The 55,883-nt window shown below is 61.5% G+C and carries 55 protein-coding genes (2 of these 55 running past the window's edge); 30 read left to right on the top strand and 25 right to left on the bottom strand.

Annotation, left to right across the window (positions count from 1 at the left end):
• From ACKPCU_RS03350 to ACKPCU_RS03325, 6 genes are all read left to right on the top strand, one after another.
• A protein-coding gene (locus tag ACKPCU_RS03350; RefSeq protein ID WP_104736825.1) for an IclR family transcriptional regulator crosses the window boundary here: on the top strand, positions 1–696 show its 3' portion. The gene continues 99 nt to the left of window position 1, outside the view; only the last 696 of its 795 coding nucleotides appear in the window; its start codon lies beyond the left edge, outside the window; its stop codon occupies positions 694–696.
• A gap of 355 nt (positions 697–1,051) precedes the next feature.
• On the top strand, positions 1,052–3,145 hold the full coding sequence (locus tag ACKPCU_RS03345) for a 3-hydroxyacyl-CoA dehydrogenase NAD-binding domain-containing protein (protein WP_104736574.1): 2,094 nt from the start codon (positions 1,052–1,054) through the stop codon (positions 3,143–3,145).
• Between the two features lie 63 nt (positions 3,146–3,208).
• Positions 3,209–4,405, top strand: coding sequence for an acyl-CoA dehydrogenase family protein (locus ACKPCU_RS03340; RefSeq protein WP_104736575.1), 1,197 nt, complete (start codon positions 3,209–3,211; stop codon positions 4,403–4,405).
• A gap of 11 nt (positions 4,406–4,416) precedes the next feature.
• Positions 4,417–5,550, top strand: coding sequence for an acyl-CoA dehydrogenase family protein (locus tag ACKPCU_RS03335; protein WP_104736576.1), 1,134 nt, complete (start codon positions 4,417–4,419; stop codon positions 5,548–5,550).
• Between the two features lie 168 nt (positions 5,551–5,718).
• Positions 5,719–6,468: an electron transfer flavoprotein subunit beta/FixA family protein gene (locus ACKPCU_RS03330; protein WP_104736577.1), complete on the top strand. Its 750-nt coding sequence runs from the start codon at positions 5,719–5,721 to the stop codon at positions 6,466–6,468.
• 2 nt (positions 6,469–6,470) lie between these two features.
• Entirely contained in the window at positions 6,471–7,400 is a 930-nt protein-coding gene (locus ACKPCU_RS03325; RefSeq protein ID WP_104736578.1) for an electron transfer flavoprotein subunit alpha/FixB family protein, read from the top strand.
• A 125-nt stretch (positions 7,401–7,525) separates the two neighbouring features.
• Here ACKPCU_RS03325 and ACKPCU_RS03320 read toward each other — a convergent pair whose 3' ends face one another.
• The 3 genes from ACKPCU_RS03320 to ACKPCU_RS03310 form a co-directional block, all read right to left on the bottom strand.
• Positions 7,526–8,497: an IS110 family RNA-guided transposase gene (locus ACKPCU_RS03320; protein ID WP_321349466.1), complete on the bottom strand. Its 972-nt coding sequence runs from the start codon at positions 8,495–8,497 to the stop codon at positions 7,526–7,528.
• Between the two features lie 334 nt (positions 8,498–8,831).
• Positions 8,832–10,976, bottom strand: coding sequence for a methyl-accepting chemotaxis protein (locus ACKPCU_RS03315; protein ID WP_321349897.1), 2,145 nt, complete (start codon positions 10,974–10,976; stop codon positions 8,832–8,834).
• A gap of 238 nt (positions 10,977–11,214) precedes the next feature.
• Complete coding sequence (locus tag ACKPCU_RS03310) at positions 11,215–12,234, bottom strand: cyclase family protein (RefSeq protein ID WP_321349896.1); 1,020 nt, start codon at positions 12,232–12,234, stop codon at positions 11,215–11,217.
• A gap of 245 nt (positions 12,235–12,479) precedes the next feature.
• Between ACKPCU_RS03310 and ACKPCU_RS03305 the strand changes: the two genes are divergently transcribed.
• Positions 12,480–13,277 (top strand): undecaprenyl-diphosphate phosphatase, encoded by a 798-nt coding sequence (locus tag ACKPCU_RS03305; protein ID WP_321349894.1) that lies wholly within the window; start codon positions 12,480–12,482, stop codon positions 13,275–13,277.
• Here ACKPCU_RS03305 and ACKPCU_RS03300 read toward each other — a convergent pair.
• Together ACKPCU_RS03300 and ACKPCU_RS03295 are read right to left on the bottom strand one after the other, a co-directional pair.
• Positions 13,254–13,937: a cupin domain-containing protein gene (locus ACKPCU_RS03300; RefSeq protein ID WP_321349892.1), complete on the bottom strand. Its 684-nt coding sequence runs from the start codon at positions 13,935–13,937 to the stop codon at positions 13,254–13,256. The two genes, ACKPCU_RS03305 and ACKPCU_RS03300, sit on opposite strands and share 24 nt — an antisense overlap.
• On the bottom strand, positions 13,934–16,198 hold the full coding sequence (locus tag ACKPCU_RS03295) for a putative bifunctional diguanylate cyclase/phosphodiesterase (RefSeq protein WP_321349889.1): 2,265 nt from the start codon (positions 16,196–16,198) through the stop codon (positions 13,934–13,936). Before ACKPCU_RS03295 ends, ACKPCU_RS03300 begins: the two co-directional genes overlap by 4 nt.
• A 150-nt stretch (positions 16,199–16,348) precedes the next feature.
• Here ACKPCU_RS03295 and desA point away from each other — a divergent pair, with 150 nt between their 5' ends.
• On the top strand, positions 16,349–17,533 hold the full coding sequence (gene desA, locus ACKPCU_RS03290; protein ID WP_321349887.1) for a delta-9 fatty acid desaturase DesA: 1,185 nt from the start codon (positions 16,349–16,351) through the stop codon (positions 17,531–17,533).
• Positions 17,534–17,621: 88 nt separating this feature from the next.
• A complete protein-coding gene (locus ACKPCU_RS03285) occupies positions 17,622–18,512 on the top strand; it encodes a peptidoglycan DD-metalloendopeptidase family protein (protein WP_104736584.1) in 891 nt (296 codons plus the stop codon).
• Between the two features lie 78 nt (positions 18,513–18,590).
• Here ACKPCU_RS03285 and rpmG read toward each other — a convergent pair whose 3' ends face one another.
• From rpmG to radC, 3 genes are all read right to left on the bottom strand, one after another.
• A complete protein-coding gene (rpmG, locus tag ACKPCU_RS03280) occupies positions 18,591–18,746 on the bottom strand; it encodes a 50S ribosomal protein L33 (RefSeq protein WP_083723973.1) in 156 nt (51 codons plus the stop codon).
• Positions 18,747–18,757: 11 nt separating this feature from the next.
• Entirely contained in the window at positions 18,758–18,994 is a 237-nt protein-coding gene (gene rpmB, locus ACKPCU_RS03275) for a 50S ribosomal protein L28 (protein ID WP_088275752.1), read from the bottom strand.
• A 199-nt stretch (positions 18,995–19,193) separates the two neighbouring features.
• Positions 19,194–19,868: a RadC family protein gene (gene radC / locus ACKPCU_RS03270; RefSeq protein WP_104736585.1), complete on the bottom strand. Its 675-nt coding sequence runs from the start codon at positions 19,866–19,868 to the stop codon at positions 19,194–19,196.
• Positions 19,869–20,012: 144 nt separating this feature from the next.
• Between radC and coaBC the strand changes: the two genes are divergently transcribed.
• The 5 genes from coaBC to ACKPCU_RS03245 are packed head-to-tail and all read left to right on the top strand — an operon-like array spanning position 20,013 to position 25,624.
• Positions 20,013–21,233, top strand: coding sequence for a bifunctional phosphopantothenoylcysteine decarboxylase/phosphopantothenate--cysteine ligase CoaBC (gene coaBC, locus ACKPCU_RS03265; RefSeq protein ID WP_321349872.1), 1,221 nt, complete (start codon positions 20,013–20,015; stop codon positions 21,231–21,233).
• A gap of 9 nt (positions 21,234–21,242) precedes the next feature.
• Entirely contained in the window at positions 21,243–21,698 is a 456-nt protein-coding gene (gene dut, locus ACKPCU_RS03260; RefSeq protein WP_321349870.1) for a dUTP diphosphatase, read from the top strand.
• A 43-nt stretch (positions 21,699–21,741) separates the two neighbouring features.
• Positions 21,742–24,231, top strand: coding sequence for a phosphomannomutase/phosphoglucomutase (locus ACKPCU_RS03255; RefSeq protein WP_321349867.1), 2,490 nt, complete (start codon positions 21,742–21,744; stop codon positions 24,229–24,231).
• 26 nt (positions 24,232–24,257) lie between these two features.
• On the top strand, positions 24,258–25,163 hold the full coding sequence (argB, locus tag ACKPCU_RS03250; protein WP_321349865.1) for an acetylglutamate kinase: 906 nt from the start codon (positions 24,258–24,260) through the stop codon (positions 25,161–25,163).
• Complete coding sequence (locus ACKPCU_RS03245; protein WP_104736590.1) at positions 25,163–25,624, top strand: acyl-CoA thioesterase; 462 nt, start codon at positions 25,163–25,165, stop codon at positions 25,622–25,624. Before argB ends, ACKPCU_RS03245 begins: the two co-directional genes overlap by 1 nt.
• A 19-nt stretch (positions 25,625–25,643) precedes the next feature.
• Here ACKPCU_RS03245 and ACKPCU_RS03240 read toward each other — a convergent pair whose 3' ends face one another.
• Positions 25,644–26,249 (bottom strand): DUF4124 domain-containing protein, encoded by a 606-nt coding sequence (locus tag ACKPCU_RS03240; RefSeq protein ID WP_104736591.1) that lies wholly within the window; start codon positions 26,247–26,249, stop codon positions 25,644–25,646.
• 133 nt (positions 26,250–26,382) lie between these two features.
• Positions 26,383–27,027 carry an orotate phosphoribosyltransferase gene (gene pyrE, locus ACKPCU_RS03235; protein WP_321349861.1) on the bottom strand — a complete coding sequence of 215 codons (645 nt, stop codon included), beginning with the start codon at positions 27,025–27,027 and terminating at the stop codon, positions 26,383–26,385.
• A 202-nt stretch (positions 27,028–27,229) separates the two neighbouring features.
• On the opposite strand from pyrE, the gene ACKPCU_RS03230 reads away from it, so the two are divergent.
• Positions 27,230–28,009: an exodeoxyribonuclease III gene (locus ACKPCU_RS03230; RefSeq protein WP_104736593.1), complete on the top strand. Its 780-nt coding sequence runs from the start codon at positions 27,230–27,232 to the stop codon at positions 28,007–28,009.
• Between the two features lie 111 nt (positions 28,010–28,120).
• On the opposite strand, the gene ACKPCU_RS03225 is transcribed toward ACKPCU_RS03230, so the two are convergent.
• Positions 28,121–28,507 carry a DUF4870 domain-containing protein gene (locus ACKPCU_RS03225; RefSeq protein ID WP_104736594.1) on the bottom strand — a complete coding sequence of 129 codons (387 nt, stop codon included), beginning with the start codon at positions 28,505–28,507 and terminating at the stop codon, positions 28,121–28,123.
• Between the two features lie 143 nt (positions 28,508–28,650).
• Entirely contained in the window at positions 28,651–29,370 is a 720-nt protein-coding gene (rph, locus tag ACKPCU_RS03220; protein WP_104736827.1) for a ribonuclease PH, read from the bottom strand.
• A gap of 120 nt (positions 29,371–29,490) precedes the next feature.
• Between rph and ACKPCU_RS03215 the strand changes: the two genes are divergently transcribed.
• Positions 29,491–30,357 carry a YicC/YloC family endoribonuclease gene (locus tag ACKPCU_RS03215; protein WP_321349857.1) on the top strand — a complete coding sequence of 289 codons (867 nt, stop codon included), beginning with the start codon at positions 29,491–29,493 and terminating at the stop codon, positions 30,355–30,357.
• A 45-nt stretch (positions 30,358–30,402) separates the two neighbouring features.
• Here the strand turns inward: ACKPCU_RS03215 and ACKPCU_RS03210 are convergent, their stop codons facing one another.
• The 3 genes from ACKPCU_RS03210 to puuE are packed head-to-tail and all read right to left on the bottom strand — an operon-like array spanning position 30,403 to position 32,697.
• The gene (locus ACKPCU_RS03210) at positions 30,403–30,891 is read right to left on the bottom strand and encodes an ureidoglycolate lyase (protein WP_321351723.1); all 489 of its coding nucleotides are present in this window, start codon (positions 30,889–30,891) and stop codon (positions 30,403–30,405) included.
• A gap of 22 nt (positions 30,892–30,913) precedes the next feature.
• On the bottom strand, positions 30,914–31,759 hold the full coding sequence (locus ACKPCU_RS03205) for a bifunctional allantoicase/(S)-ureidoglycine aminohydrolase (protein ID WP_321349855.1): 846 nt from the start codon (positions 31,757–31,759) through the stop codon (positions 30,914–30,916).
• Positions 31,756–32,697, bottom strand: coding sequence for an allantoinase PuuE (puuE, locus tag ACKPCU_RS03200; RefSeq protein ID WP_104736597.1), 942 nt, complete (start codon positions 32,695–32,697; stop codon positions 31,756–31,758). Before puuE ends, ACKPCU_RS03205 begins: the two co-directional genes overlap by 4 nt.
• 150 nt (positions 32,698–32,847) lie before the next feature.
• Between puuE and ACKPCU_RS03195 the strand changes: the two genes are divergently transcribed.
• Positions 32,848–33,591, top strand: coding sequence for an aspartate/glutamate racemase family protein (locus tag ACKPCU_RS03195; RefSeq protein ID WP_321349852.1), 744 nt, complete (start codon positions 32,848–32,850; stop codon positions 33,589–33,591).
• A gap of 99 nt (positions 33,592–33,690) precedes the next feature.
• Entirely contained in the window at positions 33,691–35,049 is a 1,359-nt protein-coding gene (locus ACKPCU_RS03190; RefSeq protein WP_321349850.1) for an NCS1 family transporter, read from the top strand.
• A 39-nt stretch (positions 35,050–35,088) separates the two neighbouring features.
• Here ACKPCU_RS03190 and ACKPCU_RS03185 read toward each other — a convergent pair whose 3' ends face one another.
• The 3 genes from ACKPCU_RS03185 to ACKPCU_RS03175 all read right to left on the bottom strand — a co-directional run bounded on the left by ACKPCU_RS03185 (position 35,089) and on the right by ACKPCU_RS03175 (position 37,691).
• A complete protein-coding gene (locus ACKPCU_RS03185; RefSeq protein ID WP_321349849.1) occupies positions 35,089–35,844 on the bottom strand; it encodes a GntR family transcriptional regulator in 756 nt (251 codons plus the stop codon).
• 113 nt (positions 35,845–35,957) lie between these two features.
• Positions 35,958–36,269: an EthD family reductase gene (locus tag ACKPCU_RS03180; RefSeq protein WP_170062971.1), complete on the bottom strand. Its 312-nt coding sequence runs from the start codon at positions 36,267–36,269 to the stop codon at positions 35,958–35,960.
• A 168-nt stretch (positions 36,270–36,437) separates the two neighbouring features.
• Complete coding sequence (locus ACKPCU_RS03175; RefSeq protein WP_321349846.1) at positions 36,438–37,691, bottom strand: DUF2254 domain-containing protein; 1,254 nt, start codon at positions 37,689–37,691, stop codon at positions 36,438–36,440.
• A 129-nt stretch (positions 37,692–37,820) separates the two neighbouring features.
• On the opposite strand from ACKPCU_RS03175, the gene gmk reads away from it, so the two are divergent.
• From gmk to ACKPCU_RS03155, 4 genes are all read left to right on the top strand, one after another.
• On the top strand, positions 37,821–38,444 hold the full coding sequence (gene gmk, locus ACKPCU_RS03170; RefSeq protein WP_321349844.1) for a guanylate kinase: 624 nt from the start codon (positions 37,821–37,823) through the stop codon (positions 38,442–38,444).
• A 90-nt stretch (positions 38,445–38,534) separates the two neighbouring features.
• On the top strand, positions 38,535–38,795 hold the full coding sequence (gene rpoZ, locus ACKPCU_RS03165) for a DNA-directed RNA polymerase subunit omega (RefSeq protein WP_104736604.1): 261 nt from the start codon (positions 38,535–38,537) through the stop codon (positions 38,793–38,795).
• 64 nt (positions 38,796–38,859) lie between these two features.
• Entirely contained in the window at positions 38,860–41,001 is a 2,142-nt protein-coding gene (spoT, locus tag ACKPCU_RS03160) for a bifunctional GTP diphosphokinase/guanosine-3',5'-bis pyrophosphate 3'-pyrophosphohydrolase (protein WP_104736605.1), read from the top strand.
• 17 nt (positions 41,002–41,018) lie between these two features.
• Complete coding sequence (locus ACKPCU_RS03155; protein ID WP_104736606.1) at positions 41,019–41,399, top strand: RidA family protein; 381 nt, start codon at positions 41,019–41,021, stop codon at positions 41,397–41,399.
• Positions 41,400–41,564: 165 nt separating this feature from the next.
• Here ACKPCU_RS03155 and ACKPCU_RS03150 read toward each other — a convergent pair whose 3' ends face one another.
• Both ACKPCU_RS03150 and ACKPCU_RS03145 read right to left on the bottom strand, forming a co-directional pair.
• Positions 41,565–41,987: an OsmC family protein gene (locus ACKPCU_RS03150; RefSeq protein WP_321349839.1), complete on the bottom strand. Its 423-nt coding sequence runs from the start codon at positions 41,985–41,987 to the stop codon at positions 41,565–41,567.
• 86 nt (positions 41,988–42,073) lie between these two features.
• Positions 42,074–42,916, bottom strand: coding sequence for an NAD(P)H-binding protein (locus tag ACKPCU_RS03145; protein ID WP_321349837.1), 843 nt, complete (start codon positions 42,914–42,916; stop codon positions 42,074–42,076).
• A 164-nt stretch (positions 42,917–43,080) separates the two neighbouring features.
• On the opposite strand from ACKPCU_RS03145, the gene ACKPCU_RS03140 reads away from it, so the two are divergent.
• The 3 genes from ACKPCU_RS03140 (at position 43,081) to ACKPCU_RS03130 (ending at position 47,600) form a co-directional block, all read left to right on the top strand.
• Positions 43,081–43,995, top strand: coding sequence for a hydrogen peroxide-inducible genes activator (locus ACKPCU_RS03140; protein ID WP_104736609.1), 915 nt, complete (start codon positions 43,081–43,083; stop codon positions 43,993–43,995).
• 18 nt (positions 43,996–44,013) lie between these two features.
• Positions 44,014–46,089, top strand: a complete 2,076-nt coding sequence (recG, locus tag ACKPCU_RS03135) for an ATP-dependent DNA helicase RecG (RefSeq protein ID WP_321349834.1) — start codon at positions 44,014–44,016, stop codon at positions 46,087–46,089.
• 95 nt (positions 46,090–46,184) lie between these two features.
• The gene (locus ACKPCU_RS03130; RefSeq protein ID WP_321349832.1) at positions 46,185–47,600 is read left to right on the top strand and encodes an aminoacyl-tRNA deacylase and HDOD domain-containing protein; all 1,416 of its coding nucleotides are present in this window, start codon (positions 46,185–46,187) and stop codon (positions 47,598–47,600) included.
• A gap of 49 nt (positions 47,601–47,649) precedes the next feature.
• On the opposite strand, the gene ACKPCU_RS03125 is transcribed toward ACKPCU_RS03130, so the two are convergent.
• The 3 genes from ACKPCU_RS03125 to ACKPCU_RS03115 all read right to left on the bottom strand — a co-directional run bounded on the left by ACKPCU_RS03125 (position 47,650) and on the right by ACKPCU_RS03115 (position 49,498).
• Positions 47,650–47,922 (bottom strand): HU family DNA-binding protein, encoded by a 273-nt coding sequence (locus ACKPCU_RS03125; RefSeq protein ID WP_088275784.1) that lies wholly within the window; start codon positions 47,920–47,922, stop codon positions 47,650–47,652.
• A gap of 212 nt (positions 47,923–48,134) precedes the next feature.
• Entirely contained in the window at positions 48,135–49,289 is a 1,155-nt protein-coding gene (locus ACKPCU_RS03120) for an NAD(P)/FAD-dependent oxidoreductase (protein ID WP_321349828.1), read from the bottom strand.
• A gap of 41 nt (positions 49,290–49,330) precedes the next feature.
• Entirely contained in the window at positions 49,331–49,498 is a 168-nt protein-coding gene (locus ACKPCU_RS03115) for a rubredoxin (RefSeq protein WP_104736613.1), read from the bottom strand.
• A 205-nt stretch (positions 49,499–49,703) separates the two neighbouring features.
• Between ACKPCU_RS03115 and ACKPCU_RS03110 the strand changes: the two genes are divergently transcribed.
• From ACKPCU_RS03110 to phoR, 4 genes are all read left to right on the top strand, one after another.
• The gene (locus ACKPCU_RS03110; RefSeq protein WP_321349826.1) at positions 49,704–50,225 is read left to right on the top strand and encodes a chorismate--pyruvate lyase family protein; all 522 of its coding nucleotides are present in this window, start codon (positions 49,704–49,706) and stop codon (positions 50,223–50,225) included.
• A gap of 28 nt (positions 50,226–50,253) precedes the next feature.
• Positions 50,254–51,144, top strand: coding sequence for a 4-hydroxybenzoate octaprenyltransferase (gene ubiA / locus ACKPCU_RS03105; RefSeq protein ID WP_321349824.1), 891 nt, complete (start codon positions 50,254–50,256; stop codon positions 51,142–51,144).
• Between the two features lie 108 nt (positions 51,145–51,252).
• A complete protein-coding gene (gene phoB, locus ACKPCU_RS03100; RefSeq protein WP_104736616.1) occupies positions 51,253–51,942 on the top strand; it encodes a phosphate regulon transcriptional regulator PhoB in 690 nt (229 codons plus the stop codon).
• Positions 51,943–52,000: 58 nt separating this feature from the next.
• Complete coding sequence (phoR, locus tag ACKPCU_RS03095; RefSeq protein WP_321349821.1) at positions 52,001–53,293, top strand: phosphate regulon sensor histidine kinase PhoR; 1,293 nt, start codon at positions 52,001–52,003, stop codon at positions 53,291–53,293.
• Positions 53,294–53,298: 5 nt separating this feature from the next.
• On the opposite strand, the gene ACKPCU_RS03090 is transcribed toward phoR, so the two are convergent.
• Together ACKPCU_RS03090 and ACKPCU_RS03085 are read right to left on the bottom strand one after the other, a co-directional pair.
• The gene (locus ACKPCU_RS03090) at positions 53,299–54,219 is read right to left on the bottom strand and encodes a response regulator (protein WP_104736618.1); all 921 of its coding nucleotides are present in this window, start codon (positions 54,217–54,219) and stop codon (positions 53,299–53,301) included.
• Between the two features lie 190 nt (positions 54,220–54,409).
• Positions 54,410–55,564: an iron-containing alcohol dehydrogenase gene (locus tag ACKPCU_RS03085; RefSeq protein WP_104736619.1), complete on the bottom strand. Its 1,155-nt coding sequence runs from the start codon at positions 55,562–55,564 to the stop codon at positions 54,410–54,412.
• 284 nt (positions 55,565–55,848) lie between these two features.
• Here ACKPCU_RS03085 and ACKPCU_RS03080 point away from each other — a divergent pair, with 284 nt between their 5' ends.
• Positions 55,849–55,883, top strand: the beginning of a protein-coding gene (locus tag ACKPCU_RS03080) for a c-type cytochrome (protein ID WP_407651847.1). It continues 265 nt past the right edge of the window; 35 of the gene's 300 nt are visible here — the first part of the coding sequence; its start codon is at positions 55,849–55,851; its stop codon lies beyond the right edge, outside the window.

The raw sequence follows: 55,883 nt of genomic DNA, 5'->3' as shown, positions 1-55,883 counted from the left end.
AGTCAGGGTTCTGTGGTCATGGGTAACCAGGATATCGCCCGCATTACCGGCCTGCCCAAGCCCACTGTCTCGCGCATGACCTACACACTGACCAAGCTGGGTTATCTGAGCTATTCCACCCAACTGGAAAAGTATCAGCTCGACTCCGGTGTGCTGGCCCTCGGTTACGCCTATGTATCCAACCTGCGCGTACGCCAGCTGGCCAAGCCCTACCTCGACGAGTTTGCACGCAACACCAATACCTCGGTTGGCCTGACCTGTCGCGACCGTCTGTCGATGATCTACGTCGAAAACTGCCGCCCGTCTGAATCCACCTCACTGCGCATGGATGTGGGTGAGCGTTTGCCGCTGGCCACCACCGCCGCCGGCCGTGCCTACCTCGCTGCCATGAAGGAAGACGAGCGCAGCCATCTGCTCGACGCCATCAAGGCGCGCAACCCGGATACCTGGCCCGAACTGCAAGCCTCCCTGCAACGCAGCTTCGATGAGTATCAGCAACACGGCTTTTGCCTGTCGCTCGGCGACTGGGACCGCAACGTCAACGCCGCCGGCGTGCCACTGCATCTGCAGGACGGCAGCCTGATGGTCCTGACCTGTGGTGCACCGTCGTACCTGGTATCCGAAGAGCGGGTCAAAAACCAGCTCGCCCACCAGCTCGCCATGCTGGCGCGGGATATCGAGCGGCTCGGGGTTTGACCCCAGCCACAAGCTTCAAGCGGCAAGAAAAACCCGGACCTGTGTGAGCCGGGTTTTTTATGCCCGCCTGAAACAGCCTCTCCTTCGGTTCGGGGTTCGGGGTTCGGGGTTCGGGGTTCGGGGTTCGGGGTTCGCTTGAAGCTTGAAGCTTGAAGCTTCTCGCTTGCAGCTTGCAGCTGTGATGAATCCAGCGGTCGCTAGCGACCGCTGGATTCATCACCTTAACTAATAAACCGCCATTTCCCCCACTCGGGGCATCGACAAGCGGTTTTATTTTTTGTATTTTGCCTAGCGAAACGCGGTTTCACTATTTCGCATAGTGAAACGCCATCCCCAATCCTGACGGAGGTCAAGCATGTCGGACGTGGTCACTCTGGAGCGCAAAGGCGCCATCGCGGTCGTCACCGTGAACAACCCACCGGTCAATGCGCTGGGTATTGCCGTGCGTGAAGGTCTGCAGCAAAGCTTCAACGCTGCCGAAGCCGATCCTGACGTTAAGGCGATCGTACTGGTCTGTGAAGGCATGACGTTCATGGCTGGCGCGGACATCAAGGAATTCGGCAAGCCGCCGAAGGAACCGAGCCTGCCTGAAGTCGTCAACGGCATCGAAGCCGGCAGTAAGCCGAGCGTTGCTGTCATCCACGGCACCGCCCTGGGCGGCGGTCTCGAAGTTGCCGTCAGCTGCCACTACCGCATTGCCGTCAAGAGCGCCAAGGTCGGTCTGCCGGAAGTCAAACTCGGCTTGCTGCCGGGCGCCGGTGGCACCCAGCGCCTGCCGCGTCTGGTTGGCGTTGCCAAAGCACTGGACATGATCGTCAGCGGCAACCCGATCGGTGCCGTTGAAGCCCACGACCTGGGCGTGATCGACGAACTGGTTGAAGGTGACCTGACCGCCGCCGGTATCGCTTTCGCCGAGAAGCTGCTGGCAGAGGGCAAGGGCCCTCGCCGCACCGGCGAGCGCACCGACAAACTGGAAGGTGTCGACAACGCCGCAGCAGTCGCTGCCAAGCGCGCCGAAATCGAGAAGAAGATGCCTGGCCTGTTCTCGCCCCAGCGCTGCGTCTCTGCCGTTGAAGCTGCCTTCGCTCTGCCGCTGGTCGACGGTCTGAAGCGCGAGCGCGAGCTGTTTGCTGAGTGCCTGGTGTCGCCGCAGCGCGCCGCCCTGGTTCACGCCTTTTTCTCCGAGCGTCAGGCCTCCAAGATCAACGACCTGCCGAAAGACACCCCGGTACGCGACATCAAGTCCGCCGCGGTGATTGGCGGCGGCACCATGGGTGTCGGCATCGCCATCTGCTTTGCCAACGCTGGCATCCCGGTCAAGATCCTCGAGATCAGCTCGGAAGCCCGCGATAAGGCGCTCGAACGCGCCCGCGACACCTACGGCATGAGCGTCAAGCGCGGTAGCCTGACCCAGGACGCGCTGGAAAAACGCATGAGCCTGATCAGCGGCGTGACTGACTACGCTGACCTGTCCGACGTCGACGTCGTGGTCGAAGCGGTATTTGAAGACATGGGCGTCAAGCAGAAGGTCTTCGAAGCACTGGACGCCAACTGCAAGCCGGGCGCCATTCTGGCCTCCAACACCAGCTCGCTGGACCTGAACGCCATCGCCCAGTTCACCAAGCGTCCGCAAGACGTGGTTGGCCTGCACTTCTTCAGCCCGGCCAACGTCATGCGCCTGCTGGAAGTGGTGCGTGGCGAGAAGACCGCCAACGACGTGCTGGCCACTGCCATGGCGATCGGCAAGAAACTGAAGAAAGTCTCTGTACCAGTCGGCGTCTGCGACGGCTTCGTCGGCAACCGCATGGTGTTCCAGTACGGCCGCGAGTCCGAGTTCCTGCTGGAAGAAGGTGGCACCCCGGAACAGATCGACGGCGCCCTGCGCAAGTTTGGTCTGGCCATGGGCCCGTTCGCCATGCGCGACCTGTCCGGTCTGGACATCGGCCTGGCCATTCGTACCCGTCAGCGTCAAACCCTGCCGGCCGAGTTCAAACTGCCAGTGGTACTCGACAAGATGGCCGAAGCCGGCCTGCTCGGACAGAAGACCGGCAAGGGCTTCTACGTTTACGAGAAGGGCTCGCGCACCCCGTTGCCCAACCCGGAACTGCCGGCCATCATGGAAGCCGCTTCGAAGGAGCAAGGCGTCGAACGCCGCGAGCTGAGCGATGAGTACATCATCGAGCGCTGCATCTACGCCCTGATCAACGAAGGTGCCAAGATCCTGGAAGAAGGGATCGCCCAGCGTGCCAGCGACATCGACGTCATCTATCTGAACGGCTATGGTTTCCCGGCCCACCAGGGTGGCCCGATGTTCTATGCTGACGCGGTCGGTCTGGATCGCGTGTACGCCCGCATCTGCGAATTCCACGAGCAACACGGCGCTTGGTGGAAACCAGCCGCCCTGCTGGAAAAACTGGCCAAGGAAGGACGCAAGTTCGCCGACCTGTGATGAATCAAAGCGGCCGGCACTAGCGCCGGCCGCCAGATACCCGTATTACAACGAGGACATACAATGGAAATCCATTACTCCCCCGAGCAGCTCGCCTTCCGCGACGAAGTGCGTGAATTCCTCAAGCAGGAACTGCCTGCCGACATCGCTGCCAAGGTCAAACTGGGCAAGCACCTGCACAAGGCCGACCACGAGCGTTGGCAGAAAATCCTGTCCAAGCGCGGCTGGTACGCGCCGGGCTGGCCGGTAGAGCATGGCGGCACCACCTGGGGCCCGATCGAAAAGCACATCTTTGACGAAGAGTCCGCCGCGTTCGGCGCACCGCGTCTGGTGCCGTTCGGCGTCAACATGGTTGCCCCGGTGATCATCAAGTTCGGTACTGAAGAACAGAAAGCCACCTACCTGCCGCGCATCCTCGACGGCACCGACTGGTGGTGTCAGGGCTACTCCGAGCCGGGCGCCGGTTCCGACCTGGCCTCGCTGAAAACCCGTGCCGTACGCGATGGTGACTACTACATCGTCAACGGTCAGAAGACCTGGACCACCCTCGGCCAGCACGCCAACTGGATCTTCTGTCTGGTACGTACCGATCCGGAAGCCCAGCAACAACGCGGTATCTCCTTCCTGCTGATCGACATGGCCACACCGGGTATCACCGTGCGCCCGATCATCACCCTGGACGGCGACCACGAAGTCAACGAAGTCTTCTTCGACGACGTCAAGGTGCCGGTTGGCAACCTGGTCGGTGAAGAGAACAAGGGCTGGACCTGCGCCAAGTACCTGCTGACCCACGAGCGTACCGGCCTAGCTGGTATCGGTGCGTCCAAGGCCGCGCTGACCAACCTCAAGCGTATTGCTTCCAAGCAGCAGAAGAACGGCAAGCCGCTGATCGAAGATGCACTGTTCCGCAGCCAGATCGCCGAAGTTGAAATGTCGCTGATGGCGGCTGAAATGAGCACCCTGCGCATCGTCGCAGCCGCCTCCGAAGGTGGTGTACCGGGCTCGGAAAGCTCCATCCTGAAAGTACAGGGCACCGAAATCCGCCAGGCCATCACCCACCTGATGCGCAAGGCACTGGGCCCGTACGCGCTGCCCTTCCTGCCGGAAGAGCTGGAGCTGGACTTCGACGGCGAAATGCTGGTCGACGACTACGCTGCCTCCCCGGCATCGCAGTACTTCAACATGCGCAAACTGTCGATCTTCGGCGGATCCAACGAGATCCAGAAGAACATCGTCTCGAAAATGATTCTTGAACTCTGAGGAGGCTGACCGTGGATTTCAAACTGACTGAAGAGCAGCAAATGCTCAAAGAAACCGCTGAACGCCTGGTTCGCGACGTTTACGATTTCGAAAGCCGCAACAAATTCAGCGCCAGCGAAGCCGGTTTCAGCACCGACTTCTGGGCACAGCTGGGTGAGCTGGGTCTGACCGCCATCCCCTTCTCTGAAGAGCTGGGTGGCTTCGGTGGCACCGGCGTTGAGACCATGCTGATCATGGAACAACTGGGCAAGGGCATCTGCCTGGAACCCTACATGGAGTCAGTTGTTCTCGCTGGCGGCCTGATCGGCCAGCTGGGCAACGATACCCAGAAGGAAGAACTGCTGGGTGGTATCGCTACCGGTGAACTGCAAGCTGCCGTTGCACTGGACGAGCTGAACAGCCACTACGACCTGGCCAACGTCACCACCACTGCCACCGAGCAGGGCGGCGAGTGGGTTCTGAATGGTCGCAAGGGTGTGGTCATCGGTGGTCAGACTGCCGGCAAGATTCTGGTCTCTGCCCGCACCGCTGGTGACAGCCGTGACGAGCAAGGCATCAGCCTGTTCCTGATTGATCCGGCTGCCGCCGGTGTCAGCCGCCGCGTCTACGCCACCGTTGACGGTCGCAAGGCCTGTGAACTGTTCCTCGACAACGCCAAGGGCGAGCTGCTGGGCGAAGCCGGCAAGGCCTATGACGCTATCCGCTACCAGAGCGGCCGCGCCATCGCCGCCCTGTGTGCCGAAGCTGTCGGTGCCATGCGCACCGCCTGCGACCTGACCCTGGAATACCTGAAGACCCGCAAGCAGTTCGGCGTGCCGATCGGTAAGTTCCAGGTTCTGCAGCACCGCATGGTCGACATGATCAGCGAACTGGAGCGCGCCACCTCCATGGCGATCCTGGCAGCCTGCCTGGCTGATGACGAAGACAGCGCCGAGCGCAGCGCCAAGCTGGCCGCCGCCAAGTTTGTCATCAACCGCGCTGGCCGCTACGTGGCCGAGCAGTGCATCCAGCTGCATGGCGGTATCGCCATGACCTGGGAGTACAACGGTGCCCACTACGCCAAGCGCCTGGTCATGATCAGCCACCAGTTCGGTGATGACGACCACCACCTGGAAGCCTACGCCGCTCAACTGAGCGCAGCGTAAGTTCCTTCCGGACAGCCGGGTCGGCGACAATCGGTCGCCAACCCGGCATTTTTGTCCAACAAAGCGACAATTTGTACTTTCGGGCGCTCACTCTGCCCGGTATCCTATGCAGCCCTTTTAATGTCATGCGCCCGCGGGCGTCTCAAGACTTGTGGAGGACTAACGTCCATGAAAATCCTCGTTGCCGTTAAGCGCGTGGTCGATTACAACGTCAAGGTTCGCGTCAAGGCCGATAACTCCGGTGTTGACCTGGCCAACGTCAAGATGTCGATGAACCCCTTCTGCGAAATCGCCGTGGAAGAAGCAGTACGTCTGAAAGAAAAAGGCGTTGCTACCGAGATCGTCGCTGTCACTGTCGGCCCAACCGCCGCCCAGGAACAACTGCGTACCGCCCTGGCACTGGGTGCAGACCGCGCTGTTCTGGTCGAGTCCGCCGACGAGCTGAACTCGCTGGCCATCGCCAAGGCGCTGAAAGCCGTTGTCGATAAAGAGCAGCCGCAGCTGGTCATCCTCGGCAAGCAGGCCATCGACTCCGACAACAATCAGACTGGCCAGATGCTGGCTGCACTGTCTGGCTACGCTCAGGGCACTTTCGCCTCTGAAGTGGCTGTTGACGGCGACAGCGTCAAGGTCACCCGCGAAATCGACGGCGGTCTGCAGACCGTTGCGCTGAAGCTGCCGGCCATCGTTACCACTGACCTGCGTCTGAACGAGCCGCGCTACGCGTCGCTGCCGAACATCATGAAGGCCAAGAAGAAGCCGCTGGAAGTCGTCAAGCCGGAAGATCTGGGCGTGAGCACCGCATCGACCGTGACCACCCTGAAGGTTGAAGCCCCGGCTGCCCGCAGCGCTGGCATCAAGGTCAAGAGCGTTGACGAGCTGGTCGACAAACTCAAGAACGAAGCCAAGGTGATCTGAACATGAGCATTCTGGTTATTGCTGAACACAACAACGCCGAGCTGAACGCAGCTACCCTGAACACCGTTGCTGCCGCTCAGGCCATCGGTGGCGACATCGATGTTCTGGTTGCCGGCGCAGGCTGTGCTGCCGTTGCTGACGCTGCTGCCAAGGTCGCTGGCGTCAACAAGGTCCTGCTGGCTGACAACGCTGCCTACGCGAACCTGCTGCCGGAAAACGTTTCCCTGCTGATCGCTGAGCTGGGCAAGGGTTACAGCCACATTCTGGCTCCGGCCAGCACCAACGGTAAAAACTACCTGCCGCGTGTTGCTGCGCTGCTGGACGTTGATCAGATCTCCGAGATCATTGCCGTTGAGAGCGCTGACACCTTCAAGCGTCCGATCTACGCGGGTAACGCGATTGCCACCGTACAATCCAGCGCTGCGATCAAGGTCATCACCGTTCGTGCCACCGGTTTCGATGCGGTTGCAGCCGAAGGCGGCAGCGCTGCGGTTGAAGCGGTTGCTTCTGCCCACGACGCTGGTATCTCCAGCTTTGTCGGTGAAGAACTGGCCAAGTCCGACCGTCCGGAGCTGGCAGGCGCCAAGATCGTCATTTCCGGTGGTCGCGGCATGCAGAACGGCGACAACTTCGAAATGCTGTACAAGGTTGCCGACAAGCTGGGCGCTGCTGTGGGTGCTTCGCGCGCCGCGGTTGATGCAGGCTTCGTACCGAACGACATGCAGGTTGGTCAGACCGGCAAGATCGTTGCACCGCAGCTGTACGTTGCGGTCGGTATCTCCGGCGCGATCCAGCACCTGGCTGGTATGAAAGACTCCAAGGTGATCGTTGCGATCAACAAGGACGAAGAAGCGCCGATCTTCCAGGTAGCCGATTACGGCCTGGTTGCCGACCTGTTCGAGGCGGTACCAGAGCTGGAAGGTAAGCTCTAAGCCGACGGCCTAGAGGCAGCGGCAAGCTTCAAGCCGCAAGAAAACCCCGGACTCGCGAGAGCCGGGGTTTTTTATTGTCTGCTCGTTGTGTGTGGGGCTTTTTTGCGTAGATACCGTCTTCCCGATCAGCGTGCAAGTGCTCTGATCGGGTCGAACGGCTGACCTGATTTCAGTACGCCGTAGATGATGTGCAGCAGCTTACGCATGGCCGCGCAGACGGCCAACCGACCAGTTTTACCGCGTTCAGCCAGCCTCACTTTCATCGCTTTGATGACCGGGTTGTAGGCCATCGCCGACAGCGCTGGCATGTATAGCGCTGCGCGCAATCGGCCTGACCCGGTGCGCGAGATGGTCGACTTGCCTCGGTATATCCCAGATTCCTGCAAACGTGGATTCAGACCACAGAACGCTGCCAGCTGTCTTGCGCTGTCGAATCGCAGAGGGCTGCCCAGCTCTGCCAGCAGCGTGGCGGTGGTGCCATCACTGACACCATCAATGCTCTTCATTAGCCGCTTTTGCTCTCGTAGGTCCGGGTCATTGTCGATGTGGTCGTTGATAGCGGTGTTGATTAAGGCTATCTGGCCGTCCAGGTGCTCCAGATGAATGCGGATGGAGGCTTGGGCTGATTCTGCGCTGACGTCCAGACGGTTGCGCTCCATCTGCGCCAACTCCTTCAGGTCGGCAAGCCGACGCACCAGGCCGCGTAGCTGACGGATGCTCTCTGGCTCGGGCTCCCAAGGACGCAGTTCTTCCAGATGGCGCTGTGCGTAGCGGGCGATCAATTTGGCGTCGGTCTTGTCTGTTTTAACCCGGCGCAGCTCGCTTTGCGCATATTTGGCGATGCGTGCAGGGTTGATGACACAGACCTGATAGCCCTGCTGATGCAGATGCGTCGCCAGCGCTTCGTGGTACACGCTCGTTGCCTCCATCAGCACCCAGCAATGTGGCTCAGCATGCTTCTCTAACCATTGGTCAAATTGCTTGAAGCCTTCGGGGGAGTTCGCCAGTTTGGCTTTGGTGCGGTATTTATCGCGCTCCAGCGGCTTGGCGATGTCGAAGGTGTGCTTGGCAATGTCGATTCCGATAACGCAGGTCATGGGGCCTCCGGCTCTGTTGACAGGCGATCGTCACCACACTCTGTTCTACCTTGCGAATACGTGCTCAGGCGCTCAGCGCCGGCACCAGATACCGTTCGAACTGTCTGAGTGTGTTGGCAGGTGACGGCCCATCTACGAACCAAGCTCTTGAGGCTTCAGGGGCACACCGGCCTGTCACCTGCCGCCCGATGATCAGTCGGGGACCATGGTCACAGGAACCACAGTCAACATACAAGGGGCACAGCATGCTGTGCCCGTGCGGGCTGCGGGGTATCTCGCGGGTGGCGAGTGTCGTTCCGTGCAATCTTCACCCCGGGCACGGCATGCCGTGCCCCTACCGGTCGGCACTGACCTGAAAGGTATCCGACAGCTGGTGCAGCCGCGACGCGGTTTCCTTGACCTGCCCCGAGCTGGCCCGCAGCGCGGTGATCACCTGGCTCATCGAGTGGGTTGCCTCGGCTACATGGCCAGCCTGCCGGCCGTGCTCCTTGCTGTTGGTGTCCATCACCGAGATCACCTCGAACAGCTCTTCGACGGTCTGGTACAGCAAGTCGTTGTCATCCGACGCGCTGGCCGCCTGCTGCAGCTGCAGGTCCACATCAGCGACACCGCGTTCCATCACTACCACGGTTTCCCGGGTCGCATCACGGATGCTGGTAATCCCCTGGCTGATCTCGTCAGCAGCCTTGGCGGTTCGGGCAGCTAGCGCCCTGACCTCGTCAGCGACCACCGCAAAGCCGCGGCCATGTTCACCCGCACGGGCGGCCTCGATGGCGGCGTTGAGCGCGAGCAGATTGGTCTGGCTGGTAATGTCGGTGATCAGCGAGACCATGCCGACGATATCGCCGGTGCGGTTGTCCAGCACCTGCACGCTGGCGGCCGAGCTCTCGACGATATCGCGAATCTTGCGGGTGCCGCTGGTCACCGTGTCGAGCCGGGCTCGCGCCGCTTCGACCACGGAAGCCATGTTGGCCTTCATCTGCGCGGCGGTTTCCGATGCCGCGTTGACTGTCTGCAATTGCGCCTCGATCATGCCGAGCATCTGCTGGATGTTGCTGGTGACTTCTTCTGCGGTGTCGCTGGCCTGCTGATTGCGACCCAGCATCTGCTCGCTGTTCTGCAGCGCGTGCCGGCTGGCCTGCTTGACCCGGCCGACAATGGTGTCAAGGTTGTCGATAAAGCTGTTGATCCAGCGCCCCAGCTCGCCCGTCTCATCCGGCACCAGGCGGCTGGTATCCATCCGCTGACTGAGATTGCCCTCACCCTCGGCAATATTGCGGATAATTTCGGTCATGCGACCCAACCGACGCGCCAACTTGCGCGTCGCACTCTGCCAGAACCACAGCCCCGCCAAACCGAGCACGCCGACATGGGCAACATGCTCCAGCCAACCGGTCAGCCCCAGTTGATCAAAGCCCAGCTGAGCAACAAAAACCAATGCGGCCAGCACCCAGAAGTCCTTCATCAGGCTGTAGCTGAGCGAACGATAGCGGTAGACCTCTTCCAGGTCCGCCTCGCACATCATGCCCCAGCGGTCGGGCGAGCCCGGCAGGCTGAAGGTCACACCCTTGCCGATCACCGGAATATGGCGGTAGTCGGAATAACCGGGGTATTTGACGTAGGTGTTCTCGCCCTTGCGCATGGTCTCGCGCACACCCGGATGCAGCTCGCCGGTGGCCGGATCGGTAAAGCGCACCTCAAACTCGGTGTGTTCGCGCACACTGACCGTACCCCAGGCGGTCTTGATCCCGCTTTTGAGGTTATCGCCGTGGCTGAAAGTGCTGTCTTCAAAGCGCGAGCGCGACAACGCGCGACCCGGCTCGATGGACGGATTGAAGCGCGATTCAACCATGAAGATGTAGTTGTCACCCGACTCCTGATAAATATGCCCTGCTTCGCGCTGGATCAGGTCACCAACGACGTCATTCGGCACCCGCGCACAGACGCAGCCAAGCGCTTCGCCGTTCGGGCCGTGCAATGGCTGGTAGAACATCAGGGTAACGGCATCATGGAAGCTGGAGGTCGACGGTCCCAACTGACGAGTACGCTGATCGACATAGGGACCGTGCAGAAAGCGATGCTGCAGACCAGCCCGAACCGCCTGGGCATCCAGTTGCAACCCGCTGAGCTGGCCCGCGCTGCTCGCCAGCACGGTGCCGTCGGCACCGAGCAGAAACAACTCGGAGGCATCCGGCAGTTTGCTCCGCAACTTGGCCAGCAGCGCCTCGCCGGCTTCTGCGGTTCCATCACTCAACTGCTGACCAATGCCCTGCAGGCCCGCCCACTGGTTTTCACACCACTGCTGCAACAACCGCACCCGCGTTGCCGCCAAGCTATCGAAGATGGACTCAAGCTGCCCGTAACGGTTGCGATTGACCCGGCAGGCCCAGCCCATAGCGAGCTTGCCGGTCGGTCCGAACCACGGCAGCCAGCGGCGCTCGGACTGGGTCAGATTCATTTGATCGCTATTCAGGCTCACGGTGACAACCTCGCTATTTGGAACGAGTTGAGACCAAAGCAATATTCGCACCACAAGAGATAGCGCAGCGCCATCATGGAACGATCAGAAAATCCGCAGTCCTGAACGGCAGTCGCATAGCACCATATAGGTGCTTAAAATGCACAAAATCAGAGCGATAGCACCAAAAAGCAGCGCACCCTGTCCGTCCGGTCAGGTTTTAGGTCGCAATTCCAAATATTGATGTCGCCCGCCAGCACTAGACCAGTGCAACCGGCGACACCGGCGAACCGACTGCGCCCGGCAACCGCAGCGGCGGTGCGGTCAGCAGAAAGCGATTCCGACCGCAGGTGCGCAGATGCTGCGCCAGCTCGGTCAGGTACCAGAGTTCGCCCAGATGGACACCCAGCTTGAACAGACAATGCTCATGCAGCGGCAAGGCAGCACAACAGCCCTGCCCCTCCCGCGCCGGGTAGGCTTCGACCGCGTAATTGTCAGCAATCAGCACGCTCAGACCGCTGTCGGTAATCCACTGCAGCAGCGCCGGATCACGGCCGTCCAGCACCGCGCAGCTGGATTCCAACCGCGCCGCATCAGGTTCACGCCCCATCTCCAGAATCACGTCGGCGAAACCGGTATAGAGACAGACCATGTCGCCGGGCTCGATGACCACACCGTCTGCCTGCATGATCTGCTGCAACCGCGCGTAGTCGACCAGCACCCGCTCACGTCCGCAATGGCGCTCCAGGTCGACCAGTACCGCACGGCCGCTAACAGCCGTCTCGGCCATCTTTTCAATGCCTAGGCGCGTCGCGTTGACCCCTTCCAGCGCGTCCTCATGCCCCTCTGGACCGCGAATATCCTCACCGGCCTTCCAGCCGTTGTAATACAGCGGCTCGGCTACTCCGTCACCGTCGGCGTCAAACAGTCCGCCAACGTGCGAGAGCGCATCCCATTGTGTCGAGTACTGGGTAAACAGCAGCACCGCGTCGTCACTGACCACGTCGGTAAAGCTCGGATTCAGGCGGTGCAGCTCAAAGTTGTAGTTGAGCTTGTCGGCGCGCCCGGCGGTAAAGCGCCGGGGCGGATGACGCAGGCGGTTGAGCGCATTGCCTCCCGGATAGTCCAGCGGCAGGCTGAGGCAGAAGCTGCGGCCCTCGCGCACTTCTGCGGCACCTTGCAGCACCTTTTCGGCGGTCAGCAGATTAAGCCGCCCCAGTTCGTCATCAACACCAAAGTCACCCCAGTTCGAGCCCTCAGGCCGATGTGTCCAGCGCATGCGTCTCTCCTGTTTCTTGTCTGTTGTTCTAATTGTTTGACAATGCCACGCAATGGGAACATGGAACCATCGCGCTGGCGGTCGATCAATGAGCGTGTTGTGTACGCATAATCAGCAAGAGAGACAGCGAACGCTATTCCATAGGGGTCGCGTCCGGACCTAACGCGTGCTTTACTTGCGCGTCTTTTTCCAGCCGTGGCTCCAGCGCGCCCGGCCACCTTCAACTCACGGAGCACAGCGTCAACATGGATTGGCTGCAGGTTTTCATTCTCGCGATTGTTCAAGGCATTACCGAGTTTCTGCCGGTATCCAGCTCGGCCCACCTGATTCTGGTACCGGTGCTGACCGACTGGCCCGATCAAGGGCTGGCCTTCGACGTTGCCCTGCATCTGGGCAGCCTGTCTGCCGTGCTGATCTACTTCCGTCGCGACATTCTCGGCATGACCGTCAGTTGGGGCCGTTCACTGGCCACCCGCCAGCTGGATGACGACGCCCGCCTGGCCTGGGCGGTCATCCTCGGCACCATTCCCGTGGGGCTGGCCGGCCTGCTGCTGAAAGACACTGTCGAGACCGTGCTGCGCTCACCCGTCTATTTATCAATCGGGCTAATCGCCTTCGGCCTAGTACTGGGCTGGGCTGATTGGCGCCACCGCGGCAGCCGCAGCGAGCACCAGATGACCTGGAAAGATGTGTTGCTTATCGGCTGTGCGCAAGCGCTGGCACTGTTTCCCGGCACCTCGCGCTCCGGCATCACCATGACCGCCGCGCTGATGCTGGGCTTCAGCCGCGAGGCCTCAGCACGCTTTTCGTTCCTGCTGTCGATTCCGGTCATCGTACTGGCCTGCGGGCTGGAAACCATCGAGCTGATCGAAAGCAAGGTGGCCGTCGACTGGCTGCACATGGCGGCCGGTGTAGTGCTGTCTGGTGTTAGCGCCTACTTGTGCATCCACTACTTCCTAGCGTTCATCAAGCGGATCGGCATGCAGCCCTTTGTGATCTACCGCATTTTGCTCGGCGTACTACTGCTCTGGGTCTTCCTGTAACCCACGAAGCGCGCCGAACTTGAGCAACAGTCGGCTTGGTTCGGCGGCGCGCAGCCCCAGCTCGCCCAGCCGGGTATCGCGCAGCCAGCTGTGCGCACAGTGAGTCTGCCCCGCCTCGGTGAGACGGCCGCTGAGCAACAGCAGCTCACCTGCGGAGGCCCCCTGCCAGCGCAGCTCGGCCCCGGTCTCGCAATCCAGCAACCAGGTCTGCTCGCAGCCATGCTGGTACAGCAACCTGCCGCTGACACCGGTACAAAACGTCACCGAGTTCGCGCTGCCAGCGGCTAGCCGTACGGTTGCCTGATCGTCCCCGGCAAACTGGTTGAGCTTGACGAAAATCAGGCAACCCGGCTCGGAAAACGGAGCGTGCTCTGAACCCGCCGGGCTGCGCAGATAGCTGCCGGCGGCATAGTTACCAGAGTCATCGCTGAAAACGCCTTCCAGCACCAGAATCTCTTCTCCGGCAGGATGCCGATGGACCGGGAAGCGTGCCCCAGGCAGGTATTCCACCAGGCTGGTCACCTGTCCACTCTCCGGCGCCTCGCGCTCAAGTTGCCAGCGCCTGATCGGTGCTTGTGGTGCAGCTTGCCAGTGCTGGTCCTGCGGCCCCACGCGACAGGGCTGGCATCGATCCATGCGCAGCGGCTGGAACTCAGTCATGGGGCAGGCTCGCCGAGCAACTTCTCAATCTCACTGGCCGGCAGCGGGCGATTGTAGAGATAGCCCTGCCCCAGGTCGCAACCGAACTGATGCAGCACCCGTTGCTGCTCCTCGCTCTCGATACCTTCAGCAATGACCTTCAGCTGCAAGCTCTTGCCCAGCGCAATAATCGCCCGCGCCATGGCACTGTCACTGTCGCTGCCGGGCAGGTCAGTGACAAAGCCTCGGTCAATTTTCAACTTGTTGACCGGCATACGCTTGAGCCGCAACAGCGACGAATACCCGGTACCGAAATCATCAATTGCCAGACCCACGCCAAGGATTGCCAGCCGGTCCAGCAGCAACACTCCGTCATCGTTGAAGTGCATGACTTCGTCTTCGGTCACTTCCAGCTCGAGACAACCGGGATCCAGTCCGTAACGGCGCAGCGCGGCCGCAACGTTCCCAAACACGTCGCCGCGCTCCATCCAGTAACCGGACATGTTCACCGCCATCGACTGCAATGGATACCCCGCATCCAGCCAGTGCCTCAGTTGGCGGCAGGCCTCATCCAGCACGAACTCATCGATATCACTCATCATGCCGGCGTTGCGGGCCACCGGCAGGAACTCGTCAGGTGCAATAATCCCCTGAGTCGGATGCTGCCAGCGCACCAGCGCCTCCAGACCAACCGGTCGACCGGTGCCCAGATCCATCTGCAGTTGGTAATAGACGCGCAGCTGATTGAGCGCGATGGCTTCGTGCAGGTCGGTTTCCAGATTCAATCGCCGCCGCGCCTGCTCGGTCAGCTCCTGAGTATAGAAGGCATAGCCGTTACGCCCACGCTGCTTGGCCAGCGACATCGCCGAATCCGCGTTTTTCAGCAACTCGGCGCCATCTACGCCATCATCCGGAAACAGGGCCAGACCGATGCTCGCGCTCATGTGCAGCAACTGCCCGGACAGTTCGAACGGCGCCTGTAGCAGGTGCAAAATACGCTCGGCGAGCTTGCCCATGTCTGCAACCGCTGCACGCCGCTCGACCAGCAATGCAAACTCGTCGCTGCTCAGGCGCGCGAGGGTGTCACCGTCCTCACACAGCTGCTGCACCCGCTGGGTCACCAGTTGCAGCAGGTGATCTCCGGCACTGTGCCCAAGGCTGTCGTTGACCCCCTTGAAACGGTCCAGATCAATGAACAGCAGACCCAATCCACTCTGCTGGCGGCGAGCGCGAGCAATGGCCGTACTCAGGCGTTCATTAAGCAGCAGCCGGTTGGGCAGCTTGGTTAGTGGGTCATGGTGCGCAAGGTAGTCAATCTCCTGCTGGTTGCGCTTGATCACACTCATGTCGGCAAACACGGCAACGTAATGACTCAGCTCTCCATGATGATCCTTGACGCTGATGATGTTCTGCCACTGGGGGTACACTTCGCCGTTCTTGCGTCGATTCCAGACTTCGCCGGACCAGCGCCCGGTGGCGTGCAGCTGCTGCCAGAGCTGGCGATAGAACGTGCGATCGTGACGGCCTGACGCCAGTATGCGCGGCTGCCGGCCAATCACCTCACCGGGCTCATAGCCGGTGATCTTGCAGAAGGCGTTGTTGACGTCGAGGATCGTCTGGTCCACATCACAGATCAGCATCCCTTCGCTGGTGCAATCAAACATCACCCCGGCCTGGCGCAAACGTTGCTCACGCTCAATCTGCTCGCTGACATCACGCAGCATGCCAACCATCCGCGTGACACGCCCGTCATTGTTGCGAACCGCCCGGCCAGCCGCTTCAATCCAGATCGTGCGGCCATCCGGTTGACGTACCCGATAGCTGAGGTCCAGTCGCTCGGTGTCACCACGTAAGTGCCGCACCAACGCAAGTCTGGCTGGCTCGCGATCTTCCGGGTGCAACAATGCCAGCCAGTCGCTGGGCAGCGGCCCCTGCTGATTCAGCCCGAGGATTTGCCGACCGCGCAGCGACAGATACATTTCACCACTGCTGACATCCCAGTCCCAAAGTCCGTCGTTACCACCAATCAGCGCCAGATTGAAACGCTCCTGACTGCGCTTGAGTGCCTCTTCCTGCTGTCGGCGTCGGCGCAGGTGGTAACGGACCGAGAAGAACAGTAGCCCGCCGGTGACAAGGACAAAGGCAACGCCCTTGATACTCTGCAGGCGCTGCTGCGACTCGGCGTCAGCCATCATAAGCAGCGAGTCGCTGAACAGGACCCAGCCGATGGCGACGACCACGTAAGATAACGTGACCATCCAGGCGCTGGAGTTCGAATTCATACCGGAGCACCGGTGCATTTCATCAACATTTGGAAACTATAGCAGCCATGGCTCGGCGACCTGTGGTCATGTTCATCACTCATCGGTTGATCCATAATCAACCTGATACGGGCTTTTTGCCCGCGTAGTCTAACGAGGTAAAGCAGATTTATGTGGTACAACGGCATACTCAATTGGTCTGGTTGGCAGCTGCTGGCGGTAACGCTGGTTCTGACCCATATCACCATCGTCAGCGTCACCGTCTACCTGCACCGCTATTCCGCGCACCGCTCCCTGGAGCTGCACCCGGCGCTCAAACACTTCTTCCGCTTCTGGTTGTGGCTCACAACCAGCATGAACACCCGTGAATGGACCGCCATTCATCGCAAGCACCACGCCAAATGCGAAACACCGGACGACCCGCACAGCCCGGTTCACAAAGGCTTGCTCACGGTACTGCGCAAAGGCGCCGAACTATACATGGAAGAGGCAAAAAACGAAGAGACCCTGCGCATCTACGGCAAAAACTGCCCGGATGACTGGATCGAACGCAACCTCTACCAGCGCTTCCCGCTGGCCGGCGTTACCCTGATGGCACTGATCGATCTTGCCCTGTTCGGCGTGCTCGGCTTGACCGTCTGGGCGGTGCAAATGCTGTGGATCCCAGTGCTGGCGGCTGGCGTCATCAACGGTCTTGGTCACGCGCTTGGCTATCGCAACTTTGAGTGTCGCGATGCGGCTACCAACCTGGTTCCGTGGGGCATTCTGATCGGTGGTGAAGAGCTGCACAACAACCATCACACCTATCCCAACTCGGCCAAGCTGTCAGTCAAGAAGTGGGAATTTGACCTGGGCTGGATGTGGATTCGGCTGTTCAGCCTGTTCGGCCTGGCCGATGTGCGCCGCACTGCGCCAATTGCCCACAAGATCGCCGGCAAGCAGACACTGGACATGGATACCGCCATGGCGATCCTCAACAATCGCTTTCAGATCATGGCGCAGTACCGCAAGCACGTAATCAAACCGCTGGTGCGCAGCGAGCTCGCGCGCCTCGACGCCTCAATGCACCACCTGTTCCGCCGTGCCAAGCGCCTGCTTAGCCGTGAGACCAGCCTGCTGGACGACCAGCATCAGGCACGCATCCAGACCATGCTGGACCACAGCCAGGCGCTCAAGGTGATCTACGAGAAGCGCCTGGCACTGCAGCAGATCTGGGGGCGCACCAGCGCCAACAGCCACGAAATGCTGCAGGCCCTGAAGGACTGGTGCCATCAGGCCGAGGAAAGCGGTATCAAGGCACTGCAGGATTTCGCCAGCCACCTGCGCAGCTACTCGCTACGGCCGAACATGGCCTGAGTCACAACGCTCTCGGTGCGGGTCGCAACGGCCCGCATTCAGCGCTAGACTCGGCTTCTGCCAGCACGAATAACACAGGTAGCAGCGGATGCGCGCCTTACTGTCATTGCCCCTGCTGCTGGCCAGCCCTCTGTTGCTGGCCGGCAACATCTACAAGTACACCGATGAAAACGGTGTGACCACCTATACCGACAGGCGAGTCGAGGGTGCCCAGGTCATCGTCTTCCGTGACGCCATGGTCGAGAACGTCGACCGTGAGGTATACGTCACCAAGCAACGCCACGCGGGTGGCGAAACCCTGATCGTTCACAACGACCTGTATGCGCCAGTCGAAATTCGCCTGAGCATCAACAACGCGCGCAACATCAGCGGCGCGCCGGCCAGCCCGATCAACTGGGTGTTGCCACCGCGCCAACAAATCCGACTGGTCACGCTGCAGCCTACCGGCAACGGCGAACCGCACTACGACTATCGACTTGAGCACGCACTTGGCGACCCGCGGGCTCAGCAAACCCTGACCCACTATCCACTGCCCTGGCGGGGCGGCCCGTTCCGCATGACCCAGGGCCCGGGCGGACGCTACAGCCACTCCAGCCCCAAGGGCCGGTACGCCTTCGACATTGCCATGCCGGTCGGCACACCCATCGTCGCCGCCCGCGCCGGCCTGGTCGTGAAGATCGAGAACAACCAGACTGGCCGTGGCAGCAACCCGTCCGGCAACTTCGTTCGACTGCTGCATGACGACGGCACCATGGGCGTCTACCTGCACCTCAAGCGCGGCTCGGTCCAGGTCAGTGAAGGCCAGCGGGTCAATCCAGGTCAACTGCTCGCTCTGTCAGGCAATACCGGCAACAGCACCGGCCCGCACCTGCACTTTGTGGTGCAGAAAAATGTTGGCCTGCAGACCGTCTCCATCCCCTTCGAGTTCGCCCAACCGGTCGACAGCCTGCCGAATTTCGCTATCGGCGGCGAACCCTAAGCTTAGGGTCTGTTGACCCTATATCACAGACAACAAAAAACCCGCTCGAGAGCGGGTTTTTGTCAGCAAGCAAAGACCTTATTTGATCTTGGCTTCCTTGTAAGTCACGTGCTTACGTACGACCGGATCGAATTTCTTGATTTCGATCTTGTCGGGAGTGGTGCGCTTGTTCTTGTCGGTAGTGTAAAAGTGACCAGTACCGGCAGAGGACACCAAACGAATCAATTCACGCATGATGATACTCCTTAGACTTTTTCGCCGCGGGCGCGGATTTCAGCCAGAACCGCATCGATACCGCGCTTGTCGATGATGCGCATGCCCTTGGCAGTAGTGCGCAGACGGACGAAACGCTTTTCCGACTCAACCCAGAAACGATGGTACTGCAGGTTAGGCAGAAAACGACGCTTGGTTTTGTTGTTAGCGTGGGAAACGTTGTTCCCAGTAACCGGACCCTTGCCGGTCACTTGACATACTCGAGACATGGTTAACCCTCTCCAACCACTTGCCCAACCCGAACTGGTTGGAAGCCATAAAAGAATCTGTTGTCCAGCCGGGGCGAGTGGATTTAACCCGCCTGAAATACACATTTGCAGGCGCAGCCCCGAGAAGAGCGGAGCTTTATACCAAAAAGCCCAACACCAAGCAACGCTTTTTCTACATCAGGCCTTCCAGGCAAGGCACTTACAACAAGCCCCTTTCCGCCATCGAGACGGGATCTCCATCCCCTATGACAAGGTGGTCCAGCACCCGTATATCGAGCATTGCAAGACTATCGCGCAAGCGGCGTGTGAGCTGAAGGTCCGCCTGACTCGGCTCAGCAATACCCGACGGATGGTTGTGGGTCAGGATCAACGCCGCCGCATTGAGCGCCAACGCACGCTTGAGCACTTCACGGGGATAGACACTGGCGCTGTCGATGGTGCCGCGAAACAGTTCCTCGAAGGCGATCACCCGATGCTGGTTGTCCAGAAACAGGCAGGCAAATACCTCGTGCGGCAGTGCGGCCAGACGACTGCGCAAGAACTGCCGCACAGCGCCGGGCGAGGTTAGCGCGTCACCACGCTTCAGGTCCTCAAACAGATGTCGGCGCCCCATTTCCAGCACAGCCTGCAGCTGAGCAAATTTGGCAGGCCCGAGCCCGGCGTGGGCCGAGAACTCGGTCAGATCGGCCTGCAACAGGGCACGCAAGCTGCCGAACGCCACCAACAGCCGCCGCGCCAGATCCACCGCACTGCAGCCGGGCAGCCCGGTGCGCAAAAAAATCGCCAGCAGCTCGGCGTCAGACAGCGCCTCAGCCCCCTGCGCCAATAATTTTTCCCGCGGCCGTTCCGCCGCTGGCCAGTCGGTAATTGCCATGCACGCTCCCTGTGCTGTCGGATCACTCACAAACACCCACCGGCCGCCCCGCCCACAGGCGCGCGGCGGCCAGTGCTGTGCTATCGTAGCGGGCATTTCGCAGGCTCTCCAAAGGCCCGCTCGCAGCATGAGGGGAAGTTCACAATGCAGTCGTTATCCAACAAGCAGGTGGTACTCGGCGTCAGTGGCGGCATTGCTGCCTACAAGAGCGCCGAACTGATCCGCCGCCTGCGCGACGCCGGTGCTGAAGTACGCGTGGTAATGACCCATGCCGCCCGCGAGTTTATTACCCCGCTGACGCTGCAAGCGTTGTCCGGCCACCCGGTACACGGTGACCTGCTTGACCCGGCCGCAGAAGCTGCCATGGGTCATATCGAGCTGGCGCGCTGGGCCGATCTGGTACTGATCGCGCCGGCCACGGCTGATCTGATGGCCCGACTGGCACAGGGCCGTGGCGACGACCTGCTGACCACTCTGGTGTTGGCCACAGACGCGCCCATAGCCATTGCCCCGGCGATGAACCAGGCGATGTGGCGCGACGCGGCCACCCAGCACAACCTGAACATGCTGCTAGAGCGCGGCGTGCACGTTTTTGGCCCCGGTGACGGCGGCCAGGCCTGCGGCGACGTTGGCCCCGGCCGCATGCTCGAGCCGACCGACATTGCCGCCCGCGCTGCCGACTGCTTCCAGCGCGGCCTGCTCAGCGGCCATCACGTACTGATCAACGCCGGGCCAACCCGCGAAGCAATCGACCCAGTGCGCTATATCTCCAACCACAGCTCCGGCAAGATGGGCTTTGCCCTGGCCGAGGCAGCCGCTGAAGCCGGCGCACGGGTCACACTGATTGCCGGCCCGGTCAACCTGCCGACCCCGGCGCGGGTGCAGCGGGTGGACGTGGTCAGCGCCCAGGACATGCTCGAAGCCTGTCAGGCGGCGCTGCCCGCTGATCTTTTTATTGCCTCGGCAGCGGTTGCCGATTACCGGCCCGATACCTGCGCTGAACAGAAGCTGAAAAAGACTCCGGGCAGCGACGACGGCATGACCCTGAGACTGATCCGCAACCCCGACATTCTGGCGACCCTAGCGACCGGCGCGCAGCGTCCGCGCTGCTGCGTCGGCTTTGCCGCCGAAACCCAGGACGTACTGGGCTACGCCCGCGACAAGCTGCAACGCAAGAACCTCGACCTGATCATCGCCAATGATGTCAGCCAGAGTGAGATCGGGTTTAATAGTGACGACAACGCGGTCACCCTGATCGATCAACAACTGACCACAACTACCCTGCCGCAGGCCAGCAAGCAGAAGCTGGCCCGCGACATCATCAGCCGTCTGGCTGCCCTGCTGGACCAGCAGGACAGTAACTGAGGAGCCCCGATGCACGCGCTGCAAGCCAAAGTAATGGACCCCCGCCTCGGCGCCGAGTGGCCGCTGCCAGCCTATGCCACCGGTGGCTCGGCCGGTCTCGACCTGCGAGCCATGCTGGATGCCCCGCTAGCCCTGGAGCCGGGACAGACCGAGCTGCTGCCCACCGGACTGGCCATTCACATCGCCGACCCGGGGCTGGCGGCGATGATCCTGCCGCGCTCAGGCATGGGCCACAAACACGGTATCGTGCTCGGTAACCTGGTCGGCCTGATCGACTCAGATTACCAGGGCCAGCTGATGGTCTCGTGCTGGAACCGCGGCAACCGCGCCTTTACCATCAACCCGGGGGAGCGTATCGCACAGCTGGTGCTGGTCCCGGTCTTGCAAGCAGAACTGCAGATCGTTGACAGTTTTGACGACAGCCAGCGCGGTGCTGGCGGATTCGGTCACACAGGAACCCACTGACCGCACGAGCGCGGCGTCAGTGCAGGGAGGCTCAAGAATAACGATGAAACTGACCCGAAAAACCAGCGGTACAAAGGGCTTGCCTGCAACAGCTCTGCCAATAGCGCTGTCCGTAGTAGGCATAGCGGCCGCAGCGGCCGTGCTCTGGATTGCCCTTGGCAGCTACGCGACCAAGCGCACCAGCGAACTGGAAGCCAGCTACGCTCACCAGCAGGTCAGCGCACTCAACCAAGCCCTGGCCCAGCTGGACCGCGACCTCACTCGCATCGCCGCCAACCCGCAACTGCAGGTGACGCTAGATCAGCAGCAAAGCACCCCGCTGGAGCGATTGCTGCGCTATCACGGTGCCGACACACTGGCGGTCTACACGCACGCCAGGGGCGGTGCCGAACGGATCGAAGATGACCAGGCGCCGCTGAATTTCGCCGCGCTGGACATGATTCGCCGGGCAGAACACGACCTCCCGGTGCCGATTGAAGCCCACAAGATCGGCAATCGCTGGCTGATTTATGGCGTCAAGCCACTGCGCGCCTCGGAAAACGCACCAATCGGCGGCACCCTGACCGCCGTGATGCAGATGGCGCGCATCACCGCGACCTTACCTGACCTGCCCGCGCAGGTTGGTCAGATAAAGCTGATCCAGCAGTTTCCCAACGCGCCCGAGCAGGTACTGTTCGAGCGCGGTGAAGGAAACGGCGCGACAGTATCGCTGCAGACCAGTAATCCGGCCTGGCGCATTGAGTTCCGGCGTGGCCCTGCGATCTCGAGCGTCAAGCCCAGCATCCTGCTGCTGACCATCGCCGGCCTGATGGCCCTGATTGGCACCCTGCTCGGCATGCTGCTCCTGCAACGCAGTTGGAGTCGCGCTTTGCGCGCCGACGCCAACACCCTGACCCAACTGACCCTTGGCCACAAAGCGCAAGGCATCAAACTGGGACCACTTGAGCCACTGGCGCAGAACATCCAGCAACTGCTCAAGCGAGCGCCCGAAGCCGACAACCCAGCAGCCAACAGCAGCCCGAGTACCGAGCCCAAGCCCAAGCCCCCTGTCAGTCCGTACCAGCAAGACAACGACATACTTGATATCGACATCCTCGACGACGACCCATTCAACATGCAGACACCCGACACCGACAGCAGTAGCCAACACGCTGACATTCCAGAGCTGCCCGCCGAAATCTTCCGCGCCTACGATATCCGCGGCGTGGTAGGCAAAAGTCTGACCGAAGAAGGCGTTTACTGGCTCGGCCGCGCCATTGGCAGCGCCTCGCTCGACGCCGGTGAGCCCAAGGTTGTGGTCGGTCGCGACGGCCGCCTGTCCGGCCCGGCGCTGAGCGAGCGGCTGATTCAGGGCCTGGTCGACAGCGGCTGTCAGGTCGCCGACCTGGGCATGGTGCCGACGCCGGTTGTCTACTTCGCGACCAACACCACCGACGCCAGCTCCGGCGTGATGATTACCGGCAGCCACAACCCGCCGGCCTACAACGGCCTGAAAATTGTCATCGCCGGGCAAACCCTGTCCGGTGAGCAGATCACCGCCCTGCACCAGCGCCTGCAACAGAACCAGCTGCGTACTGGCAACGGTGCCAGTGATCGACTCGAGATTCTCGACAGCTATCTGAACCACATCGTTGAAGACGTCCTCATCGCACGTCCACTGAAGGTCGTGGTCGACTGCGGTAACGGGGTTGGCGGCGTGATTGCCGAACGCCTGCTTGAGGGCATCGGCTGCGAGGTGATTCCGCTGTTCTGCGATGTGGACGGCCTGTTCCCCAACCATCACCCGGATCCGGGCAAGCCGGAGAACCTGATCACGCTGATCGAGACCGTACAGCGCGAAGGTGCCGATCTCGGCGTTGCCTTTGACGGCGATGCCGACCGCCTCGGCTTTGTCACCAACAGCGGCGAGATGATCTATCCGGACCGGCTGATGATGCTGTTTGCCGAGGACATCGTCACCCGCAACCCCGGCGCCGACATCGTCTTTGACGTCAAATGCTCACGCCAGCTGCCCCAGGTCATCAGCCGAGCTGGCGGCCGGCCGATCATGTGGAAGTCCGGCCACTCGCTGGTCAAGGCCAAGATGAAGGAAACCGGCGCCCTGCTCGGTGGCGAGATGAGCGGGCACCTGTTCTTCAAGGAGCGCTGGTTCGGCTTCGACGACGGCCTCTACAGCGCCTGCCGCCTGCTCGAGCTGCTGTCGCTGCAGCCCGACAGCGCCGATCAGGTGATGGCCCGCTATCCGGCCAGCATCAGCACCCCGGAAATCAACCTCACGGTCGGCGAGGAGCGCAAGTTCCAGATCATCGAGGCGCTGACAGCAGAGGGTAACTGGGGCGACGGCGAGGTCACCAGCATTGACGGCATCCGTGTAGACTTTGCCAACAGCTGGGGCCTGATCCGCGCCTCCAACACCACGCCGGTGCTGGTACTGCGCTTCGAGGCTGACAGCGACGCGGAGCTGACCCGCGTGCAGGACCTGTTCCGTCAGCAACTGCAGGCCATCGCACCCGACCTGCAACCCACATTCTGAATCACCACAGGAGACACCAGACCACCATGTTGAGTCGCGACGCCGCCGCCCAGGTTTCACGCGTTCTTACCGAAGCCCTGCCCTATATCCAGCGCTTCACCGGCAAGACCATCGTCATCAAGTACGGCGGAAACGCCATGGAAAACGATGAGCTGAAAAACAGCTTTGCCCGCGACATCGTGCTGATGAAAACGGTCGGCATCAATCCGGTAGTGGTCCATGGCGGCGGTCCGCAGATCGGTGATCTACTCAAGCGACTGAACATCGAAAGCCAGTTCATCGAAGGCATGCGGGTGACCGACAGCCAGACCATGGATGTGGTGGAAATGGTCCTCGGCGGCCAGGTCAACAAGGACATTGTCAACCTGATCAACCAGCATGGCGGCAGCGCCATCGGCCTGACCGGCAAGGACGCCGGCCTGATCAAGGCGCGCAAGCTCAGAGTCAGTCGTCACACTCCGGGCATGGACAAACCCGAGATCATCGACATTGGCCACGTTGGCGAGGTCTCCAGCGTCAACGCCAACCTGATCAATCGCCTGGTCTCCGATGACTACATTCCGGTCATCGCTCCGATCGGCGTTGGCAGCGACGGCGCCTCCTACAACATCAACGCTGATCTGGTTGCCGGTAAAGTCGCCGAGGCGCTGGGCGCCGAGAAACTGATGCTGCTGACCAACATCGCCGGCCTGATGGACAAGGAAGGCAAGGTGCTGACCGGCCTGAGCACCACGCAGGTTGACGCACTGATCGCCGATGGCACCATCTACGGCGGCATGCTGCCGAAGATTCGCTGCGCGCTGGACGCGGTACAGGGCGGTGTCGGCAGCGCCATCATTGTCGATGGCCGCGTGCCCAACGCCGTGCTGCTGGAACTGTTCACCGACACCGGCGTCGGCACCCTGATCACCAATCAGGCACGAGACGAGTAATGAACAAGACCGACTTTCGCTTCAGCACGCCGCTGCGCGTGCGCTGGTCCGAGGCGGACCCCCAGGGCATCGTCTTCAACGGCCACTATCTGAACTACGCGGATGTCGGCGTCACCGAGTACTACCGGGAGCTGCGCGCCGACGCCGGCGTGCAGCCCGGAGAGGGCCTCGATGGCAGCGAGTTTTTCGCCGCCAGAACCCTGCTCGACTACAAGGCGTCAGCGCTGTTTGATGATCTGCTGGACATCCGTCTGCGGATTGCCCGCTTCGGCAACTCCAGCATGAGCTTTGTGGTGGGAATCTATCGCGGGGACACGCTGCTGGTCAGCGGCGAGATCGTCTACGTGCATGCCAATCAGCAGACCCGTCGACCGGAACCTATCCCGGAGTCCTTCAAGGCAGCTGTTCGCCGCTTCGAAACTCGGCCCCCCGAAGAGGCCGGCGCCGCTGTACAGGGCTGACCTGGGGGAAGAATCTGAACTACTGCGGCGGCGGCTCGTCGCCAAGCAGAAGCGACAGCCGCGAGCGCTGGGCGGCGTAATCTGCCTTCACCGCAGCAATCTCGCCCTCAGTGCGCTCGATTCGCTGCTGCTGAAGCCGTGTTTCGGAATCGACGGCCTGCAACTGATCAAGAATGGCTTTATCCACCTTGCGCCCGGCCCGCTCCTGATCGGCCGCCTGCGCGCGCAACTCCTCGCGTTCAGTCTGCAGCTCGGCAATGTTGGCGCGCGCCACCGCAATCTGGTTATCCAACTGCTGGAGCTGACGGGCCTGGGCCCGGTCCAGATCGGCAAGACTGCTGTATAGCCGCAGCAGGGTGGCATCCTCAGCATCCTGTTTTTTCTGGGCTTCCAGCGCCAGCCGACGGGCCTCTCGCTCCTCGGCCGACGGGGCAGCCGGGACGACTTGCTTGACCCGACCATTGCTGTCGAGCACTTCATAACCACGAGCAACAAACTGCGGTGGCACCTGCCGACCAAGCACCACAACACCGTGGTCATCGACATAGCGGTACAGATCGCCAGCAACGCTCAGCGACGAAACCATCATCAGGGTCAGTGCAGCACAGCTCAAGATCCGATTCATCGCAGGCGGTTCCTCGTCCGTTCCAGCCTTCCTTTGCGTAACTTCGAAGCCAGGCTTGCTGGCCAATTGGCAGTATATCGGCCGCCGCAATCAAACCGTTAGCCCATGTTAAGCGGCACCGGCCGAACCGTGATCAGACGCCGAATTCGGCGCGATAGGCCTGCACTGCCGGCAAGTGTTGCTGCAGCTCCGGGTCATCCTTGATGAAGTCCATGACTTGATTCAGGCTGACAATGCTGATGACCGGAATTGCGAAGTCACGCTCGACCTCTTGGATTGCCGACAGCTCGCCCTGTCCGCGCTCCTGACGATCCAGGGCAATCATCACGGCAGCCGGTGTCGCGCCAGCCTGCTGAATGATCTGCATGACCTCACGCACAGCGGTACCGGCAGTGATCACATCGTCAACGATCAGCACGCGACCTTCAAGCGGTGCGCCCACCAGCGAACCACCCTCGCCGTGATCCTTGGCTTCCTTGCGATTGAAGCAGTAGGGCAGGTTGCGGTCGAAGCTGTCCGCCAGCGCCACTGCCGTGACAGCCGCCAGAGGGATCCCCTTATAGGCCGGTCCAAAAATCACGTCGACGCCCGGCAGACCGCTGTGCACCAGCGCCTGGGCGTAGAAACGACCCAGCCGACTGAGTGAGGCGCCGTCGTTGAACAGACCCGCATTGAAGAAATACGGACTCTTGCGCCCTGACTTGAGAGTGAACTCGCCAAATCGCAAGACATTGCGATCCAGCGCAAAACGAATGAACTCCCGCTGATATTCGTGCATCTACACCCTCATCATTAACAAAAGGACCGGGGCTGCTGACGCCGAGGCCATCCGGCGACGCTCGTCGCTTATCCAGAATGACCAAACCACGCGCCTCGTTTCTTGCCCGACAGCTTTACCGGCTGCAACCGCCGGGTTAACGAAACTACAACAGACCCTCAAGCTCGGGTATCATACACGCTGGTTTTTTGGGGGACCATGCATGCGAATCATCAGTCTTAACGTCAATGGAGTGAAGGCCGCCGCCGAGCGTGGCCTGTTTGACTGGCTGCGCACTCAGGATGCTGATGTCATCTGTCTGCAGGACATCCGCGTTACCGCCCCCGAACTGGAGCAGGACCCGTACTGGCTGGACGGCTACTGGCAATATTGCTTCGAAGCCGAAACCCCGTCCCAGGGCGGTGTCGCGATCTACACCCGGGTCGCCCCCAAAGCGATCATCATGGGTCTGGGCTTCGAGTCCGCCGACCGTTACGGCCGCTTCATGCAGGCCGACTTCGACAAGCTCAGCATCGGCTCACTGCTGCTTCCCTCCGGCCGTGACGGCGACGCCGACCTGAACCAGAAGTTCAAGTTCATGGAAGACTTCGCCAACTACCTGAACAAGCAGCGCCGCAAGCGCCGCGAATTCATCTACTGTGGCTCCCTGTATGTCGCCCACCTCAAGCTGGACGTAAAAAACTGGCGCGACTGCCAGAACGAACCCGGCTTCATGGCGCCCGAGCGAGCCTGGATGGACGAGATCTTCGGCAACATGGGCTACGTCGATGCGCTACGCGAAGTCACCCGCGAGTCCGAACTCTACAGCTGGTGGCCCAACAGCGAACAGGCGGAGAATCTCAACCTCGGCCTGCGCTTCGACTACCAGTTCCTGACTCCTGGCCTGCGCCGCTTCGTCAAACAGGCCAAAATCCCGCGCAATGCGCGCTTCTCTCAGCACGCACCGGTGATTATCGACTACGACTGGACCCTGAGCATCTGAGATACTGCAAGCGATGATCTGGGGATACCTACCCTTGTCGCAACAGAATCAGCCGCACAAACGAAAAACACCCCCGGAGCCGATGGCTGCGGGGGTGTTTTTTTGCTTCGCCTATTTAATCAGGCGCCAGCAGAACGGATAGCGGTAAGCCTGACCTTCGTTGGCCTTGATCGCGGCAATGATGGTCAGCACCAGCGCGCCTACCCCCACCACCCACATCAGCAGCAGGCCAATCAGCACCAGTGCCAACAACAGGCAAACCAGCATCAGCAAGGCAACGGTGATCTGGAAATTGAGCGCTTCCTTGCCTTGATCATCGACAAAGGGGTCCATGTCTTTCTTCAGCTGCCAGATGATCAACGGGCCGACCAGGTTGCCGAACGGAAAAATGAACCCCAGCAATGCGGACAGGTGCACAAACAGCGCCCACTGGCGCGCTTCCGGGCCGGGCGTCGCGGGCGGCGGCGTATTGTCAGTCTGGGTTACTGGATCAGTCATCGCAGGCACTCCTTGGCGTAAAAACAGATTTACGCGAGTTTTAACAGAGTTTCCGCTCCCTGCCTACGCCAGTGCCCGCGCCAGCGCGACCGCCGCACAAAAAAGGCCGCCCAAAGGCGGCCTTTTCAGCGCAGAGACGCGAGTCAGTCCTCCAGCGCAGCGCGCTGCAGCACAAACAGCTCCTCGGTGCCCTTGCGTGCCAGCGCCAGCATGGCATTCAGGTCCTCGGCACTGAACGGCGCCGCCTCGGCGGTGCCCTGCACTTCGATAAAGCCGCCCTTGTCGGTCATCACCACATTCAGGTCGGTATCGGCAGCCGAGTCTTCCGGATAATCCAGATCCAGCACCGGCACACCCTGATAGATGCCGACCGAGATCGCGGCAATCATCTGCACCTCAGGCACCTTCTTGATCGCGCCACGCTGCTTCATGGCCCGCAGCGCATCGACCAACGCCACGCAGGCGCCGGTGATCGACGCGGTACGGGTACCGCCATCGGCCTGGATCACATCGCAGTCGATGTACAGGGTGTTTTCGCCCAGCGTCTTCAGGTCAACCGCGGCGCGCAGCGAGCGACCAATCAGCCGCTGGATTTCCAGCGTGCGACCACCCTGCTTGCCACGGCTCGACTCACGCTGCATACGCGAGCCGGTAGAGCGCGGCAGCATGCCGTATTCAGCGGTGATCCAGCCCTGGCCGCTGCCACGCAGGAAGCGCGGCACGCCGGCCTCAACACTCACGGTACAGATGACTTTGGTGTCGCCAAACTCGACCAGCACGGAGCCTTCGGCATGCTTGGTGTAATGACGGGTCAGGGTAACCTGGCGCATCTGGTCGGCGGCGCGTTCGCTGGGGCGTTTCATCATCTGGAATCCTTGTACTGCAGGTGGGAAGACCGCGGAGTATAGCACCCCGACGATACCCCCGGACCGCAGCAAGGCGCTACAATGCCCATCCGCTCACCGACCAGACAGAGGATCCGCATGGTTTACAGCATGACCGCCTTCGCCCGCAGCGAACTCAGCACCGATCAGGGCAACCTGGCCTGGGAACTGCGGTCGGTGAACCACCGCTATCTGGAAGTCACCCTGCGCCTGCCCGAAGCCTTCCGCGAACTGGAGGGTCCGCTGCGCGAACTGCTGCGCAAGCAGCTGGCCCGCGGCAAGGTCGAGTGCACCCTGCGCTTCAATCCGGCCGAGCAGCAGTCCAGCGAGCTCAGCCTGAACCAGCCATTACTCGATCAGCTGATCCGCACCACCGAGCAGCTCAGCGCCCGCCTGCAGAACGCCGGTCCGGTCAACCCACTCGAGCTGCTGGCCTGGCCGGGCGTGGTGATTGGCGAGAAGACTGATCAGGGTAACCTGGTCAAGCAGGCCCGACAGCTGTTCGATCAGGCCCTCAAGGAACTGAAGGAACACCGCGCGCGCGAAGGTGCCGAGCTGAAGCAACTGATCGAGGACCGCCTGAGCAGCATCAGCGAGCGCACCGCGGTGATCCGCGAAATGATGCCGACCCTGCTGACCGCGCACCGGCAGAAGCTGATCGACCGCTTCAACGACGCCAAACTGGAGCTGGACAGCACCCGCGTCGAACAGGAAATTGTGTTGCTGGCACAGAAGATCGACGTCGCCGAAGAGCTCGACCGCCTCGATACCCACGTCGCCGAAACCCGCCGCGTGCTGGACAGCAAAGACGCCATCGGCCGCCGCCTGGACTTCCTCATGCAGGAGTTCAACCGCGAAGCCAACACCCTCGGCTCCAAGGCCATCGATACGCGCAGCACCCAGGCGGCGGTGGATCTGAAGGTGTTTATCGAACAGATGCGCGAGCAGATCCAGAATATCGAGTAAGCCCATACCGCTCCGTTGCGGAGCGGTATCAACGTCAGCGCAGGGTCACTCCAGCGTGACCCGGATGTTGATCGGATGCTCGTCGCAGTTGTGACCGGCACCACCGCGATCAACCACCAGAAACTCCCCTTCACGCTCCAGCACCGACTGGATGGCATGCCAGGTGCCGATGCGGTAGTTGACGCCCTGGCGGCCGTCGGTGATGAAGGCGCGCACCTCGGCCGGATCAATCGCATCGCCCGGCGGCGCCACCACGATCAAAAACTGCTCCTCGTGCAGCGGCATAAACGCCTGACTGCCGAGCGGATGGCGCTCCAGAAAGGTCAGCTCCAGCGGCACGGTGACCGGCTGGCTGACAAAGATGCTGATCAGCACCCGCGGTGATTCACCGGCCACCTCAACCCTGGCCAGATCATGATGGCGACGGGTACGGCCCGCGTTGATCATGAAATGCGCGGAGCTGCGCGCATCGATCACGTCACCGAAGGCCGCGAAGGCCTCCGGTGTCAGGGGCTGGGCCGTCAGCTGCAACACGTCAGCACTCATCTCCTGCTCCTCAACGGTCAAGCGCCGGCAGTTTCATGTGGCGGTTGACGTCCTTGTACAGCAAGTAGCGGAACGGGCCGGGGCCGCCGGCATAGCATGCTTGCGGGCAGAAGGCGCGCAGCCACATGTAGTCGCCGGCTTCGACCTCAACCCAGTCCTTGTTCAGCAGATACACCGCCTTGCCTTCCAGCACATAGAGGCCGTGCTCCATGACGTGGGTCTCGGCAAAGGGAATCGCACCGCCCGGCTGGAAGTTGACGATATTCACGTGCATGTCGTGCCGCATGTCGCTCATGTCGACAAAGCGAGTGGTGCTCCAGGCCCCGTCGGTGCCGGGCATCACCAGCGGCTCGATGTCATTTTCGTTGGTGACGAAAGCTTCCGGCGCGTCGATACCCTCGACTTTCTGGTAGGCCTTGCGAATCCAGTGGAAGCGCACCACAGCGCCGCTGTTGTTGTGCAGTTGCCAGTCGCTGCTTGGCGGAATAAAGGCGTAGCCGCCCTCTTTCATCAGATGCTGCTGACCGTTCAGGGTTAGCGTCATTTCGCCTTCCACCACGAACAGCACGCCTTCGGCGGAGGCGTCGGTTTCCGGCTTGTCACTGCCGCCACCCGGTTGCACTTCCATGATGTACTGCGAAAAGGTTTCGGCAAAGCCGCTGAGCGGGCGCGACAGCACCCACAGACGGGTACCGGTCCAGAACGGCAGGTGGCTGGTAACGATATCGCGCATCACGCCCTTGGGAATCACCGCGTAGGCCTCGGTGAAGACCGCACGGTCGGTGGTCAGCTGCGTCTGCGGCGGGTGCCCGCCGGTTGGCGCGTAGTAGCTGCGGGGTTCGGATTGCTTGCTCATGCTGACTCCTGGTTCTGTGCGGGATGATGCTCGGCCCAATGGCGGGCGATATCGACACGGCGTGTCACCCAGACCCGATCATGGGATTCGATGTAATCAAGAAAACGCTGCAACGCGCGGAAGCGGCCGGGGCGGCCGATCAACCGGCAGTGCAGACCGATCGACAGCATCTTCGGCAAGTCTTCACCCTCAGCGTAGAGCACGTCAAAAGCGTCTTTCAGATACTGGAAGAAGTGGTCGCCGGTGTTGAAGCCCTGCGGTGAGGCAAAGCGCATGTCGTTGGTATCGAGAGTGTAAGGCACGATCAGGTGATTGTGCAGCGCGCCGGCGCTGTCCGCCTCACGGGTCCAGAACGGCAGATCATCACCGTAGTAGTCGCTGTCATAGAGGAAGCCGCCCTGATCCAGCAGCAGACGCCGGGTGTTGGGGCTGTCCCGCCCGGTGTACCAGCCCTCCGGTTGACTGCCGTAGAGGCGCTGGAAGATGTCCAGTGCACGCTGCAGGTGCTCGCGCTCAACCGCTTCGGGGATGTTCTGGTAGTGAATCCAGCGCCAGCCGTGGCAGGCGATTTCGTGGCCCAACTCATGGAACGCCTGGGCTACTTCCGGATGCCGCTCAAGCGCCATCGCCACGCCAAACACGGTCAACGGCAAACCGCGCCGCTCGAATTCGTTGAGCAGGCGCCAGACACCCACCCGCGAGCCGTACTCGTAGATCGACTCCATGCTCATATGGCGATCATCGAACGCCGCCGCACCAATGATTTCCGACAGGAACTGCTCGGAGTGGCTGTCGCCGTGCAGCACACAGTTCTCACCGCCCTCTTCGTAGTTGAGCACAAATTGAACGGCGATCCGCGCACGGCCGGGCCAACGGGCTTCCGGCGGGGTGCGGCCGTAGCCGATCAGATCGCGTGGATACACAGCGCTATCGATCATTAAGACACCTCTTTCGCTGAAGAAAGCCTGCAGTTCGAGTACGTAGTGCTTATTACGCGCGATAACTGCAAGGCATTTTGATTTTTTGACTCAGACGATTGTATACAATTAATCTACTCTTTTGTGTACATACATGGGCAGGCCAGATTCATGCATATTCGCGTCATCAACCCGAACACCACCCACGCCATGACCGAGACCATCGGCGAGGCGGCCAAAGCGGTTGCCGCACCCGGCACGCGGATCACTGCCAGCCAGCCAGACAGCGGCCCGGTGTCGATCGAAAGCCATTTCGACGAGGCGGTAAGTGCCCTGGGCGTCGTTGAGGAAGTGCGCGCCGGTGAGCGCGAAGGCACCGATGCCTACATCATTGCCTGCTTTGGCGACCCCGGCCTGTATGCCGCTCGCGAGCTGACCCGCGCCCCGGTGATCGGCATCGCCGAAGCCGCGTTCCATGTCGCCAGTATGATCAGCACCCGCTTCTCGGTGGTTACCACCCTGCCGCGCACCCTGATCATTGCCGAGCATCTGCTCGACAATTACGGCTTCCGCCACAGCTGCCGACGCCTGCGCGCCGCCGACATTCCGGTGCTGGATCTGGAAGAGAACCCGGATATCGCACTCGAGCGCATCATCGACGAGTGCCTGAAGGCCAAGCGCGAAGACAACATCGGCGCCATCGTGCTTGGTTGCGGTGGCATGGCCGACCTGACCCCGCAGATCAGCGACGCGGTCGGTCTGCCCGTGGTGGAAGGCGTAACCGCCGCGGTGAAGCTGGCCGAAGCCGTGGTTGGGCTGGGGCTGGGTACCAGCAAATTTGGCGATTTGGCGTTTCCGGGCAGCAAGCGCTTCACCGGACGCTTTGCCGAGTATTCTGATCTGGCCCACGGCTGATCAGGTGACAGCGCGCCCCGCGGGGCAAACACAAAAAAACCGCAGGATCGGATGATCCGGGGAGACAACAATGCACAACACAGCCCACGGGGGAGTCTCATGAACACTGACGCCAGCACGCTCACCGCCGGCAGCCAGCCGAGCAACGAAACCAAGGCCGCCGGCGAGGAGTCCCTCGCGCCCCAGAAGGTTCGCATTATGGGGCGCTTGTCCTATCTGCTGGCCTGGTTTGGTGGTTGCGTTTCCATCGGCACCTTTACCATGGGCTCCAGCGTGGTCGGCAGCCTGAACCTGATCCAGGCCACCCTGGCGATTGCCATTGGCTGCTTCGTCATTGGCGTTGCCCTGGTCTTGAACGGCGCCGCCGGTTACAAATACGGCATCCCGTTCATGGTGCAGGCGCGCAGCGCCTTCGGCTTCGCCGGCACCCGACTACCCGGCCTGGTGCGCGCGGTTCCCGCGATCGTCTGGTACGGTTTCCAGAGCTGGATTGGCGCTGGCGCCCTGAACATGGTGTCCGCCACCCTGTTCGGCTTCGACAATCTGGTGTTCTTCTTTATCGCCTTCCAGTTCCTGCAGATTGGCCTTTCGGTCATGGGCTTTCAGGGCATCAAGTGGCTGGAGAATGTCGGCAGCGCCTTTATCCTCGCCTCGCTGGTCTACATGTTCTACAGCACCGTGCAGCGCTACGGTGACGAACTGTCGGGCAGTCTGCTGACCATGCAGGGCTCATGGGGCCTGCCGTTCTGGAGTGCGACCATGCTGTTCCTCGGCATCTACAGCACCATGATCCTCAACGTCAGCGACTACGCCCGTGAGCACAAACACGGCACCGGCCCCGGCCTGCTGACCACCATTTACTCGATGTCGATTCTGCCCTGCACCTTGTTCATGGGCCTGATCGGGTACATGGTCTCCGAGGCCACCGGCGTCGCCGACCCGATTCAGGTGTTTGCCAACGCGGTCGACAACACCCCGCTGCTGATGACCACCCTGCTGTTCATCGCCTTCGCTCAGGTCACCACCAACGTACTGAACAACGTGGTGCCACCAACCTACGTGCTAATGGATGTATTCAAGCTGAAGTTCCGACCGGCTACCGTGATCGTCGGCCTGCTGGCCTTCGCGACCTTCCCGTGGAAACTGGTCAGCGAAGATTCAGCCGCCGGCCTGCAGGTATTCGTGCAGACCTACTCGGCCTTCCTCGGCCCGATCTTCGCGATTCTGGTGGTGGACTACTATCTGATCCGCAAGCGTACGCTGAATCTGGAGCACCTGTACGACGCCAACGGCCCGTATCAGGGGGTCAACTACGCCGCGCTGATCGCAACCGCCATTGGTGCCGTGGTCGCACTGAACGTATCCAGTGTGTCCTGGTATGCCAGCCTGATCCCGGCCGGGGTCAGCTACTACCTGCTGATGCAATACTGGGGGCCCTGCCAGCGCTTCCGCCGCTGAACCCCAAGGCTGCCGACGGTGCCTGCACCGTCGGCGTCATCAGCCGCGATAGGCGGCGAAGATATCCTGCAAATCCGGCGTGGTCTGCGGCGAGTCGGCAATCGCCAGCGAGCCCTCAATGGCATCCAGGTGCTGCGCCATGAAAGCGGCAGCCGCCTGACCATCCCGAGCTTCCAGCAGCGTGATCAGCCGGCTGTGATCGGTACAATCGCAGCCCAGATTCCCGGCGTTGCCGTACACCGCCAGAATCAACGATGAGCGCGAACACAGCTGGACGACAAAACTCGCCAGCGTCTGATTACCGGCCAGCACCGCCAGCCGACTGTGAAACTCCGCCGAGCACTTGATCGCTGCACTCTGATCGCGCGCCGCCAACGCCTGCTGCTCCTGCTCGGCCAGCGCGCGCAACGCCGCCAGCGCCGCCTCATCAATCTGCCGCGCCAGTTGCCGCATCAGGCCACACTCCACCATCCGCCGCGCATCAAAGACTTCCCGTGCCTCCTCGGCGGACGGCCGGGTGACACTGGCGCCCTTGCCCGGTGTCAGGGTGACCAGCTGATCCATGGCGAGGCGCTGCAGCACCTTGCGAATACCGGTTCTGCTGACCCCGAACACCTCAGCCAGCGCATCCTCACGCAAGCGCGCCCCCGGCTGCAGCCGGTGCTCGATGATGGCGTCGCTGATGGCCTGATAGATTCGATCCTGACGCAATGCGCCGGCACCGGAAGCCGGCGCCGTGGCAGCAGTTCTGTGATCAGCAGCGCGCAACGCTGATGAAATCCGACGTGCGGTCATCAGGGTAATTCCTCGACGGGATGAAAGGACAAAGCGGCGCTATTGTAGCGGTTTCGGCGCAACGGGTGCGGCCGAGTGGCCCACACCCGATAATCAGGCGCGGGCCGGGATAATCAGGCAACAACCTGACTGATGGTGACAACCGGCGTGATATCGGTGTAATTCGCCATGTCCTCATTCAGCGCCTGGCCGCCAGCGGCGAAGGCCGCCTGAAACTGCGCCATATCGGCAAAGAACAAATGCGCGGAGGCCACAAACTGCGGCGCCTGCCCTGCACCATCAGCCAGACACTGATCCACTTCCAGCTTCAGCAACCCGTGCGCATCCAGCTGCTGATGGATCAGTTGAGCGTGCTGTTGCTGGTAATAGCTGTGGTCAAAGCGCGCATTGTCCTGCGCGGGGTAGGAAACGGTGATTCGAATCATGCTGCAGAACTCCATTATTGTTCGAAAGGGCCGGCGGGGGCGCCTGCGAGCAGCACATCAGACACTGCTCAGCCCTACACCATATCACCACTACTGCTCCTGTTGGCGGCTACCACGTGCTTCAAATACGCCCCCATAAACGCAAGCAAGGGTGCTCAGCAGATCGCGCTAGTGCTGACCTATTCGATCCACTGCCGCCAGCACCCGCTGACGGTCTGCCTCGAGCACCATCGCGTGCTCGGCCAGCGCGCGCACCGCGGCACCCAGGCGCTGTGCTGGCTGCAGAAACCGTTCGTCACGCGCGGCCAGCGCCTGCAGCGCCTTGGCCAGCCGCAGCTGCACGTCAACGCGGCCCGCCCCATCCCGCACAATCGGCCCAAACAGGTCATCGAACAGGTCGTCCAGCGTAAGTGCAGGAACCCAGACTTGCGGGTAACAGACCGTATCCGGCTCAGGCTCGTGATAGTCCACCCAAGCCGACAGCAGCCGCACGCCGCGGCTGAGAATGTCGATCGCCGTACCCGGATCATTGACCGCAGGGGACAGCGCCCGCGAGGCGATCTCGGACAGCACCGCAAGGCCGAAACGCGGATCCTGATCAAACGAGCGCAGGTCACCCAGCGTGAAGCACTCGCGCAAGCGCGCCTGAGCGGCCTCGTCGGCGTCGCCTTCAAACCAGAGTAACGGTGACGCCGGATGAACAAAGTTGCCGGGCAGCACCACCACATACAGGCGCAGCGAATGTGCTTCGGCACAGTCAGCCAGAGCGCCCACATCCAGGTGCTGCAGATACAGACTGTGCTGCGGATACAGCGGCGTCGCTTGCCGTGGAATTCCGTTCGGGTCCAGTTGCCTCGCACCGAGACACGGATTGGCGATCCGGTCCACCAGAGCGTTGCTGGTCACGGCCTCGACCCTGGCTGTCGTTTCACCAACCCGGCCAAACCGCGACAGATGATCAATCCAGCGCAGAATCGTCACCACAATCAGCACAATGACCACCAGGGTCACGGCAAACAGCAACACCCGCCCATTCTCGTCGTACGCCTTGGTGCTGAGCGCCACCAGCCCCACCAGACTGAAGAGAAACGCACCGATAAAGGTACCCAGTACATTCTGCGTGGTGGTGTCCTGCATCAGCAGGCGCGTCGCCCTTGGCGTCACATTGGCCGTTGCAGCGCTGTATGCCGCTACCATGACACTCAGCGAGAAGGTCGTTACCGCCAGCATACTAGAGGCAAGGATATCGAGAATGCGGTCAACCGCATCTGCTCCAATGGTGATCGGCAACGTGGTGGGCAACAACTGCTGTGCCAGCACCGAAAGCAGCGCCGCGGCGACCGCAAATACCGCGTACAGGGAGGCGCGAACCCAGAGCGTCCGTGTCAGCTGCGTCAAAAGCCATTGCCATTTCGAAATCATCCCTGCTCCTGTGCTCGGAATTCTGTCTGAGCAGACAGCTTAGCGGAAGCGACAGGTAACCATGACGCCACCGCGCGGAAACCCTATAATTGCGCGCTTATCCACTACGCACCGCAGGAACCCTGTCCGATGACCCACGCCACCGGCACTCTGTACATCATCTCCGCCCCGTCCGGCGCAGGCAAAACCAGCCTGGTCAAGGCACTGATCGAACAGACGCCCAACCTGCACGTATCGGTCTCGCACACCACTCGCCCGATGCGCCCCGGCGAAGCGGATGGCGTGAACTATCACTTCACTGATCGCGACGCCTTTATTCGCCTGGTTGAAGCTGGCGACTTCCTGGAGCACGCCGAGGTCTTCGGCAATCTCTATGGCACCTCGCAGACTGCAGTCGAGCAGGCCTTGGCACGCGGCCACGACATTATCCTCGAAATCGACTGGCAAGGGGCGGAGCAGGTACGCCGCAAGCTGCCACAGGCGCACTCGATCTTTATCCTGCCGCCGTCACGCGAAGCCCTGCGCCACCGTCTGAACTCGCGCGGCCAGGACCACGACGAGGTGATCGACCGCCGCATGGCCGAGGCCGTAGCGGAAATGAGCCACTACGTCGAGTTCGACAGCCTAGTGATTAACGACACCTTCGACCACGCCCTCGATGATCTCAAGGCCATCGTCCGCAGCTACCGTCTGCAGACCGTCGCCCAGCAGGCGCGCCACACCTCCTTGCTGCAAGCGCTCTTGTCAGACTGAAGCATCAGCCAGTACACTGTCAGGTCCTGCGTCCGGAACAAATGCCGGGCGCGCCGATCTGTCAATTAGTTACCTTTCCGGAGTACCCCCATGGCTCGCGTCACCGTTGAAGACTGCCTGGAAAATGTAGATAACCGTTTCGAACTGGTCATGCTGGCCTCCAAGCGCGCCCGTCAGCTGGCCACCGGCGGCAAGGACGCCAAGGTAGCATGGGAGAACGACAAGCCCACCGTCGTTGCGCTGCGTGAAGTCGCCGAAGGCCTGGTTACCAATGAAATCCTCGCCGAAGAAGCCCTGCAGGATCAGCAGGAGCCGCTGTACTCGCTGGAAACTACCGAACTGGCCGAGTAAAAGGATTGCGCAGGCCGGGCATCCCTGAGGTCATCACCCGTCAGCACGGGTGCGGGAGAGCTGCATGTCTGCGATAGAAGTTTTTGCCGACAATCTTGGCAATTACCTTGAGCCGGAACAGGTCAATCTGGTCCGGCGCGCCTATTTCTACGCCGAGCAAGCCCATGACGGCCAGACCCGTCGCAGCGGCGAGCCCTACGTTACTCATCCGCTGGCAGTAGCCAACATCCTCGCCGACATGCACATGGACCATCAGAGCCTGATGGCAGCCATGCTGCACGATGTTATCGAAGACACCGGCATTCCCAAGGATGCACTGGTCGAACAGTTTGGCGACACCGTTGCCGAGCTGGTAGACGGGGTCAGCAAGCTGACCCAGATGACCTTCGAGAGCAAGGCCGAGGCCCAGGCCGAGAACTTCCAGAAGATGGCGTTGGCCATGGCCCGGGATATCCGGGTGATACTGGTCAAGCTCGCCGACCGCCTGCACAACATGCGCACCCTGGGCGCACTGGCGCCGGAAAAACGCCGCCGCATCGCCAAGGAAACCCTTGAGATTTATGCGCCCATCGCCAACCGTCTGGGTATGCACAGCCTGAGCACCGAGTTCGAAGACCTCGGCTTCAAGGCCATGTATCCGATGCGCTCGATGCTGATCGACCGCGCCGTACGCAACGCCCGCGGCAACCGCAAGGAACTGCTGAACCGCATTCTTGAGTCGCTGCAGGCCTGTCTGGAACGCGAGGGCCTGCAGGGCAAGGTGATGGGCCGCGAGAAGCACCTGTACGGCATCTACCAGAAGATGCGCGGCAAGAAGAAGTCGTTCAATGAAATCATGGACGTCTACGCGTTCCGCATCATCGTCGACAAGCCGGATACCTGCTACCGCGTGCTCGGTGCGGTACACAGTCTTTACAAGCCGTTTCCCGGTCGCTTCAAGGACTACATCGCGATCCCCAAGGCCAACGGCTATCAGTCCCTGCACACCACGCTGTTCGGCATGCACGGGGTACCGATCGAGATTCAGATCCGTACCGACGAGATGGAAGAGCTGGCCAACAACGGCATTGCCGCGCACTGGGTCTACAAGTCGAAGGACGAGGTGATCAACGGCAACCACGCCCGCACCCGGCAGTGGCTCAAGAGCGTGCTGGAGCTGCAGCAAAACGCCGGCAACTCGCTGGAGTTCATCGAGAACGTCAAGATCGACCTGTTCCCGGACGAGGTCTACATTTTCACCCCAAAGGGCCGCATCATGGAGCTGCCCAAGGGTTCGACCCCGGTCGACTTTGCCTACGCGGTGCACACCGACATCGGCAACAGCTGCATCGCCTGCCGCGTCAACCGACGCCTGGCGCCACTGTCCGAGCCGCTGGAAAGCGGCGAAACCGTCGAGATCATTACCGCACCGGGCGCCCGCCCGAATCCGGCCTGGCTCAGCTTCGTGATTACCGGCAAGGCCCGCAGCAACATCCGCCACTTCCTCAAGCACCAGCGCCATTCCGAGTCCATCGCCTTGGGCGAGCGGCTACTGGACAAGGTACTGGCCAGCTTCGGCACCCAGCTCAGCGAGATCCCGGAGGCACGCGTCCAGGCCGTGCTGACCGACTGTGGCATGGAGCTAATGGAGGACCTGCTGGCCGACATCGGCCTCGGCAACCGGATGGCCTACGTGGTCGCCCGACGCCTGCTGGCGAGCGAAGGCGGCAGTGAAGAAGAGGCACAGAAGGTCAGCCCCGACAACGACAGCGATAGCGACGAAAAACCGCTGGCGATTCGCGGCACCGAAGGCCTGGTCGTCAGCTTCGCGCGCTGCTGTAACCCGATTCCGGGTGACCCGATTGTTGGCTATCTGTCCTCCGGCAAGGGCATGGTCATTCACCAGGAGAACTGCCGAAATCTGGCAGACAACCGCCACAACAGCGAAAAGATCCTGAACCTGGCCTGGGACAAGGATGTGAGCGGCGAATTTACCGTCGAGCTGCGCGTCGAGCTGGAACACCAGCGCGGCATTATTGCCCAGCTCGCCACCGGCATCACCGTCGCCGACGCCAGTATCGACAAGATCAGCGTCGACGAACGCGACGGACGCGTCAGCGTCGTGCAACTGGTGGTTCGGGTTCGTGACCGCCTGCACCTGTCACAACTGATCAAGCGCATCCGCAACCTCAAGGGCGTGATGCGCATTACCCGTCTCAAAAACTGAATTTCGTCGGAGAACACATGAACAAACAAGTCATCACCAGCGAGCAGGCCCCTTCCGCCATCGGCCCGTATTCCCAGGCTATCAAGGTTGGTAACACGGTTTATCTGTCCGGCCAGATTCCACTGGACCCGGCCACCATGGAAGTCGTTGAAGGCTTCGAAGCACAGGTCTGCCGTGTATTCGACAATTTGAGCGCCGTTGCCGAAGCCGCTGGCGGCACGCTGCAGGACATCGTCAAACTGAATATCTTCCTCACTGACCTGGGCAACTTTGCCAAGGTCAACGAAATCATGGAGCGCTACTTCGAAAAGCCCTACCCGGCACGCGCCGCCATTGGCGTTGCCGCGCTGCCCAAGGGCGTACCGGTCGAGATGGACGGGATTATGGTGGTGGGCTAACGCCCACCCCCCCGAGCTGCAAGCTTAGCCAGTGTCTGTTCGACGACGACACCGTCAACTGTTTTTACGGTTTCCGGGCCGCCAGCAGCTCATAAAAAACCCACGCGATTAAACACCGCGCGGGTTTTTTCTTGCAGCTTGTGGCTTGCAGCTGGCTTCGCTCGGCTAGCCGAGCGAAGCTTTGAGGCTGATCTCGGCATTCAACAGCTTGGAAACCGGGCAACCCTTTTTTGCCTTGCCGGCAATTTCATCGAAGGCCTGCTGGTCGATACCGGGAATCACGGCATTCATGGTCAGTGCCACGGCGGTAATGGCGAAGCCATCATCCTGCTTGCTCAGGGTCACCTCGGCCTGAGTGTCGATGCTGCTGGCTGTGTACCCGGCCTCTCCCAGCAGGTTGGAAAAGGCCATCGAGAAGCACCCCGCGTGCGCTGCGCCGATCAACTCCTCGGGATTGGTGCCTGGCTGGTCCTCAAAGCGCGTGTTGAAGCCGTAGGGGTTGGCTTGAAGGGCGCCACTTTCAGTCGAAATGGTACCTTTGCCTTCCTTCAGCGAGCCTTCCCAGTGAGCCGATGCTGATTTTTTCATCTGCGCCTCCTCTTGAGCGGTTAGCGGATTGTCCTACTCCCCTTGCGACACGCTAAGTGGCCAGATAATTCCCTGCGATCTTTTCTCTAGTGCCCCAGCAGCGCCGCATACCCCTCGCGATAGGTCGGATACTGCGGTGCCCAGCCAGTCTCGCGTGCCAGTGCATTGCTGCAGCGCTTGCTACCGACCCGGGTGCTACCCGGACCATCAGCTCGAGCCTCTGCTCCGACCTGCTCGCGCAACCACTGAACAACCTCATGCAGTGCAGCCGGCTCGTCGTCAACACCCAGATAACAGGGCGCCAGCAGTTCCCGTGCCTCGGCCTGCAGCAGCAGGTGCTCCAGCAAGCCGACCGCATCGTCACGATGAATCCGATTGGTGTACTGCGGCGGCTCGGCTGGCACCGTCATCCCGGCCCGAGCCTGTTCAATCAGCCGGTTTCGACCCGGCCCGTAAATACCCGCCAGCCTCACCACCGACGCCGGCACGCCACTGCGCAGTGCAACATCCTCAGCGGCGAGCAACGCCTTGCCGGTTTCACTGGCAGCCTCAGCGCGGCTGTTCTCACTGACCCACTCACCATCCTGCTGGGCGTAGACGCCGGTGCTGGAAACCTGCAGCAGATGACGGAGATTCTTTTTGTCCTGACCCAGCCAGCCGATCACGTTCTCCAGGCCCTGCACATACAGACGCTGATACAACTCGGCGTCACGCTTACCAGCCGCAGGGCAAAACACCAGGTAATCGACCTTCTCCGGCCAGTCTGCAGGCCGTTCGGCAGCACACAGATCTGCCGCAATGGGCAGCACGCCCTCCGGCAGTCTGGCGACATCACGGCGCAGACCGTAGACCTGCCACCCACGCGCGACCAGACGACTGGCCAGCGCCGAACCCACATCCCCACATCCGGCGATCACTACCCGCGGCATTTGTCTCTCCTGTCCGTCAACTCAAGGCCGACACTGTATCAGCCACCACGCGGGATCTGCAGTATCCTCGGCCACGCTTCGATTGTTTTACTCTATTAACCAAACAGCTATGCTAGAGCCAGTCGTTCAACCTACGTTCCCGTTGCCAGATAGATTGCCAGCCAATGACCCTGACCGAACTCCGCTATATCGTCACCCTTGCCCAGGAGCAACACTTCGGCCACGCCGCCGAGCGCTGCCATGTCTCCCAGCCGACCCTCAGCGTAGGCGTCAAGAAGCTGGAGGAAGAGCTGGGCGTGATGATTTTTGAGCGCAGCAAAAGCGCCGTTCGGGTCACGCCGATTGGCGAGCGCATTGTCGCTCAGGCCCAGAAGGTACTGGAGGAGGCGCTGTCCATCCGTGAGCTGGCGACCGCCGGCAAGAACCAGCTGGCCGCACCGCTCAAAGTCGGCGCCATTTACACCATCGGCCCCTACCTGTTCCCGCATCTGGTGCCGCAGCTGCACAAAGTCGCGCCGGAGATGCCGCTGTACATCGAAGAAAACTTCACCCATGTGCTGCGCGACAAGCTGCGCAACGGTGAACTCGACGCCATCATCATCGCGCTGCCATTCCAAGAGCCGGATGTGCTGACCAAGACTCTCTACGACGAGCCGTTCAGTCTGCTGATGCCAGCCAGCCACCCCTGGGCGGCGCGCGACTCCGTGACGCTGGACGAGCTGGACGACAACAAGCTGCTGCTGCTGGGTGAAGGCCACTGCTTCCGCGATCAGGTGCTCGAGGCCTGCCCCACCCTGCGCAAAGGAGAGGAACAGCACAAGCACACCACGGTCGAATCCAGCTCGCTGGAGACCATCCGCCACATGGTCGCCTCCGGTATTGGCATGACCGTCTTGCCCATGTCCGCCGCCGATGACCGTTATTACAGCTCCGATCTGCTGGTGACCAAACCGTTCAAGGCCCCGGCCCCCTACCGCACTGTCGCCGTCGCCTGGCGAGCCAGTTTCCCGCGTCCGAAGGCGATTGAGCTACTCAGCGACTCGATTCGCCTGTGCTCGGTCGGCCAGCCATCACGCTGATTCAAGGCAGGACAGAGGGTGAGTGAACAGACATCGCTGACCGTTCTCAAAGGTATCGGCCCAGCCCTCGCGGACAAGCTGGACCGGCTCGGCCTGTCGTCGGTACAGGATCTGCTGTTTCACCTGCCGATGCGCTATCAGGACCGTACCCGCGTCACCCCGATCGGCGCGCTGCGGCCCGGGCTGGATGCGGTGATCGAGGGCACGGTGCTTGGTGCCGAGGTGGTTATGGGCCGCCGCCGTAGCCTGCTGTGCCGGATTCAGGACGGCAGCGGCACCCTGAGCCTGCGCTTCTACTATTTTTCCGCCGCGCTCAAAGCCAATCTCAGCCGCGGCAGCCACTGGCGCTGCTATGGCGAAGTGCGGCCCGGCGCTTCCGGGCTGGAGATCTACCATCCCGAGCTGCACAACCTTGACGGCGCCGAGGCGCTGCCCGTCAGTGACACCCTGACGCCCATCTACCCCGCCACCGAAGGGCTATCGCAACAGCGCCTGCGCAGCCTCAGTGACGCGGCGCTGGCCTGGCTTGCCAAGGGCAACCATCTGACCGAGTGGCTGCCGCCGGAGCTGGCCGAGGCATACCAACTGCCGCCACTGCGCGAAGCCGTCCAGTTGCTGCACCGGCCACCGCCGGACATCGACCTCGAGGCCCTGCAGGATGGCCGTCACTGGGCACAGCACCGACTCGCGTTTGAGGAGTTGATGGCGCATCAGCTGGCCATGTTACGGCTGCGCGCCCAGATGCGGGCGCACAAGGCGCCGCCGATGCGCGCAGCCGGTGAGCTGGCTGACCGCTTTGTCGCTCAGCTCGGCTTCCCGCTAACCGGCGCCCAGCGCCGGGTAGCTGATGAAATTCTGCTCGATCTGGCGCAACCAAGACCGATGTTACGCCTGGTGCAGGGTGATGTCGGTGCCGGCAAGACCGTCGTCGCGGCGCTGGCTGCGCTGCAGGCCATCGAAGCAGGCTGGCAGGTGGCGCTGATGGCACCCACCGAGATTCTGGCCGAGCAGCACTTCAACAACTTCCAGCGCTGGTTTGCTGCACTCGGCCTGTCAGTGGCCTGGGTCGCCGGCAAACTGAAGGGCAAGGCGCGCAGCAACCAGCTGCAACTGATCGCCAGCGGCGAAGCGGTGATGATTGTCGGCACCCACGCGCTGTTCCAAGACGACGTGCAGTTCCGCAATCTGGGCCTGGCGATCATCGACGAGCAGCACCGCTTCGGCGTCCAGCAGCGCCTCGCCCTGCGTGACAAAGGTGCTGCCGGCGGCGTATCGCCGCACCAGTTGATCATGACCGCCACGCCGATCCCGCGCACCCTGGCGATGAGCGCCTACGCCGACTTGGATACATCAATCCTCGATGAGCTGCCGCCCGGACGCACCCCAGTCAATACCGTGCTGATTTCCGACAGTCGCCGCGTCGAGGTCATCGAGCGGGTCCGTGCCGGCTGCGCCGAAGGCCGTCAGGCCTACTGGGTCTGCACCCTGATCGAGGAATCCGAGCAACTGCAGGCACAAGCTGCAGAGGCGACCTGGGAGTCACTCTGCGAAGCCTTGCCGGAACTCTCCATCGGCCTGATTCACGGGCGTATGAAACCGGCAGAAAAAGCCGAAATCATGGCCGCCTTCAAGGAAGGTGACTTGCACCTGCTGGTGGCAACCACGGTGATCGAGGTCGGCGTGGATGTGCCCAACGCCAGTCTGATGATCATCGAGAATCCGGAGCGGCTGGGTCTTGCTCAGCTGCACCAGCTGCGTGGCCGGGTCGGTCGTGGCAGTGCCGCCAGCCATTGTGTGCTGCTCTACCACGCACCGCTGTCAGCGCTCGGCCGCGAGCGGCTGGGCATCATGCGCGAAAGTACCGACGGCTTCGTCATCGCCGAAAAGGACCTGGCCCTGCGCGGCCCAGGTGAGGTACTGGGTACCCGACAGACAGGTCTGGTACAGTTTCGGGTAGCCGACCTGGTGCGTGACGCCGATCTGCTGCCGGCCGTTCAGCAAGCCGCCCAGCAACTCGCCAGCCGCCACCCCAGCCATGTTCAGCCGCTGCTTGATCGCTGGATAGCTGAGGGCCAGCATTTTGCACAGGTCTGACTGCAGCTATGCTGCAGATAGACCAAACGCTAGAATCGAACAAGAATCCCGCAATATCGGGGCACCAGCCCGCCTGACCGAGCAAGGAACAGACAATGAGCAACCCGGCCGCTTCCGAGCAATTTGGCGCCAGCCTGCCCGACCTGATTGAAAAGCTCCTGCAACAACAAGGGATTGCCTACCAGTTGCGCCCCGCCAGTGGAGGGTGGCCAGCGTCTCAACAGATTCAGGCCAGCCTGCTTTGTGACAATGTCGGCACCGTCCTGATCCTGATCCCCAAGGACCACCTGTTGGATCTGAAGAGCCTCGGCTCGCTGCTCGGGCGCGAACTGGAACCGGTTCGCAACCGCGAGCTACAGCGCATCCTGAGCAAACACCAGCTAAACCAGCTGCCGGGCTTGCCTATCCTGTTCAACTCGCCCTGTGTCTGCGAGCGTAGCCTGCTCGATCAGCCCGAGCTGGTACTCGACAGCGGCCTGGATGGCTGGTCGCTGGTACTGAACCAAGCGGATGCCCGCACCCTGATGGCCAAGGTCAGCCTGGCCCAGTTCTCAGTCCCGCTGAGTAGCCTGGAAAAGTCGGCGGTCAGCGCCGCCCAGGACGATCAGGACCTGAGTGACGCGGTTCAGAATTTCACGGCCCTGCGCATGAAGCAACGGCTGGAAGAAACGATTGAGATCCCACCGCTGCCGGAAACCGCACAAAAGGTGATGAAACTGCGGGTCAACCCGGATGCGGACGTCGACGATCTGGCTGATGTAGTCGAAACCGATCCGAGCCTGGCGGCTCAGGTCGTCAGTTGGGCCGCTTCCCCCTACTACGCTGCGCCCGGCAAGATTCGCTCGGTCGAGGACGCCATCGGGCGGGTACTGGGCTTTGACCTGGTGATCAACCTGGCGGTGGGTCTTGCTTTGGGTAAAACCTTCAAGCTCCCCAACGACGCGCCGGATCGCGCCACGCCGTACTGGGAGCAGGCCATTTACACCGCCGCCGTGATCGAAGGTCTGGCCAAGGCCATGCCGCGCGAGCGTCGCCCGGAAATGGGCCTGAACTACCTCGGCGGCCTGCTGCACAACTTCGGCTATCTGGTGCTGGCGTATATCTTTCCGCCCTACTTCAAACTGATCTGCCGCCACATTGAAGCCAACCCGCATGTACAGCCACACCAGATCGAGCAACACCTGATCGGCGTCACCCGTGACCAGATCGGCAGCTGGCTGATGCGCTACTGGGACATGCCCGACGAGGTCTGTACCGCTCTGCGCCAGCAGCATAATGCGAACTATCAGGGCACCGACCACATCTATCCGAACCTGATCTATCTGTCACTGGCGCTGCTCAGCGAGCAGGGTATCGGCAGCGGGCCGCGACTCAGCATTCCCGACGCGCTGCTCGAGCGCCTTGGTCTGGAGCGGGAGTCCGCTGACAAGGTCGTCGGCAAGGTGCTGGATGCGCGTGATGCACTGCGTTCGCTGGTGAGCAAGTATCAGGGGACGGCACGTCCGGAGTAGAGCGCAGAGAGGCAGGGGCCCGAGCGAGCCCCTGTCGCGGGAGTCAGGCTCAGTTGACCGCGTCGCGCAGGCTTTTGCCCGGCTTGAAGGATACGGTGTTGCTTGCCTTGATCTTGACCGGAGCGCCGGTCTGGGGGTTTTTGCCGGTGCGGGCGCCACGATGACGCTGCAGGAATGTGCCGAAACCGACGAGTGTAACGGAGTCCTTGTTACTCAGTGCCTGGGTAATTTCGTCCAGTACGGCGTTGAGCACTCGGTTCGCCTGATCCTTGCTCAGGTCTGCCTTTTCGGCAATCGCCGCTGCGAGATCTGGTTTGCGCATATAAAGCCTCATTGTCTGTTGTTTTTGTTGTTGCCGCCGATTCCTCGCGGCGGGCCCTGGCAGACACCTGCGAGCCCGCTCGAAGCGCTCTGGCAAGGCCCGATCAGCATGGCACGACTGAATCAGTTTCGCCAGTCGTCTCAGCCCTCAGAGCGCGCAAAATCACGGTTTTTCCCGACAAAAGGCCAAACTGTCCCACATTGTCGACCGGATCACCCTAGCCAGGCAGGGAGTTCACGGGTCAACTGCAGTTTTTCCGCCACCGCAGTGCCGGTCAGCGCAAAGCCATGCATCTGCCCACTGTCATCGAGATAGAGTGCGCGCATGTCACTGCCCTCACCCGTGCATTGCCAACTGCCGCACTGCGCGGTCAACGGTGGCGCGACGACCAGCGGGCAGGCTGGCGTTTTCACCATGATCGGCATCGCCGGATAACTCAACTCGGTCGGTGTGCCACTGAGGGTTTTCGCCAGCGCCCGCGCAGAGGTCATCAGCGGCATCACGTACATCAGATTAAAACCAGCGACCTCGGCGCAGTCACCCAGGGCATAGATATGTGGATCACGGGTGCGCAGTTGGCGATCCACCTGCACGCCACGCCCCACCGCCAGTCCGGCCGCCTCGGCCAGTGCCGCCCGCGGCGCCAGTCCGATGGCCGAGAGCGCCTGATCGGCAACCAGCTCGACACCCGAATCCAGCCGCACACGCAGCCCCTCACCCTCCAGCCGCATGCTCTCAATGCCGCAACCAAGGTGGAAGCTGACGCCCAGCTCCTCCAGCCCGGCCTGCACCGCAGCGGCGGCCTGCTCCGGCAGCAGTTGCGGCATCAGCCAGGGGTCCGTCGCCACCACGGCGACCTCAAAACCGCCGAGGCGCAGGTCATTGGCAAACTCGCAACCGATCAGACCGGCGCCAACAATCACCACCTTGCGACGCCCCTGCAGCGCCGCACGGAATTGACCGTAGTCGGTCAGATCGTTGATCGACAGCAGCCGCTCGCCCAACGCGTCGCGCCACGGCAGTGAACGCACTTCAGCGCCGGTAGCCAGCACCAGATCACTGTAGGGCTGGCTGCGCCCGTCCACCGTCAGCGTTCGACTGGCCGGATCAATGGCGGTCACCCTGGCGCCTGTCAGCACGTCGGCATTGAGCTGCGCGGCCATGGTTGCCGCGTCCTGCATGCCCAGTTCGTCGGCTTCCTTGCCCTTGGCAAAACCGGTCGAGAGCAATGGCTTAGAGTAGAAGCGGCCATCATCAGCGCTGATCATCAACAACGGGCGCTCGCTATCGAGCTTGCGGAATTCCTTCGCCAGATTGTAGCCAGCCAGGCCTGTGCCAATGATGACCAGAGGTGCGTTATCAGCCACTTGGATTCTCCTGCGGGGCGTGTATTAAGGGAGTGACAGAATCAGCCGATTTCAATCATCTCGAAATCTTCCTTGCCCACGCCACAGTCGGGGCACATCCAGTCCGCCGGGACGTCTTCCCAGCGGGTACCGGGGGCAATACCTTCGTCGGGCCAACCCTCAGCTTCGTCATAAATGAAACCACAGACAATACACTGCCACTTCTTCATGCTTGCTTCTCACGGAGTTCTGAATTTGCTATCTGGGAGGTGCTTGAAAAGCGCTGCCGAAACAGCCCGGTTTTCAACACCTGCTCGCGACACTACCGCAATTACCCTGCAAGTCCAAGACCAGCTCACAGCGCCCGCCGCAGACGGGGTTTCGTGATACCCTTGGCGCCACATCCAACCTGCCTGCACCCCGTAAATACCTGACATGCTGCCTCACTGGTATCCCACCGACCACCATCCCGCACCGCCGGCAAACCCGCTGTTCAGCTGGCTCTGCCATGAAGGCTCGCTGACCCAGCGTCTGACCGACGTCGGCAACCACGACTTCCGTGTCGAACTGCTGCGGCAGGAGCCACAGGCCGCGCGTGCCGACGAGGCGGCCGCACTGGGGGTGCCGCAGGGCGCTACCGTATGGGCCAGAGAGGTGCTGCTGCACACCGCTGGTGCACCTCGCGTCTATGCACGCTCGGTCGCACCGCCCAGCGCACTTGGCAGCTCGGCGGTCGAACTCGACGCGCTTGGCACGACCAGCCTTGGCCACCTGCTGTTCCGCAACCCGCAGATCAGCCGCGGTCCGATCGAGATCAGCCGTTACCCTGCCGAATGGCTGCCCGCCGACTGGCGTAGCGACGGACTGTGGGCACGCCGTTCTCACTTCTCGGATGGCGAGTTGCAGCTGCTGGTGTGTGAAGTATTCTTGCAGGGCTGGCCGGTCGCCGGCACCTGAGTATCTGTCTTCTGACTGGAGAATCGCCTTGCTCGGTCTGCTGATCAAACCCATCGCCCGGCTCAATCCCAGGGCCAACGACTACATCCAGCTGATGCGACTGGACCGCCCAATCGGCACCTACCTGTTGCTATGGCCAACCCTGTGGGCGCTATGGCTGGCCGCCGAGGGCGTCCCGGACATCAGCACTCTGGTGATCTTCGTGCTGGAAGTGATTCTGATGCGCGCAGCCGGTTGCGTGATCAACGACTATGCCGACCGCGATTTTGATGGCCACGTCCAACGTACCCGCGAGCGCCCGCTGGCCACAGGCCGCATCACTGAGCGCCAAGCCCTGTTGACCTTCGCCATTCTGGTTGGCCTGAGTGGCCTGCTGGTGCTGTTTACCAACGCACTGACCATCAAGCTGGCCTTCGTCGGCGTGGCTCTGGCCGCCATCTACCCGTTCTGCAAGCGCTTCACCTTCTACCCGCAGGTCATTCTCGGTGCGGCTTTCTCCTGGGCCATCCCGATGGCTTTTGCCGCCCAGGCCGAGGCCCTGCCGATACCCTTGTGGCTGGTGTTTCTCGCCAATCTGCTGTGGACGGTGGCCTACGACACCGAGTACGCCATGTGCGACCGAGAGGATGACCTGCGCATCGGCATCAAGTCGACCGCAATCCTGTTCGGCGACGCAGACAAGCTGATTATCGGCCTGCTGCAGGGACTTACCCTGGTATGCCTGCTGTTGGTCGGTCTACGCTTTGAGCTGGGTCTGTACTACTACCTCGGGCTACTGGGCATGACGCTGGGATTTGCCTGGCAGCAATGGCTGATCCGCGACCGTGACCGCAACGCCTGCCTGAACGCCTTTCTGGCCAATCACTGGGCTGGCATGCTGGTCTTCATCGGGATTGCACTGAACTACTGGCTGGCCTGATCCAGAGCGGCCGCATAGATGTCACGTCGCCGTCGCGACGTCACACAAATGAAATAAAAATGTTATCTAATCGGCGCATGACTTATAGCTGCAACGAGACGGTAAACCATGTCTGGCAAAAGTATTCTGATCGTCGATGACGAAGCCCCGATCCGCGAAATGATCGCGGTCGCACTGGAAATGGCGGGCTACAACTGCCTGGAAGCAGAAAACACACAGCAGGCGCACGCCTGCATCGTCGACAGCAAGCCTGACCTGATTCTGCTCGACTGGATGCTACCTGGCACCACCGGTATCGAGCTGGCCCGGCGCCTCAAACGCGACGAGCTGACCGCTGACGTGCCAATCATCATGCTCACCGCCAAGGGTGAAGAAGACAACAAGATCCAGGGGCTGGAAGTCGGCGCCGATGACTACATCACCAAGCCGTTTTCCCCCCGCGAGCTGGTTGCCCGCCTGAAAGCCGTGCTGCGCCGTGCCGGCCCGGTCGACAGCGAAGCGCCCATTGAGGTCGCAGGCCTGGTACTCGACCCGATCAGCCATCGCGTAACCATCGACGACGAGGCTGCCGAAATGGGACCGACCGAGTACCGCTTGCTGCAGTTCTTCATGACGCATCAGGAACGCGCGTATACCCGTGGCCAGTTGCTGGACCAGGTCTGGGGTGGCAATGTTTACGTTGAAGAGCGTACTGTGGACGTGCACATCCGCCGGCTGCGCAAGGCACTTGGCGAGAAGTACGAACATCTGGTCCAGACCGTACGCGGCACCGGCTACCGATTCTCTACCAAAGCCTGACAAGCTGCGCACCGCGATACTCTGAAACAGGACGCCGTCGTTTTGAAGAGGACCTTCAGTGGCCAAGAATAGCTTCAGCCGAGTACTCGGCCATGTCCTGCTGCTGGTGCTTTTCTGCCTGCTGCTGGGCTGGGTTCTGGAGCAGACCGCCTGGGTGCTGGTGATCGGCCTCGGCTGTTATCTGGCCTGGACCCTGCGCCACATGTCGCGCTTCTACGACTGGCTCAGTACCCACCCCAACGAACCGCCGCCGGAAGCCCGTGGCGTCTGGGGCGAGATTTTCGACAGCATTTATCACCTGCAGCGCCGCGACAGCAAAATGCGCTCTCGCCTGCAGGCAGTGATCGACCGCATTCAAAGCTCCACCTCCGCCCTGCGCGACGCCGTGGTGATGATCGACAGCGAAGGCCACCTGGAGTGGTGGAACCACGCTGCCGAGCGCCTGCTTGGTCTGCGCACCCCGGACGACAGCGGCCAGCATGTTGCCAACCTGATCCGCGATCCGCGCTTCATCGAGTACTTCGAGCGCGGCGACTTCCGCGACCCGCTGGAAATCCCGGCGCCGATCGACCTCAACGTCCAGCTGCAATACGCCATTACCCGCTACGGACCCGGTGACCGGCTGATGGTCGTGCGCGACGTTACCCGGGTGTACAACCTGGAGCAGATGCGCAAGGACTTCGTCGCCAATGTCTCCCATGAGCTGCGAACACCGCTGACGGTGGTGGTTGGCTACCTGGAGACGCTGCTCGATATGGACGACGAGCTCAACCCGCGCTGGAAACGTCCGCTGCAGCAGATGCAGCAGCAGGCCAGCCGAATGCAGGCCCTGCTGCAGGACCTGTTGTTGCTGGCACGGCTGGAAACGTCGGACAACCCCAGTGAAGAGGAGCTGGTCGATGTGCGTCCGCTGCTGGAGCATATCCGCAAGGACGCCGAAGCGCTCTCCGGCGAGCGCGGTCATCACATCACGCTGAAAATTGAAGGCAACACCCGGTTGCACGGGATCGAAGGCGAACTACGCAGTGCCTTCTCCAATCTGGCCTTCAATGCCGTGAAGTACACCCCAGATCAGGGCGAGGTAACCCTGCACTGGTGGAGCGATGACAAGGGTCAGCACTTGAGCGTGATCGACAACGGCGTCGGTATCGCACCGCAGCACATCAACCGACTTACCGAGCGCTTCTACCGGGTCGACACCAGCCGCGCCAGCACTACCGGCGGCACCGGCCTGGGCCTGGCGATCGTCAAGCATGTGCTGCTGCGCCACCAGGGCCGTCTGCAGATTACCAGCGTGCCCGAACGCGGCAGTACCTTCAGCTGCCACTTTCCGCCCAACCGCGCAGCCTGAAGCGCTCAGGCGCTTGGCGAATAGTGTGATTGGGCGGTACCGGAAGCAATCAGACGGGACAGGTAATCAAGCTTCTCCGGGTCCTGATCGACAAACTTGATCGTTACCTTGATCCACTCGCAGTCCACTTTCGCTTCCAGTGCCGCTACGGCATGGACGTAGCCGTTGATACGCGCGACCGAGCGATCCGCGTCCTGCTCCAGATCCAGCACGCCGCTTTCGAATACCTGCGGCAGCCGCTCGCCGCGACGCACCACGATCAGCGCATCGCGCAGACTAAGCGTCTTGATTACACAGGCAAACTGCTCGCCCGCCAGCCGCAGCTGACCCTGACCACGTACCGATTGTGCGCTGCCGGTCGAGGCTGCTGGCGGAGCCGGCGGTTCAGCCGGGCGGGCAGAGTTGAGCAATGGCGAACTGACCGGCGCGGGCGCCGGGCGGGCAGAGGCTTCCGCAGGGCGCCCGGCTGTCAGATTGGCGACCGAACCGACAGCAGTACCGGCGCTCGGGCGCGGCGCACCGCCGACCTGCAACTGCGCCAACTTGCCGGCTCGGTGCAGCGCTTTCTTGACCTTGGTGATCAACTGCTCGTTGCTGAACGGCTTGCCGACGTAGTCACTGACCCCGGCCTGGATGGCCTCCACAACGTTGGCCTTGTCACCACGGCTGGTCACCATGACGAATGGCACACCAGCTCCCTCGGGCTGCGCACGGAACCACTGCAGTAGCTCAAGGCCGCTCATCTCCGGCATTTCCCAATCACACAGAATGAGATCGAAACGCGTACGCCCGAGCATCTGCTGGGCCTTGCGACCGTTGGTCGCCTCCTCAATCTGCAGTCCGGGAAAGTAGCTACGCAGTGCTTTCTTGACCAAGTCGCGGATGAAAGGCGCATCATCAACGACCAGGACCGATACTTTCGACATAGTGAATTTTCCTGAAGCTCTGCGTCTAGCTTAACGCAGACTGAGGAAAAAGCTGCACTTCGTATTGCGCAAAGTGCCGGTGCGGCGTTCGCAGGACGCCCCTGCGCCACTCACCACCACCGCTGGCTGCCCCCGGGCCCCGCAGAGAAAAAAGCCGGGCACAAGCCCGGCTTTGCTCAGCACAGCACGATCACAACTCGCCGCGCACGGCCTTGAGGAAGATCGCCTGGTATTGCTCGGCGTTGTAGCGCTGAGGGTTGGTGCTGCCGGCAACATCCTTGGCGGACATGGCACCAATGGTTTCAGCCTTGGCATCGTCAATGTTGATCTCAGCCAGGGTATGCGGGATACCCAGCTCGGCACGCAGCTCCAACACCCAATCCAACATGCCATCGTAGTTCTGCTTCTGCAGACCCAGATAGCGGGCAGCACGCGCCATTTCCTCTTCGATAACCGGACGGTTGGCCTGCAGCATGTAAGGCATGACAATCGCGTTCAGCAGGCCGTGGTGAGCATCATAGACCGCGCCCAGGCTGTGCGAGACAGCGTGAATACCACCCAGACCGCGCTGGAAGGCTACCGCACCCATGCTGGAAGCAACCTGCATCTGCAAACGAGCCTGGATGTCGTCACCCTGTTTGGTCGCACGCGGCAGGAAGTCCTTGACCAGACGCATGCCTTCCAGCGCGATACCTTCAGCCATCGGGTGATAAACCGGCGCGCAGAAGGCCTCCAGGTTGTGCGCCAGCGCGTCCATACCGGTAGCAGCGGTCAGCTTGGCGGGCAGACCGACGGTCAGCTCGGGGTCCAGCAGCACGATGGCGGGGACCATTTTCTGATGGAAGATAACCCGCTTGACGTGGCTTTCGTCGTCGGTGATGACCACCGCCTGACCCACTTCCGAGCCGGTACCAGCCGTGGTTGGTACCGCGACCACCGGCAGCATCTTGCTCGCATCGATCGAACCGGGGCCCGCTTCCCACAGGCTGCAGTCCTGATGGGCAATCAGCGCAATCGCTTTGGCTGCGTCAATCGCGGAACCGCCGCCAAAGGCGATGACCCCGTCGTGGTTGCCGGCCTTGAGGGCGGTTACGCCATCGGCTACGTTGCCACCAGTGGGGTTGCCCTTGATGGCGCTGAACAGACCCGCTTGCAGGCCCGCATCGCGACACAGCTGCAGCGCCGCCTCAACCATCGGCAATGCTGCCAGGCCCGGGTCAGTCACCAACAGCGGAGAAGTCATGCCCAACTGGCGGCAGGCTTTCGGCAGTTCGCTGATACGCCCTGCACCCACGCGCACGGCGGTGGGGTAATGCCAGTTCATGCTGTAAGACTTGATCTCCATGGTATCTCCGAATTTCTCAGGTTTTTGTGGGTGCAGGCGTTAGCCTCTGGGGCCCGCCTTCTTTTATCAATCTTCGGAAGCGGGCTGCGCAAGATACAAAATGCGATAATGTCCCGCAACATACTCAAAATAGCGACTTTAGTCCACGTACTCTGCGACAAATGAGCACTTGTCAAAGCCGGCATCAACGTCCATTTTTAGCAAAGTAGCGATACGCTCTAACAAGAGACAAGCAGGGTCACCTGCAACTTACAGCCCGTGAGGAACACCTGATGAAACGTCTGATGATCACTGCCCTGAGTGCAGCCGCGCTGCTCAG

This window comes from Halopseudomonas oceani (genome assembly GCF_963677335.1).
In the GTDB taxonomy this organism is placed as follows: Bacteria; Pseudomonadota; Gammaproteobacteria; order Pseudomonadales; family Pseudomonadaceae; genus Halopseudomonas; species Halopseudomonas oceani.
Note: the sequence above shows the minus strand (reverse complement) of the source record. Positions and strands in the feature narration are given on the sequence as shown.

What these genes read in the sequence shown, in the direction of transcription:
- ACKPCU_RS03345 (WP_104736574.1), top strand. Translation starts at nt 1,052, where the DNA reads ATGTCGGACGTGGTCACTCTGGAGCGCAAAGGCGCCATCGCGGTCGTC.
- ACKPCU_RS03340 (WP_104736575.1), top strand. Translation starts at nt 3,209, where the DNA reads ATGGAAATCCATTACTCCCCCGAGCAGCTCGCCTTCCGCGACGAAGTG.
- ACKPCU_RS03330 (WP_104736577.1), top strand. Translation starts at nt 5,719, where the DNA reads ATGAAAATCCTCGTTGCCGTTAAGCGCGTGGTCGATTACAACGTCAAG.
- ACKPCU_RS03325 (WP_104736578.1), top strand. Translation starts at nt 6,471, where the DNA reads ATGAGCATTCTGGTTATTGCTGAACACAACAACGCCGAGCTGAACGCA.
- ACKPCU_RS03320 (WP_321349466.1), bottom strand. Translation starts at nt 8,497, where the DNA reads ATGACCTGCGTTATCGGAATCGACATTGCCAAGCACACCTTCGACATC.
- ACKPCU_RS03310 (WP_321349896.1), bottom strand. Translation starts at nt 12,234, where the DNA reads ATGCGCTGGACACATCGGCCTGAGGGCTCGAACTGGGGTGACTTTGGT.
- ACKPCU_RS03305 (WP_321349894.1), top strand. Translation starts at nt 12,480, where the DNA reads ATGGATTGGCTGCAGGTTTTCATTCTCGCGATTGTTCAAGGCATTACC.
- ACKPCU_RS03300 (WP_321349892.1), bottom strand. Translation starts at nt 13,937, where the DNA reads ATGACTGAGTTCCAGCCGCTGCGCATGGATCGATGCCAGCCCTGTCGC.
- ACKPCU_RS03295 (WP_321349889.1), bottom strand. Translation starts at nt 16,198, where the DNA reads ATGAATTCGAACTCCAGCGCCTGGATGGTCACGTTATCTTACGTGGTC.
- desA (WP_321349887.1), top strand. Translation starts at nt 16,349, where the DNA reads ATGTGGTACAACGGCATACTCAATTGGTCTGGTTGGCAGCTGCTGGCG.
- ACKPCU_RS03285 (WP_104736584.1), top strand. Translation starts at nt 17,622, where the DNA reads ATGCGCGCCTTACTGTCATTGCCCCTGCTGCTGGCCAGCCCTCTGTTG.
- rpmG (WP_083723973.1), bottom strand. Translation starts at nt 18,746, where the DNA reads ATGCGTGAATTGATTCGTTTGGTGTCCTCTGCCGGTACTGGTCACTTT.
- rpmB (WP_088275752.1), bottom strand. Translation starts at nt 18,994, where the DNA reads ATGTCTCGAGTATGTCAAGTGACCGGCAAGGGTCCGGTTACTGGGAAC.
- radC (WP_104736585.1), bottom strand. Translation starts at nt 19,868, where the DNA reads ATGGCAATTACCGACTGGCCAGCGGCGGAACGGCCGCGGGAAAAATTA.
- coaBC (WP_321349872.1), top strand. Translation starts at nt 20,013, where the DNA reads ATGCAGTCGTTATCCAACAAGCAGGTGGTACTCGGCGTCAGTGGCGGC.
- dut (WP_321349870.1), top strand. Translation starts at nt 21,243, where the DNA reads ATGCACGCGCTGCAAGCCAAAGTAATGGACCCCCGCCTCGGCGCCGAG.
- ACKPCU_RS03255 (WP_321349867.1), top strand. Translation starts at nt 21,742, where the DNA reads ATGAAACTGACCCGAAAAACCAGCGGTACAAAGGGCTTGCCTGCAACA.
- argB (WP_321349865.1), top strand. Translation starts at nt 24,258, where the DNA reads ATGTTGAGTCGCGACGCCGCCGCCCAGGTTTCACGCGTTCTTACCGAA.
- ACKPCU_RS03245 (WP_104736590.1), top strand. Translation starts at nt 25,163, where the DNA reads ATGAACAAGACCGACTTTCGCTTCAGCACGCCGCTGCGCGTGCGCTGG.
- ACKPCU_RS03240 (WP_104736591.1), bottom strand. Translation starts at nt 26,249, where the DNA reads ATGAATCGGATCTTGAGCTGTGCTGCACTGACCCTGATGATGGTTTCG.
- pyrE (WP_321349861.1), bottom strand. Translation starts at nt 27,027, where the DNA reads ATGCACGAATATCAGCGGGAGTTCATTCGTTTTGCGCTGGATCGCAAT.
- ACKPCU_RS03230 (WP_104736593.1), top strand. Translation starts at nt 27,230, where the DNA reads ATGCGAATCATCAGTCTTAACGTCAATGGAGTGAAGGCCGCCGCCGAG.
- ACKPCU_RS03225 (WP_104736594.1), bottom strand. Translation starts at nt 28,507, where the DNA reads ATGACTGATCCAGTAACCCAGACTGACAATACGCCGCCGCCCGCGACG.
- rph (WP_104736827.1), bottom strand. Translation starts at nt 29,370, where the DNA reads ATGAAACGCCCCAGCGAACGCGCCGCCGACCAGATGCGCCAGGTTACC.
- ACKPCU_RS03215 (WP_321349857.1), top strand. Translation starts at nt 29,491, where the DNA reads ATGGTTTACAGCATGACCGCCTTCGCCCGCAGCGAACTCAGCACCGAT.
- ACKPCU_RS03205 (WP_321349855.1), bottom strand. Translation starts at nt 31,759, where the DNA reads ATGAGCAAGCAATCCGAACCCCGCAGCTACTACGCGCCAACCGGCGGG.
- puuE (WP_104736597.1), bottom strand. Translation starts at nt 32,697, where the DNA reads ATGATCGATAGCGCTGTGTATCCACGCGATCTGATCGGCTACGGCCGC.
- ACKPCU_RS03195 (WP_321349852.1), top strand. Translation starts at nt 32,848, where the DNA reads ATGCATATTCGCGTCATCAACCCGAACACCACCCACGCCATGACCGAG.
- ACKPCU_RS03190 (WP_321349850.1), top strand. Translation starts at nt 33,691, where the DNA reads ATGAACACTGACGCCAGCACGCTCACCGCCGGCAGCCAGCCGAGCAAC.
- ACKPCU_RS03185 (WP_321349849.1), bottom strand. Translation starts at nt 35,844, where the DNA reads ATGACCGCACGTCGGATTTCATCAGCGTTGCGCGCTGCTGATCACAGA.
- ACKPCU_RS03180 (WP_170062971.1), bottom strand. Translation starts at nt 36,269, where the DNA reads ATGATTCGAATCACCGTTTCCTACCCCGCGCAGGACAATGCGCGCTTT.
- ACKPCU_RS03175 (WP_321349846.1), bottom strand. Translation starts at nt 37,691, where the DNA reads ATGATTTCGAAATGGCAATGGCTTTTGACGCAGCTGACACGGACGCTC.
- gmk (WP_321349844.1), top strand. Translation starts at nt 37,821, where the DNA reads ATGACCCACGCCACCGGCACTCTGTACATCATCTCCGCCCCGTCCGGC.
- rpoZ (WP_104736604.1), top strand. Translation starts at nt 38,535, where the DNA reads ATGGCTCGCGTCACCGTTGAAGACTGCCTGGAAAATGTAGATAACCGT.
- spoT (WP_104736605.1), top strand. Translation starts at nt 38,860, where the DNA reads ATGTCTGCGATAGAAGTTTTTGCCGACAATCTTGGCAATTACCTTGAG.
- ACKPCU_RS03155 (WP_104736606.1), top strand. Translation starts at nt 41,019, where the DNA reads ATGAACAAACAAGTCATCACCAGCGAGCAGGCCCCTTCCGCCATCGGC.
- ACKPCU_RS03150 (WP_321349839.1), bottom strand. Translation starts at nt 41,987, where the DNA reads ATGAAAAAATCAGCATCGGCTCACTGGGAAGGCTCGCTGAAGGAAGGC.
- ACKPCU_RS03145 (WP_321349837.1), bottom strand. Translation starts at nt 42,916, where the DNA reads ATGCCGCGGGTAGTGATCGCCGGATGTGGGGATGTGGGTTCGGCGCTG.
- ACKPCU_RS03140 (WP_104736609.1), top strand. Translation starts at nt 43,081, where the DNA reads ATGACCCTGACCGAACTCCGCTATATCGTCACCCTTGCCCAGGAGCAA.
- ACKPCU_RS03130 (WP_321349832.1), top strand. Translation starts at nt 46,185, where the DNA reads ATGAGCAACCCGGCCGCTTCCGAGCAATTTGGCGCCAGCCTGCCCGAC.
- ACKPCU_RS03125 (WP_088275784.1), bottom strand. Translation starts at nt 47,922, where the DNA reads ATGCGCAAACCAGATCTCGCAGCGGCGATTGCCGAAAAGGCAGACCTG.
- ACKPCU_RS03115 (WP_104736613.1), bottom strand. Translation starts at nt 49,498, where the DNA reads ATGAAGAAGTGGCAGTGTATTGTCTGTGGTTTCATTTATGACGAAGCT.
- ACKPCU_RS03110 (WP_321349826.1), top strand. Translation starts at nt 49,704, where the DNA reads ATGCTGCCTCACTGGTATCCCACCGACCACCATCCCGCACCGCCGGCA.
- phoB (WP_104736616.1), top strand. Translation starts at nt 51,253, where the DNA reads ATGTCTGGCAAAAGTATTCTGATCGTCGATGACGAAGCCCCGATCCGC.
- ACKPCU_RS03090 (WP_104736618.1), bottom strand. Translation starts at nt 54,219, where the DNA reads ATGTCGAAAGTATCGGTCCTGGTCGTTGATGATGCGCCTTTCATCCGC.
- ACKPCU_RS03085 (WP_104736619.1), bottom strand. Translation starts at nt 55,564, where the DNA reads ATGGAGATCAAGTCTTACAGCATGAACTGGCATTACCCCACCGCCGTG.